The organism is Streptomyces sp. CNT360 (assembly GCF_000424785.1).
The window spans coordinates 901,084-958,754 of record NZ_AUKO01000001.1 but is presented as its reverse complement, the minus strand read 5'-3'; the positions used below and the strand labels follow the sequence as shown (position 1 = coordinate 958,754).

Annotated in this window: 44 protein-coding genes and 4 pseudogenes (1 of these 48 running past the window's edge); 24 read left to right on the top strand and 24 right to left on the bottom strand. The window is 73.0% G+C overall.

Features of this window, described 5'->3' with window-relative positions; all coding sequences use genetic code 11:
• Positions 1 to 55: 55 nt before the first annotated feature.
• A pseudogene (locus H297_RS34370) lies at positions 56 to 1,258 on the bottom strand (MFS transporter); the annotation flags it as partial.
• Between the two features lie 388 nt (positions 1,259 to 1,646).
• Here H297_RS34370 and H297_RS43615 point away from each other — a divergent pair.
• Entirely contained in the window at positions 1,647 to 2,792 is a 1,146-nt protein-coding gene (locus H297_RS43615) for a winged helix-turn-helix domain-containing protein (RefSeq protein ID WP_027736007.1), read from the top strand.
• A gap of 533 nt (positions 2,793 to 3,325) precedes the next feature.
• On the opposite strand, the gene H297_RS0104065 is transcribed toward H297_RS43615, so the two are convergent.
• On the bottom strand, positions 3,326 to 4,132 hold the full coding sequence (locus tag H297_RS0104065) for a hypothetical protein (protein ID WP_027736006.1): 807 nt from the start codon (positions 4,130 to 4,132) through the stop codon (positions 3,326 to 3,328).
• A 277-nt stretch (positions 4,133 to 4,409) separates the two neighbouring features.
• Here H297_RS0104065 and H297_RS0104060 point away from each other — a divergent pair, with 277 nt between their 5' ends.
• The 8 genes from H297_RS0104060 (at position 4,410) to H297_RS0104025 (ending at position 15,024) form a co-directional block, all read left to right on the top strand.
• Positions 4,410 to 5,912 (top strand): aldehyde dehydrogenase family protein, encoded by a 1,503-nt coding sequence (locus H297_RS0104060; protein WP_027736005.1) that lies wholly within the window; start codon positions 4,410 to 4,412, stop codon positions 5,910 to 5,912.
• Between the two features lie 157 nt (positions 5,913 to 6,069).
• The gene (locus H297_RS0104055) at positions 6,070 to 7,653 is read left to right on the top strand and encodes a GMC oxidoreductase (protein ID WP_027736004.1); all 1,584 of its coding nucleotides are present in this window, start codon (positions 6,070 to 6,072) and stop codon (positions 7,651 to 7,653) included.
• A gap of 59 nt (positions 7,654 to 7,712) precedes the next feature.
• A complete protein-coding gene (locus H297_RS0104050) occupies positions 7,713 to 8,864 on the top strand; it encodes a glycine betaine/L-proline ABC transporter ATP-binding protein (RefSeq protein ID WP_051351516.1) in 1,152 nt (383 codons plus the stop codon).
• A gap of 64 nt (positions 8,865 to 8,928) precedes the next feature.
• Positions 8,929 to 10,989, top strand: a complete 2,061-nt coding sequence (locus H297_RS0104045; RefSeq protein ID WP_027736002.1) for an ABC transporter permease subunit — start codon at positions 8,929 to 8,931, stop codon at positions 10,987 to 10,989.
• 11 nt (positions 10,990 to 11,000) lie between these two features.
• The gene (locus H297_RS0104040) at positions 11,001 to 11,942 is read left to right on the top strand and encodes a glycine betaine ABC transporter substrate-binding protein (RefSeq protein ID WP_051351515.1); all 942 of its coding nucleotides are present in this window, start codon (positions 11,001 to 11,003) and stop codon (positions 11,940 to 11,942) included.
• Between the two features lie 129 nt (positions 11,943 to 12,071).
• Entirely contained in the window at positions 12,072 to 13,148 is a 1,077-nt protein-coding gene (locus tag H297_RS34365) for a CopD family protein (RefSeq protein ID WP_486589389.1), read from the top strand.
• Between the two features lie 95 nt (positions 13,149 to 13,243).
• Positions 13,244 to 13,819, top strand: a complete 576-nt coding sequence (locus H297_RS0104030; RefSeq protein ID WP_027736000.1) for a TetR/AcrR family transcriptional regulator — start codon at positions 13,244 to 13,246, stop codon at positions 13,817 to 13,819.
• A gap of 47 nt (positions 13,820 to 13,866) precedes the next feature.
• On the top strand, positions 13,867 to 15,024 hold the full coding sequence (locus tag H297_RS0104025) for a GDSL-type esterase/lipase family protein (protein ID WP_027735999.1): 1,158 nt from the start codon (positions 13,867 to 13,869) through the stop codon (positions 15,022 to 15,024).
• Positions 15,025 to 15,049: 25 nt separating this feature from the next.
• Here H297_RS0104025 and H297_RS43990 read toward each other — a convergent pair whose 3' ends face one another.
• Complete coding sequence (locus tag H297_RS43990) at positions 15,050 to 15,322, bottom strand: hypothetical protein (protein ID WP_027735998.1); 273 nt, start codon at positions 15,320 to 15,322, stop codon at positions 15,050 to 15,052.
• On the opposite strand from H297_RS43990, the gene H297_RS0104015 reads away from it, so the two are divergent.
• Positions 15,321 to 16,757 (top strand): cytosine permease, encoded by a 1,437-nt coding sequence (locus H297_RS0104015; RefSeq protein ID WP_027735997.1) that lies wholly within the window; start codon positions 15,321 to 15,323, stop codon positions 16,755 to 16,757. The genes H297_RS43990 and H297_RS0104015 overlap by 2 nt on opposite strands.
• A gap of 248 nt (positions 16,758 to 17,005) precedes the next feature.
• On the opposite strand, the gene H297_RS0104005 is transcribed toward H297_RS0104015, so the two are convergent.
• On the bottom strand, positions 17,006 to 17,215 hold the full coding sequence (locus H297_RS0104005; RefSeq protein ID WP_158693635.1) for a hypothetical protein: 210 nt from the start codon (positions 17,213 to 17,215) through the stop codon (positions 17,006 to 17,008).
• Between the two features lie 151 nt (positions 17,216 to 17,366).
• Positions 17,367 to 18,620: an ornithine--oxo-acid transaminase gene (gene rocD / locus H297_RS0104000; RefSeq protein WP_027735995.1), complete on the bottom strand. Its 1,254-nt coding sequence runs from the start codon at positions 18,618 to 18,620 to the stop codon at positions 17,367 to 17,369.
• A gap of 176 nt (positions 18,621 to 18,796) precedes the next feature.
• Between rocD and trpS the strand changes: the two genes are divergently transcribed.
• The 3 genes from trpS to H297_RS0103985 all read left to right on the top strand — a co-directional run bounded on the left by trpS (position 18,797) and on the right by H297_RS0103985 (position 21,705).
• Positions 18,797 to 19,810, top strand: coding sequence for a tryptophan--tRNA ligase (gene trpS, locus H297_RS0103995; RefSeq protein ID WP_027735994.1), 1,014 nt, complete (start codon positions 18,797 to 18,799; stop codon positions 19,808 to 19,810).
• Positions 19,811 to 19,821: 11 nt separating this feature from the next.
• Positions 19,822 to 20,508: a 2'-5' RNA ligase family protein gene (locus H297_RS0103990; protein ID WP_027735993.1), complete on the top strand. Its 687-nt coding sequence runs from the start codon at positions 19,822 to 19,824 to the stop codon at positions 20,506 to 20,508.
• 81 nt (positions 20,509 to 20,589) lie between these two features.
• Positions 20,590 to 21,705: a YhjD/YihY/BrkB family envelope integrity protein gene (locus H297_RS0103985; RefSeq protein WP_027735992.1), complete on the top strand. Its 1,116-nt coding sequence runs from the start codon at positions 20,590 to 20,592 to the stop codon at positions 21,703 to 21,705.
• Here H297_RS0103985 and H297_RS0103980 read toward each other — a convergent pair.
• From H297_RS0103980 to H297_RS0103970, 3 genes are all read right to left on the bottom strand, one after another.
• Positions 21,614 to 22,876 (bottom strand): D-alanyl-D-alanine carboxypeptidase family protein, encoded by a 1,263-nt coding sequence (locus tag H297_RS0103980; RefSeq protein ID WP_051351464.1) that lies wholly within the window; start codon positions 22,874 to 22,876, stop codon positions 21,614 to 21,616. The genes H297_RS0103985 and H297_RS0103980 overlap by 92 nt on opposite strands.
• 249 nt (positions 22,877 to 23,125) lie before the next feature.
• Complete coding sequence (locus tag H297_RS34360; protein ID WP_078513708.1) at positions 23,126 to 26,383, bottom strand: FUSC family protein; 3,258 nt, start codon at positions 26,381 to 26,383, stop codon at positions 23,126 to 23,128.
• A gap of 14 nt (positions 26,384 to 26,397) precedes the next feature.
• Positions 26,398 to 26,856, bottom strand: coding sequence for a MarR family transcriptional regulator (locus H297_RS0103970; RefSeq protein WP_027735990.1), 459 nt, complete (start codon positions 26,854 to 26,856; stop codon positions 26,398 to 26,400).
• Between the two features lie 226 nt (positions 26,857 to 27,082).
• Here H297_RS0103970 and H297_RS0103965 point away from each other — a divergent pair, with 226 nt between their 5' ends.
• The 3 genes from H297_RS0103965 (at position 27,083) to H297_RS0103955 (ending at position 31,089) form a co-directional block, all read left to right on the top strand.
• The gene (locus H297_RS0103965; protein ID WP_027735989.1) at positions 27,083 to 27,322 is read left to right on the top strand and encodes an SCO4848 family membrane protein; all 240 of its coding nucleotides are present in this window, start codon (positions 27,083 to 27,085) and stop codon (positions 27,320 to 27,322) included.
• Positions 27,323 to 27,386: 64 nt separating this feature from the next.
• A complete protein-coding gene (locus tag H297_RS0103960; protein ID WP_027735988.1) occupies positions 27,387 to 28,691 on the top strand; it encodes a metallophosphoesterase in 1,305 nt (434 codons plus the stop codon).
• A gap of 172 nt (positions 28,692 to 28,863) precedes the next feature.
• Complete coding sequence (locus H297_RS0103955; protein ID WP_078513707.1) at positions 28,864 to 31,089, top strand: elongation factor G; 2,226 nt, start codon at positions 28,864 to 28,866, stop codon at positions 31,087 to 31,089.
• 37 nt (positions 31,090 to 31,126) lie between these two features.
• Here the strand turns inward: H297_RS0103955 and H297_RS0103950 are convergent, their stop codons facing one another.
• A complete protein-coding gene (locus H297_RS0103950) occupies positions 31,127 to 32,389 on the bottom strand; it encodes an acyl-CoA thioesterase/BAAT N-terminal domain-containing protein (protein ID WP_051351463.1) in 1,263 nt (420 codons plus the stop codon).
• A gap of 742 nt (positions 32,390 to 33,131) precedes the next feature.
• Positions 33,132 to 34,601, bottom strand: coding sequence for an MFS transporter (locus tag H297_RS34355; RefSeq protein WP_486589388.1), 1,470 nt, complete (start codon positions 34,599 to 34,601; stop codon positions 33,132 to 33,134).
• Between the two features lie 253 nt (positions 34,602 to 34,854).
• Here H297_RS34355 and H297_RS0103940 point away from each other — a divergent pair, with 253 nt between their 5' ends.
• Both H297_RS0103940 and H297_RS0103935 read left to right on the top strand, forming a co-directional pair.
• Entirely contained in the window at positions 34,855 to 35,412 is a 558-nt protein-coding gene (locus H297_RS0103940; protein ID WP_027735985.1) for a quercetin 2,3-dioxygenase, read from the top strand.
• Positions 35,409 to 36,305 carry an alpha/beta hydrolase gene (locus H297_RS0103935; RefSeq protein WP_027735984.1) on the top strand — a complete coding sequence of 299 codons (897 nt, stop codon included), beginning with the start codon at positions 35,409 to 35,411 and terminating at the stop codon, positions 36,303 to 36,305. The genes H297_RS0103940 and H297_RS0103935 overlap by 4 nt, the downstream gene beginning before the upstream one ends.
• Before the next feature lie 147 nt (positions 36,306 to 36,452).
• On the opposite strand, the gene H297_RS0103930 is transcribed toward H297_RS0103935, so the two are convergent.
• The 5 genes from H297_RS0103930 to H297_RS34350 form a co-directional block, all read right to left on the bottom strand.
• Positions 36,453 to 37,232, bottom strand: a complete 780-nt coding sequence (locus H297_RS0103930) for a succinate dehydrogenase iron-sulfur subunit (protein ID WP_027735983.1) — start codon at positions 37,230 to 37,232, stop codon at positions 36,453 to 36,455.
• Between the two features lie 118 nt (positions 37,233 to 37,350).
• Complete coding sequence (gene sdhA, locus H297_RS0103925) at positions 37,351 to 39,123, bottom strand: succinate dehydrogenase flavoprotein subunit (RefSeq protein WP_037792576.1); 1,773 nt, start codon at positions 39,121 to 39,123, stop codon at positions 37,351 to 37,353.
• Between the two features lie 31 nt (positions 39,124 to 39,154).
• A complete protein-coding gene (locus tag H297_RS0103920; protein WP_027735981.1) occupies positions 39,155 to 39,649 on the bottom strand; it encodes a succinate dehydrogenase hydrophobic membrane anchor subunit in 495 nt (164 codons plus the stop codon).
• A gap of 6 nt (positions 39,650 to 39,655) precedes the next feature.
• Entirely contained in the window at positions 39,656 to 40,036 is a 381-nt protein-coding gene (gene sdhC / locus H297_RS0103915; RefSeq protein ID WP_027735980.1) for a succinate dehydrogenase, cytochrome b556 subunit, read from the bottom strand.
• Positions 40,037 to 40,193: 157 nt separating this feature from the next.
• Positions 40,194 to 40,736, bottom strand: coding sequence for a 2-oxo-4-hydroxy-4-carboxy-5-ureidoimidazoline decarboxylase (locus tag H297_RS34350; RefSeq protein WP_051351462.1), 543 nt, complete (start codon positions 40,734 to 40,736; stop codon positions 40,194 to 40,196).
• 180 nt (positions 40,737 to 40,916) lie between these two features.
• Between H297_RS34350 and H297_RS34345 the strand changes: the two genes are divergently transcribed.
• Positions 40,917 to 42,560 carry a beta-N-acetylhexosaminidase gene (locus H297_RS34345; protein WP_078513706.1) on the top strand — a complete coding sequence of 548 codons (1,644 nt, stop codon included), beginning with the start codon at positions 40,917 to 40,919 and terminating at the stop codon, positions 42,558 to 42,560.
• A gap of 52 nt (positions 42,561 to 42,612) precedes the next feature.
• On the opposite strand, the gene H297_RS34340 is transcribed toward H297_RS34345, so the two are convergent.
• Positions 42,613 to 43,251 carry a TetR/AcrR family transcriptional regulator gene (locus H297_RS34340; RefSeq protein WP_064744772.1) on the bottom strand — a complete coding sequence of 213 codons (639 nt, stop codon included), beginning with the start codon at positions 43,249 to 43,251 and terminating at the stop codon, positions 42,613 to 42,615.
• Between the two features lie 99 nt (positions 43,252 to 43,350).
• On the opposite strand from H297_RS34340, the gene H297_RS0103895 reads away from it, so the two are divergent.
• Positions 43,351 to 44,277, top strand: a complete 927-nt coding sequence (locus tag H297_RS0103895; protein WP_027735979.1) for an NmrA family NAD(P)-binding protein — start codon at positions 43,351 to 43,353, stop codon at positions 44,275 to 44,277.
• 65 nt (positions 44,278 to 44,342) lie between these two features.
• Here the strand turns inward: H297_RS0103895 and H297_RS41130 are convergent.
• The 4 genes and pseudogenes from H297_RS41130 to H297_RS0103875 form a co-directional block, all read right to left on the bottom strand.
• A pseudogene (locus H297_RS41130) lies at positions 44,343 to 44,920 on the bottom strand (DNA glycosylase AlkZ-like family protein); the annotation flags it as partial.
• A gap of 221 nt (positions 44,921 to 45,141) precedes the next feature.
• Positions 45,142 to 45,945: a DUF5984 family protein gene (locus H297_RS34335; protein ID WP_486589387.1), complete on the bottom strand. Its 804-nt coding sequence runs from the start codon at positions 45,943 to 45,945 to the stop codon at positions 45,142 to 45,144.
• A 256-nt stretch (positions 45,946 to 46,201) separates the two neighbouring features.
• Positions 46,202 to 46,471, bottom strand: a pseudogene (locus tag H297_RS43985) (aldo/keto reductase); the annotation flags it as partial.
• Between the two features lie 116 nt (positions 46,472 to 46,587).
• Positions 46,588 to 47,010, bottom strand: a complete 423-nt coding sequence (locus tag H297_RS0103875) for a VOC family protein (protein WP_027735977.1) — start codon at positions 47,008 to 47,010, stop codon at positions 46,588 to 46,590.
• A gap of 154 nt (positions 47,011 to 47,164) precedes the next feature.
• On the opposite strand from H297_RS0103875, the gene H297_RS0103870 reads away from it, so the two are divergent.
• Entirely contained in the window at positions 47,165 to 48,154 is a 990-nt protein-coding gene (locus H297_RS0103870) for a WYL domain-containing protein (RefSeq protein ID WP_027735976.1), read from the top strand.
• A 524-nt stretch (positions 48,155 to 48,678) separates the two neighbouring features.
• Here the strand turns inward: H297_RS0103870 and H297_RS0103865 are convergent.
• The gene (locus H297_RS0103865) at positions 48,679 to 49,371 is read right to left on the bottom strand and encodes a hypothetical protein (protein WP_158693634.1); all 693 of its coding nucleotides are present in this window, start codon (positions 49,369 to 49,371) and stop codon (positions 48,679 to 48,681) included.
• A gap of 92 nt (positions 49,372 to 49,463) precedes the next feature.
• A pseudogene (locus H297_RS43980) lies at positions 49,464 to 50,320 on the bottom strand (peptidase dimerization domain-containing protein); the annotation flags it as partial.
• Positions 50,321 to 51,081: 761 nt separating this feature from the next.
• Between H297_RS43980 and H297_RS0103850 the strand changes: the two are divergent.
• Positions 51,082 to 51,804, top strand: coding sequence for an RNA polymerase sigma factor (locus tag H297_RS0103850; RefSeq protein WP_027735973.1), 723 nt, complete (start codon positions 51,082 to 51,084; stop codon positions 51,802 to 51,804).
• Complete coding sequence (locus H297_RS40130; protein WP_051351461.1) at positions 51,804 to 53,492, top strand: hypothetical protein; 1,689 nt, start codon at positions 51,804 to 51,806, stop codon at positions 53,490 to 53,492. Before H297_RS0103850 ends, H297_RS40130 begins: the two co-directional genes overlap by 1 nt.
• Before the next feature lie 360 nt (positions 53,493 to 53,852).
• Here the strand turns inward: H297_RS40130 and H297_RS0103840 are convergent, their stop codons facing one another.
• Complete coding sequence (locus tag H297_RS0103840; protein WP_051351512.1) at positions 53,853 to 54,749, bottom strand: L,D-transpeptidase family protein; 897 nt, start codon at positions 54,747 to 54,749, stop codon at positions 53,853 to 53,855.
• A 237-nt stretch (positions 54,750 to 54,986) separates the two neighbouring features.
• Between H297_RS0103840 and H297_RS0103835 the strand changes: the two genes are divergently transcribed.
• The gene (locus H297_RS0103835; protein ID WP_078513705.1) at positions 54,987 to 56,447 is read left to right on the top strand and encodes an amidase; all 1,461 of its coding nucleotides are present in this window, start codon (positions 54,987 to 54,989) and stop codon (positions 56,445 to 56,447) included.
• Positions 56,448 to 57,333: 886 nt separating this feature from the next.
• Here H297_RS0103835 and H297_RS0103830 read toward each other — a convergent pair.
• Positions 57,334 to 57,671, bottom strand: the end of a protein-coding gene (locus tag H297_RS0103830; protein ID WP_078513704.1) for a TMEM175 family protein. Its footprint extends 364 nt past the window's final position; 338 of the gene's 702 nt are visible here — the last part of the coding sequence; the start codon falls outside the window, past its right edge; its stop codon occupies positions 57,334 to 57,336.

The window sequence follows — 57,671 nt, the reverse complement described above, 5'->3', positions numbered from 1 at the left end:
GCGCTCACGGACGCCGTCGCCGAGGTGCTCGGGGAGCGGATGCGGGAACGGGCGACGGTGCGGCTGGTGGAGGTGCCGGCGGGGCGCTCCGGCGTGGGCGGCCGGCTGGAGTGAGGCCACGCGCCAACCCGAGGGTCACCGCCAGGGAGGCAGCGGCGACGAGGGACATGGCGGTGGCGGGAGAGGTGCGGTCCGCGAGGGCCCCGGCGAGTGTCGCGCCGACGCCCTGCATGGCCAGCATCCCCGACGCGTGCAGCCCCAGCGCGTGACCGCTCAACTCCTCGGGGGTCAGCTCCAGCAGCCGCTCCTGGAGCAGCAGGCTGGCGGCGAACCCGAAGGTCGCCACCGTCACCAGTCCGGCCGCGACAGGCAGTGACGGCCGTAGGCCGAAGAGGAGGAAGGGCGCGGCCAGCAGCGCGAGCATCGGCACGCTGAGTCGGCTGCGCCATCGCCGGGGCACGAAGCGCCCCATGGTGATGTCCCCGGCCAGCATGCCCACCGCACCGCAGGCGAACAGCAGCCCCGCGTCGCGTGGCGCGAAGGGCACATAGAGGGACTCGCACCCGACCACGAGTCCGTTGGGCACCCACAGGCCGAGGTAGACGAAGCGGCGCGGAGAGGAGGACCACAGCAGGGAGTTGGTCCGCCAGGTGGCGGCCACGGAGGGTCGGCCGGTGGCGCGGGGCGGGCGCCGCCGCAGGCCCAGCCACGCGATGCCGGCGCTCGCCAGGTACAGAGCGGCACCGGCCAGCAGAGTGCCGCGCGGTGAGAGGAAGGTGACAAGGGCCCCGCCCAGTGCGTACCCGAAGATCTGGGTGATACCGGTCGACATGTTGAGGACAGAACGCCCCAAGAGGTAACCGTCCTTGGGGAGGATCTCGCTGAGCAGCCCGTAGCGCACGCCGCCTCCGAGCGAGGCCAGTACGCCCAGGACGAGCAGTACGGAGAACGCGGCAGCGATGGGCAGCCCGGGTACGGCCTGTGCCGCCGTGCCGAGGGAGAACGCCAGCGGCAGGGCGCCCAGCGTGGCCCGCGGCGGCACCCGGTCCGCCGCCGACAGCAAGGTCGTCGCCCCGACGAGCTGAGCCAGCGACGGGCCGAACATCGCGAGGGACGAGAGCAAGGGGGAGCCGGTGGCTGTGTAGATGAGCGTGCCCAGGGCCAGGCCGCTGACGGTCTGCCCCGCAACGTGCAGAGCACTGGTGAGGAAGAGAGGAGTGAATTCGGGCGCCCTGAAGAGCGCGCGGTAGGTGCGCATGAGAGGGAGTGTGAGGCGCTCCGACTACGGTGGTTACTGTTTCGCACGAGCGCGAAACGACGGCCCTTGAGGGAGTGAAAAGGGCGCCGGTGAAGGCGGGTGACGCTGCGCTCGGACCGCGTCGTCGCCCGGCGGTCCTGGTGGTCCTGGTGGTCCTGGCGGCCCGGCGGCTCGGCGGGGAGTCTCGGGCTGCGGCAGTCGGTACCGGTGCGGGGTGCGCGAGGGCGGGGCCCACTCGCGAGGACCGGGTCGGCCTGCGAGAGCGTGCCCGATGCGCGAGGACCGTACCGACCCCGAGGGTGCGGCCGACTCGTGAGCGCCGAGGTGGCGGGGCCGGGGCGGCCGGTGAGGGATGCGACAGGCGACGGCGGGTGAGGGGGAGCGGGTCGTGGGTTGGTGGCAGGTCAATGCCGACGTGCTCGCGGGCAGCCGGTTCGTGGTCTCGCCGTTGGCGGAGGCGGTCGCCGCGCTCAAGGTGCTGGAGAGGGGGAACGCCACTCACCCCGGCGAGCGGACCTGGCTCGGCGCCCACCTGCCGGCGTACCGCGCCCGGCAGTCCGCCGACCCGGTCACGGCGCTGCTGATCCGCGCCGCGCTCCGCCCCACGTGGAACGCCGACTTCCTCACCCCCACCCCGCGGCCCGGCGACGGCCCGCGTGGTCAGGCGTCGTTCGAGCAGGAGCTCGCGCGGATCCGGGAGACACCGCCCGCAGCCGCGCGCACCGACCTGCTCGTCTCCCTCGGGGCGCCGGGGCCGCTGCCGCCCCTGCTGCAACGGGACGACCTGCCGCAGCGCACGGCCGACCTCCTGCGCTGGGTGTGGCACGAGACGGTGCTGCCCTACTGGCCCAGGCGACGGCGCGCGCTTGAGGCCGATGTGGTGGCGCGGACCGCGCAGTTGAGCCGCGGTGGGTGGGCCGCGGCGCTGGACGACATGCGGCCCGGCATGCGCTGGCTCGGGGGAAGCCGTCTGCAGATCAACGCGTGGGACTACCCGCCCCGTGATCTGGCGGGTGCCCGGCTCATGTTCGTCCCGGTGACCCCGCGTGCTGGATGGGTGAGCTGGGAGAGCCCCACCGGTTCCGACTCCGCCACCGCGGGGCGCCGCGACAGGGAGGGAGGCGAAGGAGTGGCAGGAGTGGAAGGAGAGGGAGACGGCGGGGGGAACGGCAAGGGGCAGGCGGAGGCAGCCGGTGTCCGTGGCCGTGCCGTGGCCGGCTCCCGGTACGCGGTGATCTACCCCTGTGCCGGCGCGCTCGCGGAGGTGGAGGGCCAACCCGCCCCAAAAGCCCTGGGAGCCCTGCTCGGCCACGCGCGGGCCGCGGTGCTGGTGCTGCTGGAGTCCCCGCTGAGCACCACGCAGCTTGTGGGCCTCACCGGGCAGGGGCTCGGCTCGATGGGCCGCCACCTGCGGGTGCTCCTGGACGCGGGGTTGGTGCACCGGCGGCGGGCGGGGCGGTCCGTGCTGTACTACCGCACGGCTGCGGGCGACAGCCTGGTGCGGGCCCAGGTTGCCGAGCCCGCCCGTCCATGACGTCGCGGGGCATCGACCTCGGCGGAGGCGGTCGGCAAGGCTGTCTGCATGACCGGCACCCACCCCCGTCCCGAGTCTGCCCCCGCACCTGCCCCGACTCCGCCACCGGAAGCCCCGACGGGTTCGCGACCGGAAGCCCCGACGGGTTCCCGCCCGCAACCCCCGGCGAGTCAGCGACCGGGACCCGCACCGATGGGCCTCGCGGCGGGTGGTCCCTGACGCGGAGCCCCCCGACGGGCCGCTCCCGTGCCGGTGCCGCGACCCGTGCCCCCGCCGAGGTGTCCCCCCCATCAAGGCGTCTCCGCCCCACCGAGGTGTTGCCGCTTCTCGGAGGCGCTCCGCCTTCGTCGCGGCCGCCGGTGCGGGAGGCCATGACGGTGCCCATTGCGGCGACGCCGACGTGGCACGCCCGCTGCGAGAAGGCCCCCACGTCGGCTGCGGGACCGGATGCGGGAGTTCGCGCGGATGGTTGCGGCCCGCGCGACGACGACCCGCGGCTGCCGCCCGGTGGGCGACTGCCGGCGGCTGCGGTCTCAGACGTCCTTGGAGGGCGGCTCGTCCTGCCGGGGCTGCGAGCCCTGCAGGTGGTGCCTGAGCTGCTGGACGGAGACGGTGCGGTCCTTCGGCGGGGTGTCGCGGGGGACGGGCCGGTCGAAGCGGCCGAGGTCGATCCTGTCGTGGTCGGCGCCGGACCGGCGCTCCAGCCGCAGCGGGTAGGGCTTGCCCTGGGCGGCCACGTGCATGGTGACGCGCGCCTTGTCCTGGGTGCGGGTGACGGGGACGGAGGAGTGTCCGCCGACGCTGTCCCCACCGGCCCCGTGCTCGCGTTTCCACTGCGGCCCCGGCGCGGCGCCGGAGGCGGCCCGGAAGGCGTCCAGGTCGCAGGCGGTGGCCAGGCCCTTGCCGCCGAGCTCCGGGTCCTTGGGGGTGCCCTGGATGTAGCGGTCCTGGAACTTCTTGGCGACCTTCCCGCCTTCCTCGGGGCCGAGCTGTGCCTTCCAGAATGCGGCATCCGGTTTGATCCAGACCGTGTTGCCGTGCTTGATCAGGCCCATGGATCCGCCGCCGGGTACCGACATTTTTCCGGAACAATTCGCCTTCTCGTCGAGAGCGAGATCGAGCTGAAGGTCGGGGGCCTCCATTCTCAGCCGCAGAGAGCGGGCTGAATTCAGCTCGTTCGAGGCTTTTTCCGCTATTTCCTCGCCGGACAACTCTGCGGTGTCAGGGCCGTCACGTTGGGTGGCCGTGGGGACGGCGTTCGCCGGGGCCAGGAGCCCGCCCGAGGCCGTCGTCGCAGCGCATACCGCCGCGACCAGTGCTGTGCGGTGCTGCTGTCGCATGGAGGAGGCTCCGATCCGCCGTGCGGGAGGCAGGTGAGGCGCGTCGGTGCGGGGACCTGCCATATGCGGACAAAGACGTACTCACCGTACGGGCCGCTGTCGGGGGATGCACTTCGGCCCGTGATGAAGCCCACTTGTCATCGAATTTTGGACATGACATCGCGAAGACGGGGCAGGGTTCCGGACTGCCATCTGCCCTCAGGCATGGCAAAAGCCCCACGCAGGGGCACCGGGGAATCACCCGGAGAAAGCAGGAGCAAGGAAGGCAGTACCGAAGGTGTCCGTTCTTCAGAGCATTCACATCGACGGCGCATGGCGCACCGCCGCGGACGGCGGGACGCGGGAGGTGTTGGACCCCGCGGACGCCACCACGCTCGCCGTCGTCGCCGAGGGCGACACAGCGGACACCGACGCGGCGGTCGCCGCCGCCCGCCGCGCCTTCGACGAGGGCCCGTGGCCGCAGACGGCCACCGCCGAGCGGGCCGCCCTGCTGCGGCGCGTCGCCGACCTCCTCCAGCGCGACCGCGAGGAGATCGCCCTCGTCGAGTCGCGCGACACCGGCAAGACTCTGGAGGAGGGCCGCGTCGACGTCGACGACGTGACCAACGCGTTCCGCTACTTCGCCGACCTGGTGATGAACGAGTCCGGCGGGCGCGTCGTGGACGCGGGCAGCCCGGATGTGCACAGTGTCGTCGTCCACGAGCCGGTCGGCGTCTGTGCCCTGGTCACGCCCTGGAACTACCCCCTCCTCCAGGCGAGCTGGAAGGTCGCCCCGGCGCTGGCCGCGGGCAACACCTTCGTGATCAAGCCCAGCGAGATCACCCCGATGTCCACCGTGCACCTGGTGAAGCTGCTGGTGGAGGCGGGACTGCCCGCCGGGGTGGCCAACATCGTCACCGGCGCCGGGCTCCCCGTCGGGCAGCGGCTGGCAGAGCACCCCGACGTGGACCTCTTCTCCTTCACCGGCGGCCTGGCCAGCGGAACCAGGGCGGGGGCCGCGGCGGTCGCCGGGGCGAAGAAGGTCGCGCTCGAACTCGGCGGCAAGAACCCCAACGTGGTCTTCGCCGACGCCTGCGCCACCGACGAGGGCTTCGACACCGCTGTCGACCAGGCGCTGAACGCCGCCTTCATCCACAGCGGCCAGGTCTGCTCGGCCGGTGCCCGGCTGATCGTCGAGGAGTCCGTCAAGGACCGTTTCGTGGCCGAGCTCGTCTCCCGCGCGCAGCGCATCAAGCTGGGCCGCGGCACCGAGGAGGGCGTCGAGTGCGGGCCGCTGGTCTCCCGGCAGCAGCTGGAGAAGACCGAGGCCTACGTCGCCTCCGCGCTCCAGGAGGGCGCCGCGCTGCGGTGCGGCGGCGAGCGGCCGAAGCCTTCCGAGGTGCGGCCCGCCGCCGGTTACTTCTACGCACCGACCGTGCTGGACGACTGCCACCGCGGGATGCGCGTCATCCGCGAGGAGACCTTCGGGCCCCTGCTGACGGTGGAGACCTTCGCCACCGAGGACGAGGCGGTCGCGCTGGCCAACGACACCGAGTACGGGCTGGCCGGCGCGGTCTTCTCCGGCGACACCGCGCGGGCCCGCCGGGTCGCGGCCAAGCTGCGGCACGGCACGGTGTGGATCAACGACTTCCACCCCTATCTGCCGCAGGCCGAGTGGGGTGGCTTCGGCAAGTCCGGTATCGGCCGTGAGCTGGGCCCGCACGGACTGGCCGAGTACCGCGAGACCAAGCACGTGTACGAGAACCTGCGCCCCGCACCGGTCAGGTGGTTCGCGGGCTGAGCCGCCCCGGCCCTCGCCTCTCTCCCCTTCCCCGTCCCTTCGAGCCCCCTGCGGATGAACACAGCGACGCCACGGCGGTCCTCCCCTACCGGGCCGCCGCGGCGGAGCCGTATCCATGAGTCCCCCGCCCCGCAAGTTCCCAAGGAGCACAACCCCCATGGCCAGCTTTGACTATGTGATCGTCGGAGGTGGAACGGCCGGCTCGGTGATCGCCTCACGGCTCACCGAGGACCCGGACGTCACCGTCGCGCTCATCGAAGGCGGTCCCTCGGACATCGACCGCCCCGAGGTGCTCACCCTCCGCAAGTGGCTGGGCCTGCTGGGCGGCGAGCTCGACTACGAGTACACGACCACCGAGCAGCCGCGCGGCAACTCGCACATCCTGCACAGCCGCGCCAAGGTGCTCGGCGGCTGCTCGTCCCACAACACGCTGATCTCCTTCAAGCCGCTGCCCTCGGACTGGGACGAGTGGGAGGCGGCGGGCGCCACCGGCTGGGGCGCCGCGGAGATGGAGCCCTACTTCGGCAAGCTGCGCAACAACGTGGTGCGGGTGGCCAAGAAGGACCAGAACGCCATCGCGCAGGACTGGATCGACGCCGCCAAGGAGGCGCTGGACGTCCCCGAGGTCGTCGGCTTCAACGACCGCCCCTTCGACGAGGGCGTCGGCTTCTTCGACCTGTCCTACCACCCGGAGAACAACAAGCGCTCCTCCGCCTCGGTGGCCTACCTGCACCCGCACATCGAGGCCGGCGACCGCCCCAACCTGCACATCCTGCTGGAGACGTGGGCGTACAAGCTGGAGTTCGGCACCGAGGGCAGCGAGGACAGCAAGGGCAGCGAGGACAGCAAGACAGTCACCGGGGTGCACGTCCGCGCCAAGGACGGTACGGAGACGCTGCTGACCGCCGAGCGTGAGGTGCTGGTGTGCGCGGGCGCGGTGGACACGCCGCGGCTGCTGATGCACTCGGGTATCGGAAGGCGGGAGGACCTCCAGGCGCTGGGCATCCCCGTCGTGCACGACCTGCCGGGTGTGGGGGAGAACCTCATCGACCACCCCGAGTCGGTGATCGTGTGGGAGACGGACGGGCCGATCCCGGACAACTCCGCGATGGACTCCGACGCGGGACTGTTCGTCAAGCGGGACCCGGACCACAAGGGTCCCGACCTGATGTTCCACTTCTACCAGATCCCCTTCACCGACAACCCCGAGCGGCTGGGCTACGAACGCCCCGAGCACGGGGTGTCGATGACCCCGAACATTCCCAAGTCCCGTTCCCGCGGGCGTGTCTACCTCACCTCCGCCGATCCCGAGGTCAAGCCGGCCCTCGACTTCAGGTACTTCGAGGACGAGAACGACTACGACGGCAGGACCCTGGTCGACGGCATCAAGCTGGCCCGCAAGGTCGCCCAGGCCGAGCCGTTCGCCAAGTGGCTCAAGCGGGAGGTCTTCCCCGGCCCCGAGGTGACGGGCGACGAGGAGATCAGCGAGCTGGTGCGCAAGGCCGCACACACCGTCTACCACCCGGCGGGCACCTGCCGGATGGGAGCTCCGGACGACGCGCTCGCCGTCGTCGACCCACGGCTGCGCGTGCGTGGCCTGTCGGGCATCCGCATCGCGGACGCCTCCGTCTTCCCCACCATGCCCGCCGTCAACCCGATGATCGGTGTACTGATGCTCGGTGAGAAGGCGGTCGACCTCATCCGACCCCATTCGACGACGGCACCGGGAGGTGTTGCGTGATGTCCGAGACCGCCAAGGCCACCGCGAACGCTGAGAACGCCACAGACGCCACAGACGCCATGAACGCCATGAACGCTGACGGCAACGAAGCCGCCACCGACGTCACGACCAGGACCAACGACGCGGCCGACGGCAGCCCCGTCATCTCCGTCCGCAACCTGTGGAAGGTCTTCGGTCCGAAGTCCGCCCGCCGCAAACTGCCCCACGACGAGCGGGTCCAGGGCCTGTCCCAGGCCGAGATGCGGGAGCAGACCGGCTGTACCGCCGCCGTCCGCGACGTCTCCTTCGACGTCCACAAGGGCGAGGTCTTCGTCGTCATGGGCCTGTCCGGCTCCGGCAAGTCCACCCTGGTGCGCTGCCTGACCCGGCTGATCGAGCCCACGGCAGGCCAGCTGGAGTTCAACGGCCAGGACGTGCTGTCGATGGACAAGGAGACGCTGCGCGAACTGCGCCGGCACCGGGCCTCGATGGTCTTCCAGAACTTCGGCCTGCTGCCGCACCGCAGCGTGCTCGACAACGTCGCCTACGGCCTGGAGATCCAGGGCCTGGGCAAGGCCGAACGCCGGGCGCGCGCGGCCGAGATGGTGACCAAGGTCGGTCTCGACGGGCTCGGCGAGCGCCGTCCGGGCCAGCTGTCCGGCGGCCAGCAGCAGCGCGTCGGCCTCGCCCGTGCGCTGGCCGTCGACCCCGAGGTGCTGCTGTTCGACGAGCCGTTCAGCGCGCTCGACCCGCTGATCCGCCGCGACATGCAGGAGGAGGTCATCCGGCTCCACCGCGAGGAGGGCCGCACGATGGTCTTCATCACCCACGACCTGTCCGAGGCGCTGCGCCTGGGCGACCGCATCGCGCTGATGCGCGACGGCGAGGTCGTCCAGCTCGGCACGCCCGAGGAGATCGTCGCCAACCCGGCCGACGACTACGTTCGCGACTTCGTCCGCGACGTCCCCCGCGAGCAGGTCATCTCGGTGCGCCGCGCGATGCGCAAGGCCGAGGACGCCGACACCGGCAAGGGCACCGAGCTGGCCCCCGACACGCTGGTCGCCGACGCCATCGAGGCCGTCGCCCGCAGCGGGGAGAGCGCCCGTGTCGTCGAGAACGGCCGCACCATCGGCGTCGTCGACGACGCCCGTCTGCTGAGCGTCGTCGCCGGTCTGGACGAGAGCGGAAGCCGCGGCGAGAACGGCGAGCCCAAGGAGGTGGCCGCGGTATGAGCACCACGCACCATGCGGAGCCCGTACGGGCCGCCCGCACCACTGAGCCGGCCGAGGGGCTGATATGAGTACCACCACCCTGGCGAAGGCAGGCGAGCAGCAGGACGAGGGAACGCCCGCTGCGCCGCCGCCCCCTCCCGAGCCGGTGAGCGGCGCCCGCGCGTTGCTGGCCCGCCCCGCGCTGGTCGCGTTCGTGGCCGTGCTCGTCGTCCTGGTCGTCGGCGCCCTCGCGCTGGACGGCAACTGGCCCGGCGTGCTCGACCTGTCCTCGAAGGTGCAGGACGGGCTGGACTCCGTCAGCAACTGGCTGACCGACAACCGGGCCAAGAGCCCGCTGTTCCTCTACTTCCTGCTGCACATCAGCAACTGGTCCGAGGGCGGCGTCGACTACGTCTTCACCTTCCTCAGCAACCTGGGCTGGGTGGGCGTGACCGTGCTGGCCACCGCCGTCTCCTGGTACGTGTCCGGCGCCGGTCGGAAGGTGCGCTCGCTGCGCATCGCGCTGCTGACGCTGTGCACCTTCGGCATCTTCGGCGTGCTGGGCGTGTGGGAGTACGCCATGTCCACGCTGGCCCTGATGGTGGTGGCGGTCGCCGTCTCCGCCGTCATCGGCGTGCTGCTGGGCCTGGTCGCCGGCCTGTCCGAGACGGGCAACCGCGTGCTGCGGCCGGTGTTCGACACCATGCAGGTGATGCCGGCGTTCGCCTACCTGCTGCCGCTGGTGCTGATCTTCGGCATCGGCTCACCGGCCGCCCTGGTCTCCACCGTCATCTACGCCGCACCTCCCATGGCCCGCCTCACGGCGCTGGGTCTGCGCGGCGCCGACCCGGCCGCGCTGGAGGCCTCCCGCTCGCTGGGCTCGGACGCCTGGCAGCGGCTGTGGACCGCGCGGCTGCCGCTGGCGCGCAAGGAGATGCTGCTCGGCCTCAACCAGACGATCATGATGGCGCTGTCGATGGTCGTCATGGCCTCCGTGATCGGCGCCGGCGGCCTCGGCGACAAGGTCTACCAGGCACTGTCCAAGGACAACGTCGGCCTGGCGCTCATCCCCGGAAGCTGCATCGTGCTGATCGCGATCTGGCTCGACCGGGTCACGGCTGCCGCCGGTGACCAGCTCGACACCGCCCCGGCCGGCCCGCGCGTCGGCGGCGACGCCGGAGCGGTCGCGCTGGCGAAGGTGGGCGGCTGGCTGGCCTGGGCCGTCTTCATTCTGTTCGCCGTCTTCGGCAGCGTCCTGGGGCCGGTGGGCGAGCGCTCCTGGCCCCTGAGCTGGACCGTCTCGATCTCTTCTCCGCTCACCCGGGCCATCGAGTCCTTCACCAAGGCCATCTCCGACGGGGTGCCGCTCGTGGGCGGCACCGACGTGTGGGCCGCGCACTTCACCTCCTGGGTGCTCAACCCGATGCGCGAGGCCATGCAGGCCGCGCCCTGGTGGGGCGTGCTGCTGCTGGTGGCCGTCCTGGCCTGGCTGGCCGGCTCGTGGCGGGCCGGGCTGACCGGCGTGCTCTCGCTCGCGGTGCTCGGCGTCCTGGGGCTGTGGGACAAGTCCATGGACACGCTCTCGCAGGTGCTCGTCGCGGTGCTGTGCACCCTGATCGTCGGCGTCGTCATCGGCATCCTGGCCGCCCGCTCGACGTGGGTGATGCGGCTGATCCGGCCCGTCCTGGACGTCATGCAGACCATGCCGCAGTTCGTCTACCTGGTGCCCGTGGTGGCCCTGGTCGGCGTCGGCCGCCCCGCCGCGATCCTGGCGGCGACCGTGTACGCGCTGCCGGCCGTCATCCGCATCACCGCGCAGGGCCTGCGTACCGTGGACCCGGCCGCGATGGAGGCGTCCCGCTCGCTGGGCGGCACGGGGTGGCAGCAGTTGCGCCAGGTGCAGCTCCCGCTGGCCCGTCCCTCGCTGATGCTGGCCTGCAACCAGGGCGTGGTCCTGGTACTGGCCATGGTCGTCATCGGCGGCCTGGTCGGCGGCGGCGCGCTCGGCTACGACGTCGTCTACGGGCTCCAGAAGAGCGACCTGGGCGTCGGCCTCTCGGCCGGTGTCGCCATCGTCTGCCTGGGGCTGGTGCTCGACCGGCTCACCCAGTCCGCGGGCACCGGCAAGCGCGGAGGTACCAAGTGAAGCGCACACGCATGATCCGGGCCGGTGTGGCGGGGGCCGCCGCCCTCGCCCTGGCCGCCGGCCTCAGCTCCTGCGGCAAGGCCGACCCGTACTACAGCGGTTCGGCCAACACCGTCACCCTGCCCATCGCGGCCTGGGCCGGTTCCGAGGCGAACGTGGCAGTGGCCAAGCAGATCCTGGAGAAGAAGCTCGGCTACCGGGTCAAGACGCTCCAGATGGACGAGCCCGTCATGTTCGACGCGCTCAACACCGGCCGCGCGGACGCCATGATGGAGGACTGGCGCGGGGTGCCGAAGAAGGAGAAGAAGTACGTCGAGGAGCTCAAGACGGTCTCCTACGAGGGCGAGCTCGGTGTGACCGGCCACATCGGCTGGTACGTGCCCACCTACTTCGCCAAGAAGCACCCCGAGGTCAAGAACTGGAAGAACCTTCCGAAGCTGAAGAAGTACTTCCAGACCCCGGAGAGCGGCGACAAGGGCCAGTTGCTGGAGGGCTCCCCGTCCTTCTCCACGTACGACGACGCGATCATCAAGAACCTGGACCTGCCCTACAAGACGGTCTACGCCGGCAGCGAGGCCGCACAGGTCAAGGAGATCCAGAAGCGCGCCGCCAAGAAGCAGCCCTTCCTCTCCTACTGGTGGATCCCGCAGTGGCTCAACTCCAAGGTGCCCATGACGGAGGTCAAGCTGCCCAAGCGCACCCCCGGGTGCGACAAGGTGCCCTCCAAGGTGGCCTGCGCCTACCCGTACACGCCGCTGGCGAAGTTCATGAACAAGGACTTCTCCGAGCACGGCGGCAAGGCCGCGGACTTCCTCAAGAAGTTCCACTGGTCCACCGCCGAGCAGACCAAGGTCGTCAAGTGGATGACCATCGACAAGATGGACACCGACGAGGCAGCCGCCAAGTGGGTCAAGGAGAACCCGGACAAGTGGCAGAAGTGGATGCCCAAGTGAGGCGGCCGCCCGCCCCGTCGAGGTAGCTGTCCCGGACAGCCTCTCCTCGCCTCCCTCCGCCCCCGTGACGCCTGCCGTCACGGGGGCGGAGCCGTCCCCTGCATGCGCCCCCTGGTACAGAATTGCGCTGTGAGCCCGCCCGATCCGCCGCCGTGCGTACCCGCTGCCCGCGACGGTGCTCTCCGGGCGGAGCGCGGGAGCGGCGGGAGCCGGGGGCGGCACCGCGCCCCGCGCGGACGCCGGCGTACTTTCCTGCTTGCGCTGTCGGTAGCCGGATGCGTCGGCCTGCTGGTCGCCCTCGCGCTGACGGGCACCGAACTGGCCACCGGCAGCACCGGCGAGGTGCGGATACCCGGCGGCGGAGCCACCACGCTGCTGCGGTCGGTGCTGTTCGCCGCGCTGTGCGTGCAGCTCGGCGAGGTGGCGGGGCGCCGACTGGCCCGCGACGTCGCCCGCACGCTGCCCGGCACCCCCGGCACCGGTCCGGCACAGCCCCCCTCCTGGGCGGCCGGCGCCGCACTGGCCGGCATGCTCGCCGCCCTGGCCCTCGCCTCCATGGCCGCCGCCGGGGACGGCACCCTGGCCGCCGGGCTGCCCGAACTGAGCGAGATCTACGCGACCCGCGACGGCCTGCTGGCCTTCGCCGAGGCCAACGGCTTCCTGCTGGCCGCCCTCTGCGTCGTTCTGCGGCGGCCGGTGTGGGCGGCGGCCCCGCTGGCGGGCGTCGTCGTCGGTGAGGCCGTGCGGGCCCACCCCGAAGCCCACACCCAGGCCCTTGGTGCGGGCCTGACCCTCGTCCATCTCACCAGCACCGTGCTGTGGACCGGCGGCCTCGTCCACGCGCTGCGCACCGTGCGGGCCTGGCACGGCGAACCCGGCGCGGCCCGTGCCCTGTTGGCCGCCTACGCCCGGTGGGCGTTCTGGCTGTTCGCCGCCCTGTGCGTGACGGGTACGGGCAGCACCCTGCGCAAGCTGCCCTCCCTCCAGGCCGCCACCTCCTCGGCCTGGGGCCGCCTGCTCGTGGTGAAGCTTGCCGTGGTGGCGGTCGTCGCACTGTGCGCGGTCCTCGCCCGCCGGGTGCTGATGCGGGACCGCACCCGGGTGACCTACGGCCAGGTGCTGCGGCCCACCGCATGGGAGTTGGCCGCGCTGGGAGCGGTGCTGGTGGTGTCCGCCCTGCTGACGGTGGCGCCCGTGCCGCGCTGAGGCTCACCGGGGGGCGAGGGTGCCCGTCTCCCTTCGGAAGTTGCCTAAAAGTTTTAGGTACCTGCACAATGGTGTCAGCCGGAAGGAGTGACACCATGGCGCGCGCAGGACTCACCACCGAACGCCTCACCAGGGCCGGGGCCGAGCTGGCCGACGAGGTCGGCTTCGACCAGGTGACCGTCTCGGCGCTGGCCCGGCAGTTCGACGTCAAGGTCGCCAGCCTCTACTCGCACCTGAAGAACTCCCACGACCTCAAGACCCGCATCGCCCTCCTCGCACTGGAGGAGCTCGCCGACCGCGCCGCCGAGGCGCTGGCCGGACGGTCCGGCAAGGAGGCGCTCACCGCCCTGGCGAACGTCTACCGCGACTACGCCCGCGAACACCCCGGCCGCTACGCCGCCGCCCAGTTCCGCCTCGACCCCCGGACGGCCGCCGCCAGCGCGGGTGTACGGCACGCCCGGATGACGCGCGCCGTGCTGCGCGGCTACGACCTGCCGGAGCCGGACCGTACGCACGCGGTCCGGCTGCTCGGCAGCGTCTTCCACGGCTACGTCAGCCTGGAGATGGGCGGCGGCTTCAGCCACAGCGCCCCCGACAGCGAGGAGACCTGGTCCACGACCCTGGACGCGCTCGACGCGTTGCTGCGCAACTGGCCCGGATCCGGCCGCTGAAGGCCACCGCCCTGCCCACCGAACACGCCGAGAAACCGGAGAACCCCGTGCGCCCCTGGACCAGCACCCCCGTCACCGCTGAGCTGCTGCGCGGCGCCCTGGAAGTGGAGCGCACCGCCGACGGCGTCCTGCCGCACCGGCTGCCCGCCCGGGCCCGCGCCCAGTGCGCCGACCCCCAGCTCGCCATGGCCGAGTCGCAGCCCTCCGGCGTACGGCTCGCGTTCCGCACCCGCGCCACCGCCGTCGAACTGGACACCCGGCCCACCAAGCGGATCTACGTAGGTGCTCCGCCGCGCCCGGACGGGGTCTACGAACTGCTCGTCGACGGCGAGCCGGCCGGCCGCGCCACTGTCGCCGAGGGCAGCACCCTCACCATCGACATGGCCGCGGGAACCTTCGAGCAGCAGGCGGGTCCGATCGGCACCTGCCGCTTCACCGGGCTGCCCGACCGGTCGAAGGACGTCGAGATCTGGCTGCCCCACGACGAGACCACCGAACTGGTCACCCTGCGCACCGACGCCCCCGTCGAACCGGCACCCGGCCGGGACCGCCCCGTGTGGCTGCACCACGGCAGCTCGATCAGCCACGGTTCCAACGCCACGAGGCCCACCGCCACCTGGCCCGCGCTCGCCGCCGCACGCGGCGGAGCGGAGCTGGTCAACCTGGGGCTGGGCGGCGGTGCCCTGCTCGACCCGTTCACCGCGCGCGCGATGCGGGACACCCCCGCCGACCTGCTCAGCATCAAGATCGGCATCAACCTGGTCAACAGCGACCTGATGCGGCTGCGGGCCTTCACGCCTGCCGTGCACGGCTTCCTCGACACCCTCCGCGAGGGCCATCCGACCGCACCGCTGCTGGTCGTCTCACCCTTGCTGTGCCCCCTCCACGAGGAGACCCCCGGGCCCGCCGTCCCCGACCTCTCCGACGGCCGACTGCGCTTCCGAGCCGTGGGGGACCCCGCGGAGAGGGCGAGCGGCAAGCTCACCCTCGGCGTCATCCGCGACGAACTCGCCCGGATCGTGGCGCAGCGGGCGGCCGAGGACCCGCACCTGCACCACCTCGACGGCCGCGAACTGTACGGCGAGGCCGACGCCGCCGAGCTGCCCCTGCCCGACGGCCTCCACCCCGACGCCGCCACCCACCGGCGCATCGGCGCACGCTTCGCGGAGCGGGCCTTCGCCGAGACGGGCCCCTTCGGGCGCTGAGCGCCGCCCACGGGATCGGCGGCGCTCAGGAGGGGGCGCCGCCGGCGGCCAGGCTCTTGGGGACCTCGCGGACCGCCACGTTGAACCGGTTCCAGGCGTTGATCGCGACGATCTGTCCCAGCAGCGCGGACAGTTCACCCTCCTCGAAGTGCTCGGCGGCCCGCTCCCGCGTGGTGAACAGGGTGTATCGGCGGCTCTTGACGCGGGAGGTGCCGACCTTGGAGGCTCCACGAGCCCCGGCCGTCAACGGGGGGCGGGGCCCGGAGTCCGGGACAGGGAAGCGGGGGAGCGCCAGCATGCCGGCGGTCGAGGAGAACGGTCTCAACGTCATCGCGGAGGCCGAACGCAAGGGACGCCCGGCTCAGCTCTTCTGGCCCTGGTTCGGGTCCAACGTGTCCGTTCTCGGCCTCGGTTACGGCTCGTTCGCGCTGGGCTTCGGCCTCTCCTTCTGGCAGGCGCTGCTCGCCGGGGCCGCCGGAGTCCTCGTCTCCTTCCTGCTGTGCGGTCTGGTGGCCGTGGCCGGCAAGCGCGGCTCCGCACCGACGATGGTGCTCAGCCGCGCCGCGTTCGGAGTCCGGGGCAACCGGCTGCCCGCCGCAGTCTCCTGGGTGCTCACCGTCGGCTGGGAGACCGTCCTGGTGACACTGGCGACGCTGGCCACGGCCACCGTCCTCGACCGGCTCGGCTGGGGCGGCGGTACGGCCACGAAGATCCTCGCGCTGCTGGTGGTCTCCGCGCTGACCGTCGCTGCCGGAGTCATCGGCTTCGACCTCATCATGCGGTTGCAGACGGCCATCACCGTGGTGACCGGTGTGCTGACGGTCGGTTACATGGTGCTGGTGGCCGACGAGATCGACCTCGGCCGGGTCACCGGCCTGCCCCACGGCTCGGCCCAACAGGTCGTGGGAGCCCTCGTGTTCGTGATGACCGGGTTCGGTCTCGGCTGGGTCAACGCCGCCGCGGACTACTCCCGCTACCTGCCCCGCCGCACGCGGGGTACGGCGGTCGCCGGCTGGACCGTGCTGGGCGGCTCGCTCGCGCCGCTGGTCCTCTTCGCCTTCGGGCTGCTGCTGGCCGGTTCGTCCCCGGGGCTGGACGAGGCGGTCGCCGCCGACCCCATCGGCGCCCTCACCACCCTTCTCCCGCTGTGGTTCCTGCTCCCCTTCACGCTCGTCGCGGTTCTCGGGCTGGTCGGCGGCGCCGTCCTGGACATCTACTCCTCCGGGCTCGCCCTGCTCGCCGCCGGGCTGCGCGTGCCGCGCTACGCCGCCGCGGGGCTCGACGGTGCCCTGATGGTCGCCGGCACCGTCTCCCTCGTCTTCTTCGCCGACGACTTCCTCGGTACCTTCCAGGCGTTCCTGACCACCTTGGGCGTGCCCGTCGCCGCCTGGTGCGGCACGATGCTCGCGGACACCGCGCTGCGCTCCCGCCCCTTCGACGACGCGGACCTCTTCCGCCCCCGCGGGCGGTACGGCGACATCCGGTGGCTGCCCGTCACCCTGCTCGTCGCCGCCACGGCGCTGGGCTGGGGCCTGGTCACCAACACCGGCGCCGAGTGGCTCGACTGGCAGGGCTACCTGCTGGCCCCGCTCGGTCTCGGCGGCCGCACCGGCACCTGGGCCGGCGCCAACCTGGGCCTGCTGGCCGCCCTGGCACTCACGTGCGCCGGGACGCTGCTGACCCAGCGCGGGACGGTGCGGCGGCAGGAGACCGCCGCCCCCACCGCGTCCTGAGCGCGGCGCACGCACCGTCCCCGCACCCGGACGCCGACCGACCGGAGCGGCGGGCGCTGTCGGTACCCCGTGCGACGATGCGTGGCGCTTGCCGACCGTACGGCGACCCGCAACAGGAGCTGCGTCACGGGCACATGGGCCCGAAGCCCGTCGGAACGCCGCCGTCGCGGACCTTCTCGGCGCTGTCGAGGACGCTCCTGCCGACGAGCGGCACGCTCTGGTCGCCGCGGCGCTCCGTGCGGCTGGCGTCACGGGCACATGGGCCCGAAGCCCGTCGGAACGCCGCCGTCGCGGACCTTCTCGGCGCTGTCGAGGACGCTCCTGCCGACGAGCGGCACGCTGTGGTCGCCGGGGCGCTCCGTGCGGCTGGCGAGACCGCCGACCACCTGGAGGCGGACCTCGGCCAGGAGACCGAACCGGGCGAGCTGTGGTCCGAGCCGGCCGACGGCCCCCGGCACGCGGCGCACCGCCCCCTGCGCCCGGCCCTCGCACCGTCCGGCCGGGCCCGCCGACCGAGGAGGGCACGAGCGGCACGGTCCTCGGACCGGCACCTGACGTGGAGGAGCGCGCGGACCGGCGGAGGACCGCGCCGGCCCGCGCCCGCCCGGCTCAGTCCGTCAGGACCTCGCGCAGCTGCTCCAGACCCCAGTCGAGGTCTTCCTTGCTGATGACCAGGGGCGGGGCCAGGCGGATCGTGGAGCCGTGGGTGTCCTTGACGAGAACGCGGCGGTCCAGGAGCTTCTCGGAGATCTCGCGTCCCGTGCCGTGCGCCGGATCGATGTCGACGCCGGCCCACAGGCCCCGGCCGCGGACCTCGCGGACGGCGCCGGAGGGCAGCAGGCCCAGCTCGCGGTGGAGGTGCTCACCCAGTTCCGCGGCGCGCTGCTGGTACTCACCGGTGCGCAGCATCGCCAGCACCTCCAGGGCGACGGCGCAGGCCAGCGGGTTGCCGCCGAAGGTGGAGCCGTGTTCGCCGGGGCGGTGGACGCCGAGGACCTCGCGGGAGGAGACGACGGCGGAGACCGGCACGACACCGCCGCCCAGCGCCTTGCCCAGGACGTACATGTCGGGGGTGACGCCCTCCTGCTCGCAGGCGAAGGTGGCCCCCGTCCGGCCGAGCCCGGACTGGATCTCGTCCGCGATGAGGAGCACCCCCCGGTCGCGGGTCACCTCGCGGACCCCGGCCAGGTAGCCGGGCGGCGGCACCAGGACGCCCGCCTCACCCTGCACGGGCTCCAGCAGCACGGCGACAGCTTCCCCGCCGTCCCCACCGTCCTCGCCGTCCCCGCCGTTGCCGTCGATCGCCGCCCGGAGGGCGGGCAGATCGCCGTAGGGGACGCTCTGGAAGCCCGGTGTGAAGGGGCCGTGGTCGGCGCGGGCCTCCTCGTCGGTGGAGAAGCTGACGATGGTGGTGGTCCGGCCGTGGAAGTTGTTGTCGGCCACCACGATCTTCGCCCGGCCCTCGGGCACGCCCTTGACGCGGTAACCCCACTTGCGGGCCGTCTTGACCGCCGTCTCCACCGCCTCGGCGCCGGTGTTCATCGGCAGCACCATCTCCATGCCGCACAACTCGGCGAGCTGGGCGGCGAAGTCGGCGAAGCGGTCGTGGTGGAAGGCGCGGGAGGTGAGGGTGACCCGGTCGAGCTGCGCCTTGGCGGCCTCGATCAGCCGGGGGTTGCGGTGCCCGAAGTTCAGCGCCGAGTATCCGGCGAGCATGTCGAGATGGCGGCGCCCCTCGACGTCGGTGACCCACGCGCCGTCCGCGGTCGCGATGACGACGGGCAGGGGGTGGTAGTTGTGCGCGCTGTGAGCCTCCGCTGTGGCGATGCTCCGCGCGCTGGTGGCGGTGGAGAGGGTGGACATCGTCGTCTCCGTTCCTCTGTACGTACCGTCGTGCGCGCCCGGTGGGGCGGCACCCCTCCATCTTCGCCGGGCCCCGCGGGGCTGAGCAGCCCCCGGACCCGAGGGCGCCCGGCCCGTGCCCCAGCTCACCCGCTGTCGCGTGCCGAGTGGCCGCCGGCACCTGAGAGAATGGCGGCATGGCCAATGATCGTCCTCGCGTGCTGTCCGGGATCCAGCCCACCGCCGGTTCGTTCCACCTGGGTAACTACCTGGGTGCCGTACGCCAGTGGGTGGACCTCCAGGAGACCCACGACGCCTTCTACACGGTCGTCGACCTGCACGCCGTGACGATCCCCAAGGACCCCGCCGACCTGCGGAACAACTCGCGGATGGCGGCGGCCCAGCTGCTGGCGGCCGGGCTGGACCCGCAGCGCTGCACCCTCTTCCTGCAGAGCCACGTTCCCGAGCACACCCAGTTGAGCTGGATCGTGGAGTGCCTGACCGGGTTCGGTGAGGCGGCGCGGATGACGCAGTTCAAGGACAAGTCCGCCAAGCAGGGTACGGACCACACGAGTGTGGGCCTGTTCACCTACCCGGCGCTGATGGTGGCGGACATCCTGATCTACCGGGCCCACCAGGTCCCCGTCGGCGAGGACCAGCGCCAGCACCTGGAGCTGACCCGCACCATCGCCGAGCGCTTCAACGGGCGGTACGGCGCCACCTTCCCGGTCCCCGAGGCGCACATCCCCCAGGAGACGGCGAAGATCTACGACCTCCAGGACCCGCAGGTCAAGATGAGCAAGTCGGCCTCCACCCCCAAGGGCATCATCGACCTGCTGGACGAGCCGAAGGTGACGGCGAAGAAGATCAAAAGCGCGGTCACCGACACCGACACGGTCATCCGGTTCGACCGGGACAAGAAGCCCGGGATCAGCAATCTGCTGACCATCCACGCCACCCTCACCGGTTCCGGAATCCAGGAACTGGAGGATAAGTACGCGGGCAAGGGTTACGGTGCGCTCAAGACGGATCTCGCCGAGATCGTCACGGACTGGGTGACACCGTTCCGCACGCGGACGCAGGAGTACATGGACGACCCGGCGTCGCTGGACAGGATCCTGCTGGACGGCGCGGAGAAGGCCCGGGACGTGGCGTCGGACACGCTGCGGGACGTCTACGAGAAGGTGGGCTTCGTGCCCGGCAGGCGGTGAAGGGAGAACCCATGGGCGCGGGAGCGACCGACGCGCCGGCGACCGTCACCCTCGGTGTGTCGCTCGCCGTGCCGGAGCCGTACGGTTCGCTGCTCCAGGAGCGGCGGGCGTCCTTCGGGGACAGCGCGGCACACGGCATCCCCACCCACATCACGCTGCTGCCGCCGACCGAGGTGCCCCGGGCGGCGCGCCCCTCGGTCGAGGCGCACCTGGCGGGGGTCGCCCTGGCCGGGCGCCCCTTCCGGGTCCACCTGTCGGGGACCGGCACCTTCCGGCCGCTGACACCCGTGGTCTTCGTCCAGGTCGCGCGGGGCGGCGCGGCCTGCGCCCGGCTGCAGGAGCGGGTCAGGGCCGCCGAGGGCCCGCTCGCCCGCGAGCTGCACTTCCCGTACCACCCGCACGTCACCGTCGCGCACGGCATCCCGGAGGCGGCGATGGACCGCGCGTACGAGGAGCTGGCCGACTTCGACTGCGCCTGGACGGCCACCGGGTTCGCCCTCTACGAGCAGGGGGCGGACGCCCAGTGGCGGCTCAAGCGGGAGTTCCCGTTCGCGCCCAGCCCCGGCCTGCCGCCGGGCCGTGGCTGTGCCCCGGGGCCGACGCCGACCACCGCTGCCCTGGACGTCGCCCTGCCCCCGGCGGGCTGCCGGCCGCCCCACCAGCGGCGTACGGCGCTGCACCCGTCGGCCACGCTGTAGCCGAGGCGGTCCGCGGGGCACCCGGCCGATGACCGCCGACGACCATGGCTGGAAACCGCTGTGGCGGGGCATGGGCCTGGTGTGGAAAGACTGACGAAGCTGCCGCTGCTGGGTCCGTTCCTGACGTGGTTGTTCACCACCCGGATCTGGCACGTCTACACGCACCTGGACGCCCGCAAGTGGACGCGGCTGGCCGCCGCGATCACGTTCACCAGTTTCCTGGCGCTGTTCCCGATGCTGGCGGTCGGTGCCGCCGTCGCCGCTGCGCTGCTCCCCGCGGCGCAGACGCGGCAGCTCCAGGACACCCTCACCGAGCAGGTGCCCGGCATCTCCGACCAGCTCCAGCTCCAGTCGCTGGCCGACAACGCGGGCACCGTCGGGAGTGTCGCCGGAGCCGCGCTGCTGTTCACCGGCGCGAGCTGGGTCGGCGCGCTCCGGGAGAGCCTGCGCGCCGTATGGGACCTGACCGAGGACCCCGGCAACGTGGTCCTGCGCAAGGCCACCGACCTGGGCATCCTGCTCGGACTCGGCCTGGTCGGGCTGATCTCCCTCGGCGGCTCGGCGTTCGCCGTCACCGCGGTGACCCGGGTCGCGGAGTGGATCGGGCTGGCCGAGGGCGGCATCGGGACGGTGCTGCTGCGCGCCGCCGGGTACGCCGCCGCCGTGGCCGCGGACTTCCTGCTGCTGTGGTACGTGCTGACCCTGCTGCCCCGGGTGCGCCCGCCGCGCCGTGCCACGCTGGCCGCGGCCCTGCAGGGCGCCGTCGGATTCGAGCTGCTGAAGCTGCTGCTCGGCGGCTACCTCCAGCAGGTGGCCGCCAAGAACATCTACGGCGCCTTCGGCGTGCCCATCGCCCTGCTGCTGTGGATCTCCTTCATGACCAAGCTGCTGCTCTACTGCGCTGCCTGGACGGCCACCGCCCCCGCCCCCGCCGGGGAGCCCGCCTCCCGGCAGCCCGTACAGGACCTGATCGAGGACACCCCCGACGATCCGGACCCCGGCGACGCCAAGACCCCGGACTCCGCCGTCGCGAGGACCCCGGACCCCGCCGACGCGGAGACCCCGGACTCCGGCGAGGCGGGGTCCGGCGACAGGGAGGGCGGTGTCACCGGCGGCGGCGAGCCAGGTCCGGAAGCGGCCAGCGGCGGTGCACGCCGTACGCCACCAGACCGAGAAGGACCAGAACACCGGCGGTGATGCCGATGGCGACGCCGGCACCGCCCGAGGGCTTGGCATCCGTACGGGCAGCCGCGTGCGCGTCGTGCGAGCCGCCCGCCTCGCCGCCCTTGCCGGCCGGGGTGCCCCCGCCGCCCGAGGTGCCCGGCGCCACCAGCTCACCCACGGGCTCCACCTTGCCGTCGGCGGCGAAGCCCCAGTCCAGCAGCCTGGCGGTCTCCTTGTAGACGCCGTGCGGCTCCTCGCCGTCCGGGTGCATGACGGTCACCAGCAGCACCCGGTCGCCGCGCTGGGCGACACCGGTGAAGGTGTTGCCCGCGTTGGTCGTCGAACCGTTCTTGACGCCCGCGATCCCCGGGTAGGGATCGATGCCCACGTCGCCGGTCAGCAGACGGTTGGTGTTCTGGATCCCGAAGCTCTCGCGCTTCGTCTTGCCGTCCTTCTTCTTCGTCTGCCCCGGGAACTTGGCGGTGGCGGTCGAGGCGTACTCGCGGAAGTCCTTGTTCTGCAGCCCCGCGCGGGCGAACAGCGTCAGGTCGTAGGCCGAGGACACCTGCCCCTTGCGGTCGTAGCCGTCCGGGCTGACGACCCTGGTGTCGTTCGCGTGCAGCGCCCGGGCCTTGTCGTTCATGCCCTGGACGGTCTTGCCGACGCCGCCGTTCATGGCCGCCAGCACGTGCACGGCGTCGTTGCCCGAGCGCAGGAACACGCCGAGCCACAGGTCGTGCACCGAGTACGACTCGCCCTCCTTGACGCCGACCAGGCTGCTGCCCTCACCCATGCCCTGCAGGTCGGACGGGACGACCTTGTGGGTGCGCTCCTTGGGCAGCTTGGGCAGCACCGTGTCCGCGAACAGCATCTTCAGGGTGCTGGCCGGAGGCAGTCGCCAGTGCGCGTTGTGCGAGGCCAGCACCCTGCCGGACTCGGCGTCGGAGATGACCCACGAGCGCCCCGAGAGCTTGGTCGGCAGCTTCGGAGCGCCCTTCTTCAGGTTCACCTGGGTACCGGGGCGGCCGAGCTGGGACCCGCCCACGGTCGACATCTGAGCGGGCGGCTTGGGCTCGTTGGCCTTGCCGGCCGATTCGTTGTCGTCGGCGTGCGCGGGCAGTGCGGCCGGAACGGTCAGAAGGCTGAGCGCGAACGCTGTGGAGGCGAGCGCGGTGGCGCGGCGCGTGCGCGGGGCGCGTGCCACGCCCGGGCGCGGGGCGCGGTCTGAATAATGCGAAGAAATGGGCACCCTGCGAACGTACAGGCCCCTGCGCGCGTTGTGGACGCCGAGCCCCTCCACGCGCGCGACCCGATACGCCAACTCGCCCAGTGCACTAGGCCGAAGGAGGGGCCCCGCACACAACCGGAACCCCTCCCTTCTGCTTGCCGAGCTCGCGCACGGGGTCTCCGCGCGGCTGCCCGCACCCGCCCGGGCCGAGGGCGTGGCGGCCCGTCAGGCGGCGGGCCGCAGCACGACGTCGCGCCGCATCCGGACTGCCGCGCCGGTGACCAGCAGGAACTCCGCGCTGGGCGCGTGCGCGGAGCTGGAGACCACCAGCGTGTAGCCGCCCGGTGCCAGCCCGGTCAGCTCGAACCCGCCGCCGACCGCCCGCACCAGCGCCTGCCGCTTGCCCTGATCGCTGACCACTGTGATCCACGCCTCACACCCGCCGGGATGCTGCGGGCAGCGCACGGACCCGTCGACGGTCACGACACCGGACGCCTCCGCCCGGTGGGACCCCGGCTCCTGGTGGGGCCCCGGCTCCCGGCGCGCGCCAGGGCCCTGGTGGGGCCCCGGCTCCCGGCGCGCGCCAGGGCCCTGGTGGGGCCCCGGCTCCCGGCGCGCGCCAGGCCCCCGGTGGGACCCCGGCTCCCGGTGGGACCCCGGCTCCTGGGAGCCTCCCGCCACCCCGGTGCCGGGCCCGGTCCCGATGGTTGTCCCGGCAGTCGTTCGGGCCCCGGGATCGGTCCGGACGGCGGCGGAGGGGCCTGGACCGGCCTCGCGCTCGGGCCCGGTCCTGACGGTGGCCTCGGTGGCCTCGGTGGCCTCTTGGGTCGGCTGGGGCGACCGGACCGCGGGGGATGCTCCCGTCGTTCCGTCCGGGTCCCCGGGAGCCTCGACCTTGGCGCCGACGGGGTCTACGGGGCCCACAGGGCAGTGTCCCGAGGCGGTGCGGGCGCCGCGGCGGTCGGTCGTAGGGGCCGGTACCGGCCGCGGGCCCGCCCGGCGGGAGGCGGAGGCCGCGAAGGCCTGGGCCGCCAGGGCACGGTGCAGGTCCTGCTGGTGGGCCCGCGGGTCGGCGGGGGCGCCGGGCGCACCGGTGGGCGCCCCGTGCAGCGCGGCGGGGGCGGCCGGCGCCGGGGTGGCCGGGTCGGCGGTGATGCGCATGCCCCGGTTGTCGGCGAGTCCTGCCAGTGCCTCGTCCAGTCCGGCGATCTCCCGCAGGGCGGTCCGCAGCCGGTCGGCGCGCGGCCCGGACGTGGACCGCAGCTCCGCCTCCACCTCGCGCACCAGCGGGCTGACCCGTACCCAGGTGCCGTCCGGGTGGCCGGTGCCGAGCCGGCGGTCCAGGGAGCGCAGGGATCCGGCGAAGACCTCGGTGACGCGGTCCACGCGGGCCCGCAGCCCGGGGTCGAGATCGATGTCGACGTCCGCCGCGGCGGCCAGCGAACGGGCGTGCCGGGTGGCGGCGCCCAGCAGCGCGAGCAGGTTGTCCCCGGTGCGGCCGCGGGTGCCGAGCGGCATCCGCACCAGCGGGCGCAGGACGGACTGCGCCTGGTACAGGGCGGCGTCCACCCCGCGGGCGGCGCCGCGCAGCCGGATGGGGGCCTCGGGCTCCTTCCAGCGGGCGGCGACCTGGGCGATCAGGTCCTCCAGCGCCGTCAGGTAGCCGCTGACGGCCTCCCGCCGTACCTTCCGGGTGCCGACGGGGAAGACGACGGCGGCGCATCCGGTGGCCACCAGGATGCCGAGCCCGTTCTCGACGAGGCGGTCGGTCAGCAGGCCGTCCATGCCGTCGTACGGGGTGGTCAGCCCGTAGAGCTGGGTGAGCGCGACGACCAGGCCGACGACCCAGAGGCCGTAGGCGCGCGACATGCCCCAGGCGCCGAAGGTGATGCCGGCGACGATGACCGCCAGCATCGCGTAGACGTGGCCGTGGCCCACGGCGTGCAGCAGCGCGATGCCGAGGACGGCGCCGACGGCCGTGCCGACCATGCGGTGGGCGAACTTGCGCAGCCGCTCGTGCGCGGTGTTGGTGCCGAACAAGGTGATCAGCACGCCGATGAGGCCCCAGTAGAACCGTTGCCCGTTGACGGCGTCGGCGATCGGGATGGTGATCGCGGCGGCCAGCCCGGCGGTCAGCGGGGCCCGCACATACGGCACGGCGCGCCGCCAGCCGGTGTCGCCGCCCTGCGCCTGGGCGACCCGCTCGGCGGCCGGACCGGACGCGGCGGGTCGGCCGCGCTCCAGCAGCACCGTCTGCTTGAAGGGGACCTTGGCGCGGGAAGTGGGCGCGTTCCAGCCCAGGTTCAGCCAGCAGGCCAGCGCGTCGGCGAGGGCGTCCAGCAGGTCGGCGACGCGGCGTGCGGCGGCCCGCACCTCGGCGTCCTCCCCCTCGGTCTCCTCGGTCCCGGCGCTCCTCGACGGGGCAGCCGCCTGGCGGCGGATCAGTTCGGCGGCGGGACGCAGCGCGTCGGCCCGCCCCAGGTGGGTGTCCCGGGCCAGGACGAGACCGACCACGAGTGCCTCGCGGAGCTGCGAGGGCACGTGACGCCTCGTCAACTGCCCGACGGCGTGTCCGATGCCCTGGAGGGCCAGTTCGGCGTCGAAGAGGTACTGGTGCAGCAGCTCCGCCGACTCGGGGTCCGCGGCGACCTCGGGCTGTGCGAGGTTGCCGTCGATGGTGAGGGTGGTGACGTTGAGCCGCCGCAGTGCGCGGCGCATCCGTCGGGTGGCGACGGCCGCGTCGGCGTCCGGGTCCAGCGCGGTGGCGGCCGCGTCGGCGATCCGGCGGGCCTCGACGACGAACGCCCGCTGGGTGCGCAGCAGATCCTCGCGCGGCATCGGACAGCACAGCAGCAGGCGGGCGGCCAGGACGGCGACCGCGGTGGCGGCGGCGACGACGAACAGCCAGCCGCACGAGTGCAGCGGGATGGGCGTCATCATCCCGACCATGAAGGCGTTGAACATCATCATGCCGGTCAGCAGCGCGATCGTGCCGAACTTCAGCAGGAAGAACAGCAGGGCGATCGCGACGCCCATCAGGCACAGTTCGAGGACCCGGTCCTGATGGAGCCAGGCGGAGACCGGCAGGATCGCCGAGTAGGGGATCGGCAGCCACAGGATGGCGCGGGTCAGCCGCAGCGGGGTGTTCTCCGCGACGGCGAACGAGCTCATCAGGCCGATCATGCCGCCGACCATCATGCCCAGCATGGCGGGCACCCCGGCCACCTGGGACATGCCGTAGCCGACGGCGAGGGCGACGACCATCGAGACGAGCGTGCGCCATCCCGCCTGCAACTGGCCGAGCCCGGGGTCGGCGGCGAGGACCCAGTCCCACCAGTGGCGCGGCCCGCTCACCCGGCGGGGGGCGTGCAGGGCGGCGGCGCCGGGCTCCACGGCCGGGCCCTCGCCCGCCGCCGCTGCGGTACCACCCGTATCGGCGGGCTCCTCGGCGCTGCGGGACGGGCGTGCTGCTGCGGGCGTCATGGTGGCTGATGTGCTCAACTGGCCTCCGGTTCCAGGGACGTCAAAAGGGTGTGGACGGCCTCGCGGGCGACGGCCACGGTGTGTTCGGGGTCGTCGGCGTGCGCGTGGAGCCCGCGGAGCAGGGCAGCGGCCATCCGCCTGCGCCCCTGTTCCAGCAACTCCCGGCCGAGCGGCGTGAGATGGGCCTCGGTGGCGCGGCGGTCGTCGGCACAGGTGCGCCGCTCGACCAGGCCCTGCGCCTCCAGCTCCTTGAGGACGGTGGTGACCCGCGGCTGGGTCAGCCCGGTGTGCGAGGTGAGCTCGGTCACCCTGCGCGGGCCTTCCTCCAGGGCGTCCAAAGCGGTGGCCGAGCTGCGGGGGAGTCCGAAGTCCCCGGTGCGGAAGAGCAGCCGGGAGAGTCTTCCGATGCCGCTCAGCAGGCCTCGTGCGGCCTGTTCGATCCGCTGCTCGTCGGCCGACGGCGACGTTTGCATTCCGTAATTATATAAGCTGCGGATGCAAAATACTTGCCTTTTACATCTTCTTGGGTGTGGGTGTCCTCACACCGCCGCCCGACCGGAGTGCCGGGCGGCCCCCGGGCGGTCGACGGACGGCCCCTGGGTGGGGCGGCACAGAGGGGCCGTCCATACTGGAGCCATGCACGACACCTCCACGGCGGCCCCCGCCACGGACGCCGAGAACCGGCCGCGGCGGACGGGACTGGTGCTGTCCCGCCGCGTCTCCGCCTTCCTGCTGGCCTTCGGGGTGTGGTCCTGGTTCGTCTGGATCACCTTCGTGAAAAACCTCTGGAAGGACGGCAGCGGACTGGCATTCGACGATGCCGGGAATCCGACCGGTTACTTTTGGATCCATCTGCTGCTGGCGATCACCTCCTTCCTGCTGGGAACGGCGATCGGCCTGATCGGTCTCAGAGGGCTCCGGGCGGCCCGGCGCAGCTAGACGACGGCGTACAGGGCCGGATGGGGGCGTACGGGGCCCGGAACGAGGGGGAGGGACAGCCGGGATGGTGGCTGTGGGCGTTGTGGTGGGGCTCGTCGTGCTCGGCGTACTCGTGGGAGCCCACCACTACCTGTGGCGGCGCTTCGTACGCGACGTGACGGCACCCGGTGGCGCATGGCGCCGTACCGGGACGGTACTGGCGGTGCTGCTGCCGCTCACCACGGTCGGCGCCCTCGTCTCCGGCCGCGCCGGTGCCCCCTTCCTGCTGGAGCAGATCCTCGCCTGGCCCGGCTACCTGTGGCTCGCCTGCCTCCTCTACCTGATGCTGGCCCTGCTCGCCGCCGAACTGGTCCGGTTCGTGCTGGCCCGCACGCCCTGGGGCAGGTCCCGCGGGGCACGGGGGACGGACGGCACGGAAGCGGCGGCAGCGCGCACGGGGACGACAGCAGCACCGGCCACCACGACGAGCGGCCCGGCACAGGCGACGACCGGATCGGCGGACGCGGGACCCGGCTCCGGGCTCGCCGTCCCCCTCTCGGCCGCCGTGCCCACCCGCCGGGTCTTCCTGGCCCGTACCGTCGCCGTCACGGCGGGCGTCGCGGGGCTGGGCACCACGGCGGCCGGGGCCTACAGCGTGTTGAACGGGCCGACGCTCAAGAACCTCACCGTTCCGCTGGCCAAGCTGGGCCGGCGGGCCTCCGGGTACCGGATCGCCGTCGTCAGCGACATCCACCTCGGCCCGATCCTGGGCCGCGCCCACACGCGGCGGATCGTCGAGACGATCAACCGCACCCAGCCGGACCTGGTCGCCGTCGTGGGCGACCTGGTCGACGGGACCGTAGCCGACCTCGGCTCCGCCGCCGAACCGCTGCGCGAGCTGCACTCCCGGCACGGCGCGTACTTCGTGACCGGCAACCACGAGTACTTCGGTGACGCCCGCTCGTGGATCGACCACCTCCGCGAGCTGAACGTCCACCCCCTGGAGAACGCCCGCCGGGAACTGCCCGGCTTCGACCTGGCCGGCGTCAACGACATCTCGGGTGAGGGCCAGGGCGAGGGCCCCGACTACGGCAAGGCGCTCGGTGACCGCGACACCGACCGCGCCGTCGTCCTGATGGCACACCAGCCGGTGATGATCCACGAGGCCGTCGACCACCACGTCGACCTCCAGCTCTCCGGCCACACGCACGGCGGTCAGCTCTGGCCCGGCAACCACCTCGCCGCTCTCGCCAACCCGACCGTGGCCGGGCTCGACCGCTACGGCGACACCCAGCTCTACGTCACCCGCGGCGCCGGCGCCTGGGGCCCGCCGGTGCGCGTGGGCGCCGACTCGGACATCACCGTCGTGCAGCTGGCGAGCAGGGCCTGACCACCCGGCCGACGTCCGGTACCGCCGGAAAACCCGTTGGTAGGCGGCCCACGCGGTGGCAGGATGCCCCCGACCGGACCGGCCCACCGACCCGCGGAGCGTGACATGCGGCGATTCCTCGACACGACCCAGTGCCCCTGCCGGCCGACGGACTTCGAGGACTCCCGTACCCATGACCGCACCCCGCGGCGGGCGCACCGAGCGTGCGTCCCGCACCCCGCGCACCACCTCCGGCACCACCCACGCTGACACCGCCACCCACGCTGACACCGCCACCCACCGCGACCCCGACCCGCAGGCCGGGACCGGCGTGCGCAACATCGGCATCCTCGCGCACGTCGACGCGGGAAAGACCAGCCTGACCGAGCGGCTGCTGCACCAGGCGGGGGCGATCCCCGTCCTCGGCAGCGTCGACGCGGGCAGCACCCGGACCGACACGGGCGCGCTCGAACGGCAGCGCGGAATCACCATCCGGTCGGGCGTCGTGTCCTTCACGGTGGGCGGCGCCCGGATCAATCTCCTCGACACCCCGGGACACGCCGACTTCATCGCGGAGGTGGAGCGGGCACTGGACGTGCTGGACGGCGCCGTCCTCGTCCTGTCCGCAGTGGAGGGCCTCCAGCCGCAGACCAGGGTGCTGATGCGGACCCTGCGGGAGATGCGGCTGCCCACGCTCCTGTTCGTCAACAAGATCGACCGCGCCGGGGCCCGGCCCGCCGCGCTGGTGAGCGAGGTGCGGCGGAAACTGGCCCCCCACGCGGTCCCCCTCCACCGCGTCCACGCCCCCGGAACCCGTTCGGCACGGGCGCTGCCACTGCGCCCGGACGACGATCCGGGCGCCCGCACAGACATCGCCGAGGTGCTGGCCGACCTGGACGAGGGGCTGCTGGCCCGGGTGGTGGACGGACCGCCGCCCACCGCGCGGGAGGTGACGGCAGCCCTCGCCGCCCACACCGCACGCGGCGCGGCCCACCCCCTCTACTTCGGGTCGGCACTGACCGGCGAGGGCGTCGCCGCGCTCGCCGAGGGCATGGGCCGGCTGCTGCCCGCCGCGTGCGACGGCGCGGGCGCTGCCGGGGGCGAGTACGGCAGCGCGGGAGCCGGCACGGCCGCCACGAGCACGGCCACGAGCACGGGTGCGACGGGCCCGGTGGTGGCGGACTCCGCTGCGACGGCTTCCGGAGAGGCGGGCAGCAGCGACCGGGAGCCCGCCGGGCCCCGGGGGACGGTGTTCGCGATGGAGAGCGGTGCCTCGGGTGAACGCCTCGCGTACGTACGGCTGTTCGCGGGGACGCTGGCACCGCGTGAGCGCCTGACGCTGCGTCGGCGTACCGCTGGAGGCGACCTGGAGGAGCACGACGGGCGCATCACCTCGCTGGAGGTGATCGGCGCGCCCGACCGGACCCCCGCGCTGCTGCGGGCCGGCGAGATCGGGCGGATCCGCGGACTGGCACGGGTGCGCGTCGGTGACACCGTCGGCACGGGCGACGATCCGCGCGCCCGCGGTACGCACTTCGCCCCGCCCACGCTCCAGTCGGTCGTGCGCCCCGCCGAGCCCGGGCCCGCGGCCGCGTCCCGGCTCCGTACGGCGCTGCTGCGGATGGCCGACGAGGACCCGCTCCTGCACGCGAGGCCGGAACCCGACGGCGCCACCTCCGTGCTGCTGTACGGGGAGGTGCAGAAGCAGATCGTCGGCGCCACCCTCGCCCAGGAGCACGGCATCGAGGCGGTCTTCGAGCGCTCCCGCACGCTGTGCCGGGAGCGCCCGGTGGGCACCGGGGAGGCGGCCGACGGGATCGGCGACCGCGGTCGCCACGCCCCGGCAGCCGACGGCCACTGGGCCACCGTCGGCCTGCGCGTGGCGCCCGGCCCGTGGGGGAGCGGCGTCGCCTTCCGGTACGAGACCGAGTTGGGCGCCCTCCCGTACGCGTTCCACCGGGCGATCGAGGAGACGGTGCACCGCGCGCTGCGCACCGGCCCGCACGGATGGGAGGTCACCGACTGCGTGGTCACGCTGGTGCGTTCGGGCTTCGCCGGCCCCCTCAGCACCGCGAGCGACTTCCGCGGCCTGACGCGGCTGGTGGCGGCGCGGGCGCTTCAGCGGGCCGGCACCCGCGTGTACGAGCCGTACCACGCCTTCGAAGCGGAGGTACCGCGCGGCGCCCTGGCCCACGTGACGGGCGTGCTGGCCACCCTCGCCGCCTCCCTCACCGACACGACGGCGGGCGACCAGGTGTGCTCCCTCACCGGCACCCTTCCCGCCCGCAACGACGCCGCCGCACGTCAGGCCCTGCCGGGGCTCACCCGGGGCGAGGGGGTGTGGTGGTCCCGCCCGGCGGGGGAGCAGCCGCGCACCGGCGGCTCGGCGGCGGACCGTCGTCCGGACACTCCGACGTGAAACCGTGTCCCGTGGACGGATGCGGGCCGCGGCGCGGTCACTTCAGCAGCTTCAGCACCTGCGGCCACGAGTCGGCGCGGGCTTCCTGGTCGGCGCGGGAGGTGCTGGTGACCGCCCCGTTCGCGCCCCCCTCCTGACCGGGCTGGGCGAGCGGGAACCAGTTCACGTGGTGGCCGGCGCCCGGGTAGACGAGCTTCTTCGCTCCCTGCCCGGCCATCCGCCCCGCCGAGGCCTGCGAGCCCCACATCTTGTCGTTGCCGCCCGCGACCGTCAGCACGGTTCCGCGCACGCGGTCGAGCGGGATGGGGCCGGTGGGGACGGGCCTCCCGTGATCCGTCCACGCGGTGGTACCGCTCCGGTACGGGCCGTTGACGTCGGAGGAGGGCGCGTACGCGATCACGTCGTGGAAGACCTCGGGCCGCCGCTGCCCCAGCAACTGCGCGGCCTCGCTGCCCCGCGAGTTGCCCATGACGGCCAGCCGGTCCGGGTCGGCCCCCTCCTGTTTGCGCAGCAGCTCACCGGCGCGGGTGAAGTAGTCGAGGTCGATGGCGTCGATGCCGTTCGGGCGGCCGGAGCCCCTGCCGCAGTCGAAGTAGCACACCGACATCGCCGGGTGCCCGCGCGAGGCCAGCAGCGCCGCCGTGTAGGTGCCGGCGTTGCCGCCCTCGGAGCCGCCGAACACCAGGACGGGCGCCTTGCGGTCACCGCCCTCGGGCGGCAGGTACAGGTCCCCGGCGACCTTGTTCCTGGCCACGGTCAGCTTCCGGTGCGTGGTGCCCTTCGTCAGCCACTCGCGGACCAGGTCGCGGCGGGCGAGGCGCTCCCCCTTGTGCGCTCCCGACGCGGCGGTCGCGGTGAAGCGCACCGAGTAGCCGCGCTGTTCGCCGGGCGAGCCGGGATGGTAGGAGAACGCGTTCCCGCTGCCGATCGTGCGGGCCTCGCGCCCGCCCGTGGGCAGCATGCTCTCCAGCAGCTTGCCGGTGCCGTCCTCGCCCAGGTCGACGGTGCCCTTGCCGTCGGCGGTACGGGCCACCGTCGCCGCCCACTCCTGGCCCCGCTGGTCCTTCGCCCGCGCGAGCACGGTGACACGGGTGCCCGGAGCGAGCCCCTTCAGCCGTACGGTCACGGGCTGGTCCGCGAGGGCGCGGGCGCGGTCCGTCTCGAAGTGCACCCCGTCCCGCCCCGAGGGCTTGGCGGGCTCGGCCGCCCCGCCCTCGCCGCCACTCGCGCAGCCCGCCGCGGCGAGGGCCACGGTCAGGGCCGCGGCTGCCGTCGTCCGTAGGTTCCGCATGCGTCCCATCCGGCGCACGATACGCAACCGCTTCCGCGCCCCACGAAAAGGGGCACCTGCGGACCCACCGCAAGCGGCCCCCGGGCCGGTCCGGTGCCGACGGTCGTTCGGTACCCGGCGGCTGCCTGCCGCCTGCCATCGTCTGGGTGCCTGCGGCCGTCCGGCGCTCGCGGCTGTCCGGTGCCCGCGTCCACGGGGGCTCCCTGGTTGTCCGGGGCCTGTGGCCCTTCGGCTGTCAGCTCGCCGCACTCGTCTGGTGCCTGTGGCTGTCCGGACCTGGCCGTCCGGTGCCTACGGTCGCCCTGCCGCCCTGCCGCCCTGCCGCCCTGCCGCCCTGCCGCCCTGCCGCCCTGCCGCCCTGCCGCCCGCAGCCCGGGGCCGTCCGTCCGGCTCTCCGGCGGGGGCGGTGCGCCGATGGGCCAGTAGGTGGCCGGGGCGCTTCGGCCGGGGGACGGGGACGGACGCCCGGATGTCGGTGGCCGGGCAAGGCCGGAGGCCGGAGGGTCGGTGAACGGCGATCCCGATGACGGTGCGGCGCACGACGAGCACGGTCCGGCTGGGTCCGACACCGCCCAGCCGGGGCGACTGTGGCTTCTGTAGTCACTGGGGCTTCTGGGCTCGTTGGGGCGGCAGGGACCGTTAGGGGCCGACCGGGTCAGGCAGGGTCAGGCCGGTGTCGGCCGGGGCTGACGGGGATCCAGTCGGAGTCGACCGGGGCCGACCGAAGCTGGCCGTGGGTCGACGGTCCGGCTCAGATCGGTCCGGGTGGCTGCCCGGGTGAGGCGGCGCCGGGTGGGCCTGCCGCCCGACCGTCGACGTCGGCTCCCTGACTGTCTACGTCGGCCGCCCGGCCATCGACATCGGCCGCCAGGACATCCGCGTCAGCCGCGCGGGTGTCCGTGTCGGCTCCGTGGGTGTCTGTGCGAGTCGTTCGGGTATCGGCATCCGTCGTGCGGGCGTCGGCGTCGGGCGCCGTCGGGGCGCCCGGCGTGAAGTGCCGTACCGCCGGGACCGCAGCCGTCACCGCTCCGGCGGCTGCCAGAACGGCTGCCACCGTCAGCGGGACTCCGGAACCCCACCGGGACGCCGCCCACGGGCCGAGGGTGTAGCCGACCGGCATGGCGGCCAGCGAGAGCAGCCAGTCGTAGGAGGTGACCCGGGCCAGCGCGGTCGGCGGGACGGCGTTCTGCACCGTCGTCTGCCAGGTCGGGTTGAGGTAGCCGAGGCCCGCCATGGCCACCCCGTACGAGGTGACGGTCCAGGGGGCGGGTGCGGCGGCGGCGAACAGGGCGAGGGGCAGGCAGAACAGCGGGCCGAGCAGGTTCACCGTCAGCACGGGGCGGCGCGGGTGGATGCGGGAGGCGCAGGCGTTGCCGATCAACAGCCCTACCCCGCCCGCCTGCACGACGGCCACCCAGACGCCCTCGCCGCCCAGCCGCTCCACCGCGACGGCCGGGCCCAGGACGAGCAGCATGGCGATGGCCACGTTGTGCACGGCGTGCGCCAGCAGGCTGGGCCAGTACCAGGCGCGGCCGACGACCTCGCTCCAGCCCTCGGCGAGGTCGGCGCGGAACGCACGCTTGGGCAGCGGCACGTGCGCCACCCGCAGCAGCGTCAGCAGGCAGGCGCTGACGGCGAAGGTGGCCGCGTCCAGCACGAAGGCCCAGCCCGGTCCTGCGGTGAGGACGAGGAGACCGGCGAGGGCGGGGCCGCCGAGTCTGGCGGCGCTCTCGGCGGTGGCGATCAGCGCGTTGGCCCGTTGCCGCCCCGCTTCCCGGACGGTGCCCGCCACCAGGGGGTACAGGCAGGGCATCGCGAAGGCGGAGGCCGCGCCGCCGACGGCCTCGGCGACGCACAGCACCGTCAAAGAGGGTTCACCGCCGAGCAGTTGCAGCCCGACCAGCAGTTGGGAGGCGCACCGCAGGAGGTCGGTGACCAGGGCGACGGTCCGGGCACGGAAGCGGTCCGCGAGGACTCCGCCCACGGGCAGCAGCACCAGTTTGGGCACCATCGCGCAGCCCATGACGAGGGCGAGCGCCGCCGTGGACCCGGTGGCCCGCAGCACGGCGAGGCTCAGCGCGGTGGGGACGACGGCGTCGCCGAGCAGGGAGAGGGCGCGGCCGGTGAACAGTAGGCGGAAGTCGCGGGTGCGCAGCGGTCGGACCCCGGAGGCGGGGGCGGCGGCGTCGGCTGCGGCGGCGGAGGCGGAGGCGGGCGGCATGAGGCGCACGCTAGGCGCCCCGCCGTGCCGGCGGCGGGCATATCGCCGATGGCGTATCCGGTCCCGTCCCCGTGCGGCGCACGACGAGGCGTGCCCCGCCCGTCCGCGCCGGCGAGGCCCGCCCGTGACCTGTGTGGGGGCGGTTGGCGGGTGGTTGCCCGGTGACGGGGCGCTGTGGCAGGGTACCGGAAAAACGTCAGGCTACCTGACATGTGATCGTCCGTGCTGTCCGTCCCCGCCGCCGGAGGCCCCCATGACCGCCGAATTCGCCACCCGCCACCGCCGCGCTTCCGCCATCCCGCCCGACCCGGGCAGGCCGTACGTCGTCGAGCAGGGCGAGGGGGACCGCGCCCACCTGTTCGGTGACCTGATCACCGTCTACGCGGGCGCCGAGCAGACGGAGGGCCTCTTCAACTTCTTCACCGTCGAGGGGCCCAAGGGCGACCTCATCCCTGCCCACGTGCACTCCGACACCTACGAGGTCTTCTACGTCACCCACGGCGCGGTCCGCCTCTTCGTCGAGGACACCGAGGGCGAGCAGCAGGAACGCGTGCTGACGCCGGGCGACTTCGGGTTCGTGCCCAGGAACTGCCCGCACGCCTACCGGATGGAGCGCCATCACACTCGGATCGTCGGCGTCGCCGCGGGCCCCGGCGGCACCTTCGAGCGGTTCTTCGAGACCATGGGGGAGCCCACCGAGCGCCATGGCGTCCCGCACGAGCCGGTCGTACCGGCACCGGAGACCTTCCACACCGTGCCCGAGCAGTACGACGTGCGCTTCCTGCCCGACCACCAGTGGAGAACGACGTGAGCCCCCTCGACCCGGCCCTGCTCGCAGCGATCCAGGCCCCGCACCCGGACAGCGCCCCGCTCCCGCCCGGCGCGGTCCTCGACGACGGCGTCCGGCTGCTGCGCGGCGTCCCCTACGCCGTGCCCGACGGAGGCCGCCCGCTGGAGGCCGACCTGTGGCTGCCCGCCCGGGCGGCGGACGACGGCGCCGGGCCCGTACCCGTGGTGCTCTTCGTGCACGGAGGGGCGTGGCTGCGGGGGCGGCGGGACGACATGGGGCTGCGCACCCGTGACTGGCGGCCGGGCCCGTTCGCCCGGATCGCGGCCACCGGGTGCGCGGTCGCCTGCGTCGACTACCGGCTCAGTGGCGAGGCCCGCTTCCCCGCCCCGCTGGAGGACCTGCGGACCGCCCTGCGCTGGCTGACCGTCCGCTCCGCCGAGCTCGGCATCGACACCGCCCGCACCGTGGCCTGGGGCGACTCCGCGGGCGGGCACCTGGCTTCGCTGCTGGCGCTGACCCACCGTGAGCCGCCCTTGGCGGGCGCCGTCGTCTGGTACGGCCCCGCCGACCTGACCGCCGCGCGGGGCGGCTTCTCCCCGGAGGCGCCCGCGACCCCCGAGGCCCGGCTGCTGGGAGCCGCACCGGCCTCGGTACCCGAACTCGCCCGCGCCGCCAGCCCGTTGCGGCAGGTGCACGACCAGGCGCCGCCGTTCTTCCTGGTGCACGGCGCGCGGGACGTGATGGTGGACCGCACCCACAGCGAGGACCTGACAGCAGCCCTCCACCAGGCCGGCGCCTCCGCCGAGCTCCGCCTCGTCCCCGACGCCGACCACGCCTGGTACGGCGCCGCCCCGGACGACGTGGAAGACCTCTTCACCGCCTCCCTGGCCTTCGTCCACCACCAGGTCTCCTGACCCCCGGGCACCCTCCTGCCTCTTCCCTCACCTCCGACACCCCCGCCCCGGAACGGGCGCGCCGGACACACGGCAGTTGCAGCGGCACACGGCTGAGCGCCGGGCCCCGAGAAGCGGGCCCGGCGCTCAGCCGTGATGTGTGGAAGCTCAGAAGCGGCGCGTGATCAGCGCTCGCTTCACCTCCTGGATGGCCTTGGTGACCTCGATGCCGCGCGGGCAGGCGTCCGTGCAGTTGAAGGTGGTGCGGCAGCGCCACACCCCGTCCTTGTCGTTGAGGATCTCCAGCCGCTGCTCACCGGCCTCGTCGCGGGAGTCGAAGATGAACCGGTGGGCGTTGACGATGGCCGCGGGGCCGAAGTACTGGCCGTCGTTCCAGAAGACCGGGCAGGACGACGTGCACGCGGCGCACAGGATGCACTTGGTGGTGTCGTCGAAGCGTTCGCGGTCCTCAGCGGACTGGTAGCGCTCCCGGGTCGGCTCGTTGCCGCTGGTGATCAGGAACGGCATGACGTCCCGGTACGCCTGGAAGAACGGGTCCATGTCGACCACCAGGTCCTTGAGGACCGTGAGGCCCTTGATGGCCTCGACGGTGATCGGCTTCTCGGGGCCGATGTCCTTGATCAGGGTCTTGCAGGCGAGCCGGTTGCGCCCGTTGATCCGCATGGCGTCCGAACCGCAGATGCCGTGCGCGCAGGAGCGGCGGAACGTCAGCGTCCCGTCGATCTCCCACTTGATCTTGTGCAGCGCGTCCAGGACGCGCTCCTTCGGGTCGATCTCCAGGGTGAAGTCCTGCCACTGCGGCTCGTCGGACACCTCCGGGTTGAACCGGCGGATCCGCAGCGTCACGGTGATCTGGTGCGTGGCACCGCTGTCCGCGGCGCCCGAGGGAGAGCCGGAGTCGTTCTTTTCCAGCGTTGCGGTGCTCACGCGTTCCTCCTGACGACGTGTGGCGATGCGGAAGTGCCGACGCGGGGCAGCGGAGCAGCGGGCCGCGCCGCCGCCTCCGGCCGGGGGTCCGGGGGATGTCCCCCGAGGGGTTGCAGCATCAGTACTTACGCTCCATCGGCTGGTAGCGGGTCTGCACGACCGGCTTGTAGTCCAGCCGGATCGACTCGGCACCGTCGTCGCCCACCTCGCGGTACGCCATGGTGTGCCGCATGAAGTTGACGTCGTCGCGGTTGGGGAAGTCCTCGCGGTAGTGACCGCCGCGCGACTCCTTGCGGGCCAGCGCGGAGACCGCGGTGACCTCGGCCAGGTCCAGCAGGTTGCCCAGTTCGAGGGCCTCCAGCAGGTCGGTGTTGAACCGCTTGCCCTTGTCCTGGACGCTGATGTCGCGGTAGCGCTTGCGCAGGGCGCCGATCTCCTCGACGGCCTCCTTCAGCGTCTGCTCCGTACGGAAGACCATGACGTTCTTGTCCATGCACTCCTGGAGCGCCCGGCGGATCTCGACCACGCGCTCGCTGCCGGTGGCGTCCCGCAGGTTCTCGATCTCGTCCAGCACGAACTTCGCCGGCACCTCGGGCAGCTCGACGTGGTCGGCGGTCGCCGCGTACTCGGCGGCGGCGATGCCCGCCCGGCGGCCGAAGACGTTGATGTCCAGCAGCGAGTTGGTGCCCAGCCGGTTGGCGCCGTGCACCGAGACGCAGGCCACCTCGCCCGCCGCGTACAGGCCGGGGACCGGCGTGGTGTTGTCCGACAGCACCTCGCCCTGCACGTTGGTGGGGATGCCGCCCATCGCGTAGTGCGCGGTCGGCTGGATCGGCACCGGGTCGGTGTACGGCTCGATGCCCAGGTAGGTGCGGGCGAACTCGGTGATGTCCGGCAGCTTGGCATCCAGCTGCTCCGGCGGCAGGTGGGTGAGGTCCAGGTAGACGTGGTCGCCCTCGGGGCCGCAGCCCCGGCCCTCGCGGATCTCGGTGTAGATCGCGCGGGAGACGACGTCGCGGGAGGCCAGGTCCTTCATGACGGGCGCGTACTTCTCCATGAAGCGCTCGCCGTCCTTGTTGCGGAGGATGCCGCCCTCACCGCGGGCGCCCTCCGTCAGCAGGATGCCCATCTTCCAGATGCCGGTCGGGTGGAACTGGAAGAACTCCATGTCCTCCAGCGGCAGCCCGCGCCGGAACGCGGCGGCCTGCCCGTCACCGGTGAGGGTGTGCGCGTTGGAGGTGACCTTGAAGAACTTGCCGTTGCCGCCCGAGGCGAAGACCACGGCCTTGGCCTGGAAGATGTGCACGTCTCCGGTGGCCAGCTCGTAGGCGACGACGCCGGCGGTCTTGCGGACGCCCTCGTCCTCGTTCAGCAGCAGGTCCAGGACGTAGAACTCGTTGAAGAACTCCACGCCCTCCTTGACGCAGTTCTGGTACAGCGTCTGGAGGATCATGTGGCCCGTGCGGTCCGCCGCGTAGCAGGAGCGGCGCACCGGGGCCTCGCCGTGGTTGCGGGAGTGCCCGCCGAACCGCCGCTGGTCGATCCTGCCCTGCGGGGTGCGGTTGAAGGGCAGGCCCATCTTCTCCAGGTCGAGGACGGAGTCGATGGCCTCCTTCGCCAGGATCTCGGCGGCGTCCTGGTCGACCAGGTAGTCACCGCCCTTGATCGTGTCGAAGGTGTGCCACTCCCAGTTGTCGTCCTCGACGTTGGCGAGGGCCGCCGCCATGCCGCCCTGCGCCGCACCGGTGTGCGAGCGGGTCGGGTACAGCTTGGTCAGCACGGCGGTGCGGCTGCGCTTGGTGGACTCGATGGCCGCACGCATGCCCGCGCCGCCCGCGCCGACGATGACGGTGTCGTACTTGTGGATCTGGACGTTGTTCACGTTGCTCATCGGGAAAACCTCAGCCTTCAGCCCCGGTGCGTCAGCGGATGTTCGGGTCGAAGGTGAAGATCACCAGCGTGCCCAGCAGGACGGTGAAGACGGTGGCCACGTACAGCAGCATCTTCAGCCAGAAGCGGGTGTTGTCGCGCTCGGCGTAGTCGTTGATCACCGTGCGCAGCCCGTTGGCGCCGTGCAGCATGGCCAGCCAGAGCATCGCCAGGTCCCACACCTGCCAGAACGGCGAGGCCCAGCGGCCCGCCACGAAGGCGAACCCGATCTTGCTGACGCCGCCGTCCAGCACCAGCTGGATCAGCAGGTGGCCCAGCACGAGCACCACCAGCACGATGCCCGACAGGCGCATGAACAGCCACGTCTGCATCTCGAAGTTGCCGCGGGACGCCTTGGGCGTCTTCGCGGTCCGCTTGCGGGGCGGCTCGATGACGGGGGCGGGGTGGTCCACGTCGAACAGCGCCACGTCGTCGGTGGGCTCGGTGGTCCCACCGTTCGCGGTCTCGGTCGTCTCGGTCGTCGACATCACGCATCAGCTCCCGAACAGCTCGCGCAGCGTGTGCTGCAGGACCGGGTAGAAGGCAGCGGCCATGAGGATGATCCACACGGTCATCACGGCCCAGAGCATGCGCTTCTGGTTCCTCGCACCCTTCGACCAGAAGTCCACGGCGATGACCCGCAGGCCGTTCAGCGCGTGGAAGAGGATGGCGGCCACCAGGCCGTACTCCATCAAGTTGACGAGGGGCGTCTTGTAGATCGCGATGGTGTCGTCGTACGCCTCGGGCGACACGCGGACGAGCGCGGTGTCGAGGACGTGCACGAACAGGAAGAAGAAGATGAGGACGCCGGTGACTCGGTGAGCCACCCAGGACCACATTCCTTCCCGGCCGCGGTACAGCGTTCCAGCCGGCACGGAAAAACCCTCCGGGAGCGGACATTGGGGCCTGCCGGCTTTGGGAGGTCGGGCGGGCCCGGCCGGGTACGGTCCTCCGGCCTCAGTCATCGTAGCGACGCCGTGTCGGCACCTTCGCCCAGGGGTGTGCAGGTGTGATCAATCAGGCACGGACGGCCTACCTGCGGTGTGAGCGGCGCCACGTCCGCGTGGTGCTGCCGCTGGTCGCCAGCCGGCCCAGCCGTCCCCGGGCCAGCCGGCGCAGCTCCTCCGCGGTGACCGCCCACTCCTCGTCCATGTCGTTGTCCAGCCGTGTCCTGATGCCCGCCAGAACGTGATCGAGCCGCTCCTCCACCGCGAACCCGTCCAGGCAGAAGAGAAAGGCGTGCCCGAACTTGCGCTCGTACGCGCGGTGGGCGGCCCGCAGCGCGGTGTGCGCGGCGAGGACTCCCGGTTTCGGTTCGGCCTCCAGCGGGTGCGCGGCCGGCTCGCCGGCCAGGGCCTCGCGCAGGTCGGCGGGGGACAGGTCGTAGCTGGCCTCGTCGGCCGCCGCGAGGAGTGCCTCCACGTCCGGATACGGTCGGTGGGCGGTGAGGCGCCGGGCCCAGCGGCGGCTGCCGCAGCAGCTCAGCAGGACGGTTTCGGCCTTTCGGGCGGCCGCCCGGTTCAGCCGGTCCAAAGGCGTACGTACCTGCGTCTGCTGGGGCGTGGGAAGACTCATGCGCTCCGTGGAGTCCGAAGGATCCCGGGTTGGATCGCGATGTCGGTGGTCTGGATTTCGACACCGTAGTGGCGGACGGGGAAAGATCGACCGTCCCGCCCGTGTTTTTCACCCGGAAGGGAACGCGCGGGAACGCATAGCTGACGGGGGACAGCCGGAAAGGGGAAATACCGTATTCGTATGGGACGAAACTGGCGAAGAAAGCTCGAACGGTCCGCCGCTGGAACGGCCGGTGCCGCCACCGGTACCGCGGCCGCCGGCGCCCGCGGCAGGGCGCTGGCCGTCGGGCTCGCCGTCGGCCTGCTCGCCCTGACCGGCTGCGGCGGGGGCGACGGCGGCGGGAGCTCGCCCTCCCCGTCCGGCGGCGGCTCCCAGCCCCCGCCCCCCAAGGGCCCCGACCGCGTCGGTCCCGCCCCCGTCGCCGTCCCCTCCGTGAGGGAGTGGAAGGCGGTACGCGGATCCGGCTGGGAGCGCACCAAGTACACCCGGGTGGTCACCTCGACCGACTCGCTCAAGGACGAGGCCGCGCTGCTCGCCGACGCGCTGGATGTGAAGGTGGCGGACGGTCCCGCCCGCACCGGCGACGTCGAACTCAAGCGCGGCAAGGATGTCAAGGGCGGCGGCGAAGCCTACGCCCTCACCAGCCGCGACGGCACGGTCACCGTCACCGGCGGCGGCGACGCGGGCGTCTTCTACGGTACCCGCACCCTGCTGCAGACCTACCGCGCCCAGCACCGCTTCGCCGAGGGCACCGTCCACGACGCCCCGGACCGCGCCCAGCGCGGCTTCTCCCTCGACATCGCCCGCAAGGACTTCAGCGCCGACTGGATCAAGGCCCGCATCCGGGAGATGGGCGACGAGAAGCTCAACCAGCTCCAGCTCCACCTCTCCGACGACCAGGCCTTCCGCGTCGAGAGCGACACCCACCCCGAGATCGTCTCCGACCCGCACCTGACCAAGGGCCAGGTGCGGGACATCGTGAAGCTGGCCGCCTCCCGGCACATCACCGTCGTCCCGGAGATCGACTCGCCCGGCCACCTCGGCTCCGTCATCCGCGCCCACCCCGACCTCCAGCTGCGCGGCGCGGGCGGACAGAAGCCGGCCGGCACCGTCGACATCAGCAAGCCGGAGGCCGCGAAGATCGTCGACGACCTGCTCGGCGAGTACGCCGACCTCTTCCCGGGCAAGTACGCGCACGCCGGCGGCGACGAGTACATCGCGCTGATGTCGCAGAACCCGGAGGAGACCTACCCGGGGCTGGCCGAGGCGGCCCGCGACCGGTTCGGCAAGAAGGCCAGGATCCAGGACCTGACCACCGGCTGGCTCAACGACCGCGCCGCCACCCTGCGCAAGCACCACAAGATGCCGCAGGTGTGGAACGACGGAATGTACCGCGGCGGTGTCGCCAAGCCCTCCAAGCCCCGCCAGGTCGCCTACTGGACCGGCCGGGAGGAAGGGGAGCGGGACCCCGCCGAGTACCTGAAGGAGGGGTGGCAGGTGGTCAACCTCAACGACGAGTACCTGTACTACGTCATCGGCCAGCCCAACAACTTCACCTACCCCACGGGCGAACGCATCTACACGAGCTGGACCCCGGCCGTGGTCCGCGGCACCGAGCCGGTGCCTGACAAGTACGCCGGGCCCGACCGCATCGTCGGCGGACGCTTCGCCGTCTGGGGCGACCTCGCCGACGCGCAGACCCCCGCACAGGTCGCCCGCGGTATCCGGCTGCCTCTCGCCGCGACCGCTCAGAAGCTGTGGGACCCGCGGAAGCCGCAGCGCTCCTGGAAGGACTTCGTGAAGCTGGTGGACCAGGTCGGCTGAGCAGCCGCGCAGGCGGCCGCCCGCACCGCCACCGGGTGGACGGAGACTGTCCTCACCGGACGACGGAGACGAGGGGGCCGCCTCCCCGGCTCGCGCCGCTACCGCGCGCCCCGCCCGCCTCCCTCGGTGGCGGGTTCTGCGGGCTCAGTCCCCTGGCCGCCAGCCGGAGCAGCCGCTTTGCCGAAGCGGCGGGGTCGGGGTGGTGTTCGGTGGCCATCGCGAGTCCGACGACCAGCGTGATCAGGTCGGCCGCTGTGACATCCGGGTCCATGGCCCCGTCCCGCACGGCGTCGTCCAGCAGGGGCCCTGCTGCCTGCTGGAGGGTCGTCGCGCAGCTGTTGTCGTGCGCGGAACCGTCGTAGGAGAGGGCGATCGCCAGCTCGCGGGCTCGCACGCAGTAAGCGACGACCTCTTCGAGCCAGGCCACCAGCACGGCCTGCCGGTCGGTCCCGGGGCTGTCCGCCAGGTCGCGGGCGCGCGTGTGCAGGGCCTCGACCCGTTCGCGGGAGACCGCCTCCAGCAGCGCCCGGCGTGAGGGGAAGTGCCGACGCACCGTGGCCGAGCCGACCCCCGCGGTGCGCGCGATCTGTTCGAAGGACGCATCGGCGCCGCGTGCGGCGATCTCCTCCTCCGCCACCGCGAGGACGCGGAGGTAGTTGCGGCGGGCGTCGGCGCGCCTGTGCGCGGGCATGGCAGCATCTCCGGACTCGTTCACAAAACGGCGGGGCCCGCCATATCGTAGCGGGCAAGAAACGGCGCCCCCCGCCGTTTCACTGTCCCGGGAGTGACCATGCCGATCCCGTCCGCAGCACCCGTGCTCGTCACCGGCGCCACCGGCAAGCAAGGGGGCGCGACCGCACGCGCCTTGCTCGCCGCGGGGAGTCCCGTCCGTGCCCTGGTCCGCGACGCCACCACAGCACGGGCCGGGGCCGTCGAGGAGTTGGGGGCCGAACTGGTCACCGGCGACCTCGACGACCGTGCGTCCCTGGCCCGCGCCGCCGCGGGCGCCCGTGCGGTGTTCTCCGTGCAGATGCCCGCGGCGACCGGGGACGGCTTCGACTTCGAGGGCGAGGTGGCGCAGGCGCGCCACCTCGTCGAGGCCGCCCGGGAGGCCGGTGTGGCGCAGTTCGTGCACACCTCCGTGACCGGAGCCGGGCAGCACGTCGAGACGCCCGGCTGGGCCGAGGGCCGCTGGGCCTCGATGGAGGGCACGCTGGGGGCCAAGGCCGCGATCCAGGAGCTGGTCCGCGCGGCGGGCTTCCCGTACTGGACGCTTCTCAAGCCGGGCTTCTTCATGGAGAACTTCCTCCCCTCCAGCGCCTTCCTCTTCCCCCGTGGCGTCGAGGGCGGCCTGGTCAGCGTCCTGAACCCAGAGACCCGGCTGTCCCTGGTCGCGGTCGACGACATCGGAGCCGCAGCCGCGGCAGCCTTCGCAGACCCGCACACCTTCCACAAGGTCGAACTGGAGCTGGCGAGCGACCATCTGTCGATGACGCAGATCGCCGAGGTCCTCTCCGCGGCCCTGGGCACGCGCCTGTCAGCACCTGACATGACCGAGGCGCAGGCCAGGGCAGCCGGGATGCCCGGGCCGGGCGCCCACCACGAGTACCTGAACGTGGCCGGCCAGCCCGGCCGCCCCCGGTACGCGCGAGACCTCGGCATCCCCCTCACCACCTTCGAGACGTGGGCCCGCACGTACATGAGCCCCACCGCGTGACGTCGGCGGCCCCGCGCGGCAACGGGCGGAACAGTCCGGCAGGACGGGTCTGAAGCGTTCGCGCGTCAGTTCCCGGCGTCGAGTGCGATGCGCTCGATGTCCTCGTCCAGGAAGGCGGCCAGGCCCTGGGCCTCCGCACGGACGGCTTCCTGCTCCGCGGCGGTGAGGCGCCGGAGGGGGGCTGATGCGCAGCCGGTGAGCACGGCCCGGGCGGCGGTGACGCGCCCTTCGACGAGGACGGTGCGGTGGCCCGCGACGGACAGGCCGAGGTGGGGGCGTCGATGATGCGGCTCCCGTCGCGTAGCCGAGGATCGCGTTGCCGAGGCGGGGAGGAACCGCGCCGGGGCCGGCGTACCGGGGTCCGGGCGGGGGCGTCGGGCAGGTCGAGCAGTTCGCGGCCCTGTTCGTCGCGGAAGGCGAGCAGTTCTTCCCGTGCTGCCTCGACGGCGGCGGGCAGCCCCGCGAGGCCGCACCAGGCGCGGAGGTCCGAGCTGGTGGCGGGCCCGTAGGCGGCGAGGTACCGGCGGAGCAGCTGCTGCCCGACAGGGTCGTCGTCGGCCCAGTGCAGGGGCGGGGTGAGGCTGCTGCCCCAGCGGCGTGGAGGAGGTGCCTTACGCCTTGTACTCCGCGGTGGCGCTCGAAGTGCGGCGTGAGGTTGCTGATCTGCTGGGTGCAGCCGGTGGCACCGATGCGGCGGGCAGGAGTGCTACGCCCTGGGTGATCTGGTGGAGCGCGGGTCCGGGCTCTTCGAGGACGCTGAAACAGCGGCCGGAGTCCACGGAGAGGCCGGCGGTCATGTTGCTCCCTATTTGTGTCTCAGCAGCCTTGTGGCCGGGTTGAATGAGTCTTCGAGCGCCTGGCCCTCTACCCCGCCCAGTCCTGCGCCGCTGTCTCGGGGACCAGGAGCATGCGCACACCGATCCGTACGGCGTCCCAGTCAGTACCCGGCTCGCGGTCCCGCGCACGCTGCAGCCAGGTCGCCCGGTCCCGGTGCTCACGGCGCAACTGCTCGACGGCCGATTCGACACCAGACGCAGGACCGGACTCCTCCATTTCGTTGATGCGTCGGTCCATCGCGGCCAACAGCGCCCGGTCGAGTTCAGCCACCGCCGCGAGGAACTCGCTCGTCGGCATGGTCACCCGGCCCGTCTGCGGGCCGACGAACTCGATCACGCCTTCCGGGTCAGCCTGATGCTCCCAGGTGACGGTTACGGTGTCGTCCTCACCGACGACGGTGCGCAAGCAGCGGATGTGCGGGGCGATTCGCAGATAGCTCGTGTACAGGGAGCCCGCGCTGTACCAGGTCAATGCGGCCTCAGCCTCCGGCGTGTCGAGCCACGTCCAGTCCGGCGAGAGGTCGGCCGCGACATCCACCAGGTCCGGCGGCACCGGTTCCATCGCCTCGGACACGAGTGCGATCATGTCCTCCCACAGGCGGACGACGTAGTAATCCACATACGGATGCGGTTGCCCGCCGTCGTTGCCGTTCCGCAGTTCCTGGACAGTGCGCTCGGAGTAGCGCAGCACCTCATGGCCGTCGAGGTCGATGCAGTACCAGCCGTCGGTGAGCCCGAACCAGTGCGGGGGATGTTCGCGGCCCCACGGCCCGAGCCTTTTCAAGGGAGTCAGTCCGAAGCGGAAGCGAATCGGGGGGTCGGTGCGGATCACCGATCCAGTGTCCCAGTTCGATCACCTGACCGTGCCCCTCGAGGCAGGACCCGTCTGCTGGGCGGGCTCCCTCCTGAGACGCTCAGGGTTGAGGCGACTTGGCAGATCACATAACCGCGGGGCTCATCCATGAGCACCACGCGGGTGGGGTTGTGGTGGCGGTGCTGAGGGCGTGCTCGGCTGCGTCCAGGGCGCGTCGGCAGGCGCGGTCTTCGCCGTCCATGGCCAGGGCGCGGGCGGTACGGTCGTGGGTGCCGCTGGGGCCCTCGCTCATCTGCCCGCTGAACTTGGTTGCCCCCACGACCTCGTCGCGGCGCCCCTTGAGGGCCTTTCCGACGATCACCCCGGTCTCGCTGCAGCCGTAGACATCAGCGGTGTCGACGACGTCGATGCCCGCCCCGAGCGCACGGTGCCTCATCCGCACGCAACCGTCGTGATCAGGGTTGCCCATCTTGCCGAACATCACGGTGCCCAGGCAGTAGGCACTGACGTCGATGCCGGTCCGTCCCAGCTTCCTCCTCCGCACGGTGGCCCGCCTTCTTCCGCTTCTCTACGTGCTGCGTACTTCGCGCCTGGTACCTGCGCCGTCCGGAGCGCCGGTGAGGCCCTCCGGACGGCGTTAGGCGCCTCGGGCCGGCCGGATCAGCCGTTGTACGGGGCAGCGACGTCCAGGACCCAGGTGACGCCGAACCGGTCGGTGAGCATGCCGTACAGCGGCGCCCACTGCGCAGGCTCCAGCGGGCGCACCACGGTCGAGCCCTCGACGAGCCTGCCCCACAAGGTGCTGATCTCCTCGGCGTCGTCACCGCGTACGGAGACGAAGAAGGGGTTCTCGCCCTGGTTCCAGGGCAGTTGCGAGGGCACGTCGTAGGCCATGACGTGGAAGCCGTCGGCGCCGACCACCTCACCCCACATCACCCAGTCCGCCTCGCTCTCGTTCTGCACGGCGCCGGTGTCCTTGTAGGTGACCATGGCAGTACGCCCGCCGAAGACGGACTGGTAGAAGCCGAGCGCCTCACGTGCGGCGCCCCGGAAGTTCAGATGAGTCGTAGTCGTGACGGACATGACCTGCTCCTTGCCTCGAGGTGACGGATACGCCGCTGACCGTCCACGTCGGCGGCTGCCGCGACCAGGCGCGATGCGTCCCCGGGCGGCTCGTGTGCCACCCTGGCAGGGGTAGCGGACAGGTTGTGTCCTGTACTCGGTGGAGGGTGGTGGCATGCAGAAGACGTCCTCCCGCCTGCTCGCGCTGCTCTCGCTGCTTCAGACGCACCGTGACTGGTCCGGCGACGACCTCGCCGAGCGCCTCGGCATCACCTCACGCACCGTGCGCCGCGACATCGACCGGCTGCGCGAACTCGGCTACCCGATCGACACCGTCAAAGGACCGGCCGGCGGCTACCGGCTGGAGGCGGGCACACGCATGCCCCCCATGCTGTTCGACGACGGCCAGGCCGTCGCCCTGGCCGTCGCGCTCCGGACCGCCGCCACCGGCACCGCAGTCGCTGAGGACGCCGCCCGCGCTCTGGCCACACTCGGCCAGGTCCTGCCGCCCCGCCTGCGGCACCGCATCGACCTGTTGCGCGTCACGGCCGTCCCGCCGCCTGCGGCCGGTGACACCCCGCAGGTCGACGCCCGACTCCTGACGGACCTGAGCCGCGTCATCCACGCTCGCGAGGAACTGCGCCTCGACTACGCGTCGGGCCCGAGCGCCTCTGCCGCAGACCCCCGCCGCGTCCACCCCCACCACCTGGTCGCCCGGCACCATCGCTGGTACCTCGTGGCCTGGGATCTCGACCGCGAGGACTGGCGCATCTTCCGCGTCGACCGCATCCACCCCCGCACCCCCACCGGTCCGCGCTTCACCCCTCGCGAGCTCCCCGGCGGCGACGTCTCCACCTTCGTCACCAGCCGGTTCCGCGGCAACGACGGCACCGCCACCGACTGGCCCTGCCTGGGCCAGGTCGTTCTCCACCTGCCGGCCGCCGACGTCGCGCCCTTCGCCCAGGACGGAATCGTCGAGGAACTCGGCCCCCACCGCTGCCGGCTCACCCTCGGCTCCTGGTCCTGGACCGGGCTCGCCGCGGCCCTCGGCAGCTTCGACGCCGACATCGAGGTCATCGACCCACCCCGGCTGGCCACCGCGTTCGCCGACCTCGCCGCCCGCTACGCCCGCGCCGCAGGACCACGAAGCGGTCCGACGCCGTGAGAACGACGCCCACCAAGTCGATGCCGGCGAAGCTCGACGCTGCGGCCCGTCAAAGCAAGTACGGCGGCTGATCGGCGGTCTGGTCCCGCAATATCTCCTCGCGGCGCAGCGAGGGGATGTCGCGGTAGTCGGCCGCGCACTTCGCCTACCCCGCCAGCTCTTCGGCGAGGTCGGCCTCGAAGCCCTCGCACACGTCGTTGTTCTTCGTGCTGAAGCCCGGCTGACCTTTCTTGAGCCCGACGGGCAGCGTCTTCTGGTCGGCGAGCGACGGGGCATGCTGCGCGGTGGAGCCGGCTTTCCCGGTGGCCGGCCGCGAGCCCTTGCCGTCGTCGCCGCCCGAGGTGCAGGCGGGCGGCGCGCCGAGTACGGACCGGCGGCCCAGTGGTGCGCGGGCTCGCGCAGAGAAGACATCGGGCCGGGAGGCCGGACGGGGAGGGGCGGTTCGGGCGGTGCCGGGGCTGGGGCGGGGACCGGGGCCAGGGCTGGTCCCCTCGGCTCGGTTGCGGCCTGGGCCGGGGCCGTCGTCAGACGTAGACGGCGCGTTCCGGCTCCAGGGAGACGCGGCAGCCGGCCGCGAGGGGCTGGCCTTCGGCTCCTTGCAGGCGGAGCGTGAGGGAGACCTCGGGGTCCGACTCGTCGACGGAGACCGTCACTTCGGTGGTCTTCTCCAGTTCGGCGAGGTATACGTCGGAGCCGTCGCTGACGGCGAGGGTGCTGATGGACAGGCAGGGCGTGCCGGACGACTCGTTGGTGACGGTGAAGCGCAGCCGCAGTTCGCCGCTCGTCGGGCGGACGGGGACGGTGGCCTTCGCCTCGTCGCCGGGACCCATGCTGTCGCCGCCTCGCAGCCGGGCCTCGACGTTGACGTCGTCCGGCCGGGAGTCCATGCCGAAGTGCAGCGCCCCTCCTGCTCCGGCGGCGACGGCGAGTGCCACGGCGGTCGCGAGGAGGAACTGGGAGAGCGCGTAGTCCCGGATCGCGTTGAGGGCGACGAGCAGCGTGGTCAGGCAGGTGACGACGGCGACGACCAGCGAGCCCGTGTCCCAGCCGGGGGCGGCCTGGACGCTGAGGACGAAGGCCAGGCTCAGGAGGGTGCAGAGCAGGGTGAGGATCACCGCCAGCATTCCCGTCGAAGGCCGCTGCCCGTCGCCGTCCGCGCCCCCGTCGGGATCCTGAGCACGCCGCCTTCTGCTGAGGCGAAGCAGTTGAGACCACATGGAACGGCGTACTCCCCCCGTGACAGCTGTGACGATCAACCCCAACAGCATGCCTCACACGAAGCCTTCCGAGTACCACCTGTCGCGTCAACTCACCTGCCCTCGGCACCTTCTTGGGTCGTGCGTCCGGGTGCCGTCCTGCCGTGTGCCAGGTCGGCGACCGTCCAGGCCATCGCCACGGCGCCGCCCAGCAGGCGCGTTCGGCGGCCGGGCCCACGGCCGCCTCGGCGAAGGCGGGTTCGTGCGGTGCGCAGGTGTCTGCGCTGCTGTCTGCGCCCGTGTCTGCGCTGGTGTCGAGAACGTGGGGGACGTCGAGCAGGGTCAGGACCGGGTGCGGGGAGGGTACGGCGTGGGAGACGTTGCCCATGTCCGTGCAGGCGAAGGGCTCGCGGGTCACGGGCTCGGGGCGGCCCAGCGCACGGGAGCCGGCCTCCCACAGGGCCGGCAGCCCGGGGTCGCCGCGGAAGTCGAGGCGGTCGGGCTCGGGCCGCTCCGGGGTGACCTCGCAGCCGGTGGCCAGGGCGCCGGCGCAGAAGCACGCCTCGACGCGGGCGCGCAGCTCCCGCAGGTCCTCGGCCCGCAGCGCCCGTATCCCGTGTTCCGCCGTGGCGTGTTCGGAGACGACGTTCGGCGCGTCACCGGCCGAGATGGTGACACCGTGTGCCCGCCACTGGGCGGGAGTTGACGGCGCAGCAGCCCGAGCGCGCCCTGTGCCACGGCGAGCGCGTCCGCGGCGTTCCGGCCCTCGTGCGGGTTGAGGCCGGGGTTGCGCGGCGCGGTCCGTGAACGTGACGTCCAGGGTGCCCAGCGTCAAGGAGCGGAAGCCGGCCACATGGAACGGGGTGCACCGTCATCGCCGCGTCCACCCGTCGAAGGCCCCGGTGTCCAGCAGCAGGGCCCTGCCGCCGCCGCGCTCCTCCGCCGGGGCGCCCATCACCCGTACGGTTACGCGAGGACGGGATCACGCCCGGAGGACCGCAGGAGGCTGGTCGGGCCGGCGCCCGGTGGCGCACCACCAGGAAACGGCTGCACCTTCCCGGAAGGTTCCGTCTCCACGACTGGCGGCACAGCAAGGCCACCAACGACCTGGACGCGGGGGAGAACCCCGTGCGGGTCTCCGCGAACGTGAGGTACCGCTCGCCTGGATACACCGTGGCCCAGTACGGAAAAGCGCCGGGTCGAAGGGGCCCGCAAGCCGGCGGCCGGTACTGTCCGGCGCATCGGTCCGGAGGGGAGCGGATGAGGCGCTCGCCGCGTTGGTCACGCGGTTGGTCGCGAAGGCGGGGAGTACGCCCTGACGTCACAGGTCGAAGACCGCTGTACGACGAAGACGACCGGGGTCGCCACCCCCCACAGGAGAGACCCCGGCCGCCGTCGGATACGGGCTCACTACGCCAGCGGCTTGCCCGTACTCCCCTCAGCGTCGTGGCCCCGCAATGTGTTACGCCGTCATGTCGGGGCCGTGGCGCACCGCCCCGAACTCGGCACGCTGACCGCGGGCGACCACGCCCTCACGCACCGCGCACCGCCGCCCCCACCCCTCCCTCCGGCATGGACGAGCGTGCACACTTGGCCTTAGCGTGCTCCTCGCGCCGCGCCGGGACGACCGAACCCGGCAGCCCGATCGCGTACAGACGCAGGTGGCGGTACGCGGACCCGCGCGGTGGCGCACGGCACTGGGACCTTCGCGGAGTGGGGCGAGACACGAGCGTGCAGGGGGACGACGCGGAGCTGACCGCTGCGGTACGCGCGGCGCAGGAGGGGGACGAGACCGCCTTCCGCACCGTCTACCGCGGTGTCCACCCGCGCCTGCTCGGCTACGTGCGCACCCTCGTGCCCGAAGCCGATGCCGAGGACGTCGCCTCCGAGGCGTGGTTGCAGATCGCCCGCGACCTGCCCCGGTTCGCCGGCGACGCCGACCGGTTCCGCGGCTGGGCCGCCCGGATCGCCCGCAATCGGGCCCTCGACCACCTGCGGATGCGGGGCCGCAGGCCCGCCGTCGGCGGTGACGAGAGCGAGCTGGCCGGCCTGCCGGCGGGCGCCGACACCGCCGACGAGGCGCTGGAGGCCCTGGGCACCAGCAGCACCATGGCCCTCATATCGCAGCTCCCCCGTGACCAGGCCGAGGCCGTGGTGCTGCGCGTCGTGGTCGGGCTCGACGCCAAGAGCACCGCACAGGTGCTCGGCAAACGCTCCGGAGCGGTACGCACCGCCGCACACCGGGGCCTGCGCAAGCTCGCCGAACTCCTGGACGAGCACGCCCCCGAGGGCACCGCGGGCACCGCCGGCGGCAGCTCGGTGGAGGACCCCGTCGGCGGGACGGGTGGCCGCACCCCCAAGCCCAGGCCGGGCGGGGGAGCGGCGAAGGGCAGGGCGCGCGGTATGACGCGTGGTGTGACGCATAAAGCCACACGAACGCTGAGGGAAACGTGATGGCGGACGACCGGTACACCTGGCTGGACGAAGAGATCGCGGAGCGGTTGCTGTGCGGTCTCCCGGTCGACCCCCGGGCCGACGAGGGCGCCCGCCCGGGTTCCGCTTCCCCGCAGGCATCCACCGGGCCCGACGGACCCCCCGGCTCCGCTGCGGCCGGCCGCACGGCCGACGACGAAGGCGACGGGCCCGAACGTGCCACCGGGAGAACCGGCCGCAGCGGCGGCGACAGCACCGGCACGCCTTCCGGCTCCGGCCCGCGCGGCGGCCCTGCGGGACCGCGCCGCGCCGCGGTACGGGCGGCGGGCGGCCGGTGGCTGCGCGACGCCGACCGGCGCACCGCCGTCCGGCTGGCCTCCGCGCTCGACGAACTCGCCGCCGCCCACGCCACGCCGCCCGGCCGCACCGGCCCGGCGACCGGGGGATCCGCGCAGCCGGGTGCGGCGCCAGGCTCCGCCTCTGCCGCATCCGACGCGTCCGCCGGGGAGAACACCACCGGCTCCGCACCGTCCACGCCCGCCGGCCCGGGAGCCGCGACGCCTGCCGGGCCCGGCCCGGGAGCCGCGACGCCGGACCGGGCCTTTGCCGCCGGGGGCCCGGAGGCCGCTGGGGAAGGGGCCGGGGGTGCATCCGAACCGGTGTACGCCGCGCAGGAAGGGGAGTTGCCCGGAGAGGCCGCCGCGCTGGAAGCGTTCCGTGCGGCTCGCCTCTCGCTGAGGCGTACGGGTGCGGTCGGCGCGCCGGTACGGGCAACGGGCGGTGGTGCTCCGGGAGTTGCCGGGAACGCGTCGGGACCGAGACCCGGCCCGGGCGGCTCCGAACGCAGAGGCGGGCGTGCCCGGTACGTGTTGACGGGCAGACCCCTGCGGGCCGGATTCGCCGTCGCCGTCGCGGGCTGCGCCCTCGGCGGAGTGGCGGTCGCGGCCGGTACGGGAGTCCTGCCCACCCCCTTCTCCAGCGGTGGTTCCCCCACCGCCACCGTCTCCCCGGTGCCCGCTCCCAGCGGGGTGGGCCCCGGGACCCGCGGCCCCGGCGACCGGGGCACCGAGGGCCGCGACTCCGCGGGCGACGAGCACGACCCGGGCAAGCGCAAGGGCGGGGACAGCAGACGGGACGGCGGCGACCGGCCGGACTCCGGGAAGCCAGGCGACCCCAGGGACCTGGCCGACTCCGGCGGTGACGGCAAGCACGGCAAGCACGGCGAGCACGGCAAGGACGACGAGCACGGCCGCAAGGACAAGCGGCGCGACCACAAGTACGGCAAGGATCCGCAGGAGGGCGACGGCCGCAAGGAGGCCATCGCCATGGCCCTGTGCAAGGCCTACACCGCCGACAAGCTGAAGGCGGACGACCGCAGGAAGCTGGAGCGGGCGGCGGGCGGCCGCACCGTGGTCCGCAAGTTCTGCGCCCAGTACGGCGACTCCGGCGGCAGCAGTCAGCCGGGGGACGGCGGCGGCCAAGGCGGCCCTCCCGGCGGTGGGCCGGGTGACGGTGACGACGGTGGCGGCGACCACTCGGGCGGCGGCGGGCATCCGCAGGTACCCGGCGACGACACGGGCGGTTCGGACACCGGCGGCTCCGGTGACTCGGGCGGCGCGAGTGCATCCCCGCTCCCGGCGGACACCGGCACGGGAGGCGGCGCCGACAGCGCCGCGGGCGGCGTGACAGGTACCACATCCGCACGTTGACACACGGTGTGACACTTTTGCGGGGCCCGGCGCTGTAGGGAGTGAGCCGACTGGTCATCGGCGGCGCGGTAAGCCCGAGGTTCCCCCCGTACCTCTGGGTTCGCGCGATGGCGCGGGCGGGACACGTTCCCCCGGTCCCGCCCGCGCCCCTCTTCTGTCCGGCCGGGGGTCCGGGGGTTGCCCCCGGGAAATGCAGTCCCCGGTCCCGTCCTCGCCTCTTTCTCGTCCGGCCGGGGGTCCCGGGTTTGCCCCCGGGGAGAGCAGTCCCCGGTCCCGCCCGCGGCCCTCACTCGTCGGCTTCCTTGCGGGCAGCGGTCCCTGGTGTTCCTTCGGGGAGCGCAGTTGCCCGGCCCGCGCTCCTCACTTGTAGACGATCACCTTGTCGCCGGGGCGGATCTCGTTGAACACCTTGGCGATCTTCTTCTTGTCCCGGACGTTGACGCACCCGTGGGACGCGCCGGCGTAACCGCGGGCGGCGAAGTCCGAGGAGTAGTGCACGGCTTGGCCGCGGCTGAAGAACATCGCGTACGGCATGGGGGTGTGGTAGAGCGTCGAGACGTGATGGCGGCTCTTGAAGTCGACCTTGAACTGCCCCTCACGGGTCGGCGTGTAGGCCGATCCGAAGCGGACGTCCATGGCCGTGCGCACCGTACCCCCGACCATCCACGCCGCGGTCCGGCTGCTCTTGCTGATGCACAGCGCCCGCCCGGTCGTGCACCGCGGATCCGGTTTCGACAGGGGGCGGGTGGTGGGCGGGTACAGCTCGGTACGGGTCGGCTCGTGGGTGCGGGCACGCAGCGCGGTGAGCACCGGATCGGTGACCTTGCCGGTGGCGGCCATGCCGCGCTGCTTCTGGAAGGCGGTGACCGAACCGGCGGTCACGGATCCGTAGTACCCGGTCGGACTGCGCTGGAAGAGGCCCAACTGTGCGAGTCTGGCCTGGAGTTCGCGGACGTTGTCGCCGCGGGTGCCGGGCGCCATCCGAATGGCGGTCTGTGCGGCGGGGGCTGCGGGCCGCACATGCCCCGGTCGCTGGGTGGGCCCGGCCCGGGTGGCCGGTGTGCTCGGCGCGGCGGGCGCCGAGGAGTGCTTCGACGCGTGCCCGACGGGCGCCTGTTGGGGCGCTTCGGACACCCGGATGAGCGGTTCCTGCGCGCCGGTGCCCTTGGTCTGGCAGCCCGCGAGGGCGCCCGCGGTCAGCAGCACGGCGGTGGCTGCGGTGAGTCGGCGGTGAGCCGGTGCTCTCCTCCTGCGCATCCCCATCCCCCCCCGGACGGTTCGACGGATGTACGGCTCCATTCCTGCCCAGCGCGCGTCGCCCGCGAACCTGCCGCATGTCGCCTCGCGTGCCGCCGGGGGACGGGTGCGCGACCGGCGGCCGGTTACCGGCGGGTTTCGAACGGGGCGCCGATCGGGGACAGTAGGCGCGAGCCGTGCGGACGAACAGGGCGAGACGACGAACGGGCGCGCCGGCGTCCAGGGTGAGAGGTGTTCATGTCGACCGGTACCGGTACCGGGCCCGCCGGGCAGCCGTCCACGGGCGGCGGTGCGGCGCACCCGGCGCGCCTGCCGGGCCCGGCCGCGGCCGTGGCGGCACTGGCGGAGGGCGAGGTGAGCGCCCGGGAGCTGACCGGGCAGGCACTGGCCGCCATCGAGGCGACACAGCCCACGCTGAACGCGTTCCGCAGAGTGCGCACCGAGGCGGCGCTGGCGGAGGCGGAGGCGGCGGACGAGGCCCTGCGCCGTGGCGAGCGGCGGCCCCTGCTGGGCGTGCCGCTCGCCGTCAAGGACGACACCGACGTGTGCGGGGAGCCCACCGCGTTCGGCTGCGCCGGGGACTTCCCGCCCAAGACGGCCGACGCGGAGGTGGTGCGCCGGCTGCGGGCGGCCGGGGCGGTCGTCGTGGGCAAGACCAACAGTCCGGAGCTGGGGCAGTGGCCGTTCACCGAGGGCCCCGCCTTCGGCGAGACCCGCAACCCGTGGAACCGGGAGCACACCCCGGGCGGCTCGTCCGGGGGCGCGGCGGCGGCCGTCGCGGCCGGGCTGGTGCCGGCGGCGCTCGGTTCGGACGGGGCGGGTTCGGTCCGTATCCCGGCGGCCTGGACGCATCTGATCGGCGTCAAACCGCAGCGGGGCCGGATCTCCACCTGGCCGGACCCGGAGTCGTTCAACGGCATCACCGTCTTCGGGCCGCTGGCGCGCACCGTCGAGGATGCCGCGCTGCTGCTGGACGCCGCGAGCGGCAACCACCCGGGCGACCTGCACCGCCCGCCGCGCATCGCTGCGCGGGAGGCCGTCGGCCGGGACCCGGGCCGGCTGCGGATCGCGCTGTCCACCCGGTGGGCGTTCACGGCCACGCCCAAGCGGCTGGATGCGCGCGTGGAGTCGGCCGTGCGCGGGCTGGCCGAGCGGTTGGCCGCGCTCGGCCACGAGGTGGAGGAGGCCGATCCCTCCTACGGCCCGGTCGGGCTGACGTTCGTCCCCCGTGCGACAGCGGGCGTCCGCGCCTGGGCGCAGCGCGCGCCCGACCCCGGGCTCCTCGATCCGCGTACGGTGAGCGCGGCCCGCACCGGGCGGCTGCTGGGCGGCCCGGTGCTGCGCGCCGCGCGAGCCGCCGAGGGGCCGCTGCGCCGCCGTGCGGGACGCGTCTTCAGCCGGTACGACGTCGTCCTGACGCCGACCACCGCCACTCCGCCGCCCCGCATCGGCGCTCTGGCGGGGCTGTCCGGCTGGGACACCGACCGCCGGATGATCGCCCACTGCCCCTACGCCTGGCCCTGGAACGTCCTGGGCTGGCCCGGCGTCAACGTGCCCGCCGGCGTCACCGGCCCCGGCCGGCTGCCGCTGGGCGCCCAACTCCTCGGCCCGGCGAACAGCGAGCCGCTGCTTTTGTCGCTGGCCGCCCAACTGGAGGCCGATCTGCGCTGGTACGAGCGGTGGCCGTCGGCGGTGTGACCCGCGACTGCGCCGCGAGCCGAGGTACCGGTGTCGGTGCCGTCTGCGACGGTGAGGGCATGGACTCCGATCTGCGGGTGGACGGGTCGGCGAAGGCGGCCTGCGGTGCGGACCGGCCGCTGTGGGAGCGGCATCCCCGGTTGCTCCCGGCCCATGCACGGGCGGCCCCGTTCCAGGGCTGCCGAAGGAGCGGGGTGCCCCGCTGCGGCGGACCGAGGTGCCGTGGTGCGGGATCACGCCGGTCCTCAGCTTCGGCCACCCGATGACCGTCGCACCGGCCACCGGCACACCGGGCGCCGTTCCGCCGGGCGCCGGTCCTGGCCCGTCGTACGGGAGCTTCGTCGCGGGTTTCTTCGGCAGGCCGGTGGTCACGGAACACGCGGGCACCCAGCACGGGATGGAGGTCCGGCTGACCCCTGCCGGTGCCTACGCCCTGTTCGGGGTGCCCCCGGGCCGTTATGCGCATCAGGTGGTGCACTGCGACGCGCGTTTCACCGAGCAGGTCGGTGTGGGGCCCGCGCTCTCCAGGTGGGTGCGGCGCTTCCGCAAGGCACTGCGGCTGGTGGGCGGGGACGGCGGTGCGCGGGGCACCGGGGCCCGCGGAGACCGCCGAGGCGTGCGGTTACTGCGATCAGGCGCACCCCGACCGGGACTTCCGCGAGTGCGCCGGATGCTCCCCTGCCCCCGTGCCGCCGAAAGCGCCGCGCCGGAGGCGTTCCCACTCCTCCGGGACGCGGCGGACGCCGGCTCCTGGCAGTGCTGTGACCGTCTGGCTGACGGTCGAGTGCGCTGGAGCCGGCGCCTCGTGGCCGCCGCAGCCCCGAGTCGTGCAGCGGCTGTCTCCAGGGGGCGCAGGCGGTTGTCCGAGCGCTTGCCGTTCCAGTGGTCAGCGGGCGGTGCGCCGGGCGCGGAGATGCGCCAGCCCCGGCCGGACGGCGAGCAGCAGCAGGAGGCTGTAGTACTGCAGGACGGGCACGGCAAGCGCGATGACCAGTGCGATGGCCACGGCGAGGACGTTGAGGTAGCTCGCGGTATACAAGTCCTCGATCCTTTGACGGTCCTGTTCACCGTCCCCCTCGACCAGTCCCGGGGTGGTCTTCAGGATCCTCAGCATCGCCAGTCGGCACACCATGCTGGCCAGGAGGACCGAGTAGTAGAAAGCTCCCACGAACCGGTCGTGGCCGCCGAAGGCGCCGATCATCTCCGTCGGGAGGGGCAGCACGA

Bases quoted from the DNA above. Each gene is read 5' to 3' on its own strand.
- H297_RS0104065 (WP_027736006.1), bottom strand. From the start codon at position 4,132: ATGCGACAGCAGCACCGCACAGCACTGGTCGCGGCGGTATGCGCTGCG.
- H297_RS0104055 (WP_027736004.1), top strand. From the start codon at position 6,070: ATGGCCAGCTTTGACTATGTGATCGTCGGAGGTGGAACGGCCGGCTCG.
- H297_RS0104050 (WP_051351516.1), top strand. From the start codon at position 7,713: ATGAACGCCATGAACGCTGACGGCAACGAAGCCGCCACCGACGTCACG.
- H297_RS0104045 (WP_027736002.1), top strand. From the start codon at position 8,929: ATGAGTACCACCACCCTGGCGAAGGCAGGCGAGCAGCAGGACGAGGGA.
- H297_RS0104040 (WP_051351515.1), top strand. From the start codon at position 11,001: ATGATCCGGGCCGGTGTGGCGGGGGCCGCCGCCCTCGCCCTGGCCGCC.
- H297_RS0104030 (WP_027736000.1), top strand. From the start codon at position 13,244: ATGGCGCGCGCAGGACTCACCACCGAACGCCTCACCAGGGCCGGGGCC.
- H297_RS0104015 (WP_027735997.1), top strand. From the start codon at position 15,321: ATGCCGGCGGTCGAGGAGAACGGTCTCAACGTCATCGCGGAGGCCGAA.
- H297_RS43990 (WP_027735998.1), bottom strand. From the start codon at position 15,322: ATGCTGGCGCTCCCCCGCTTCCCTGTCCCGGACTCCGGGCCCCGCCCC.
- rocD (WP_027735995.1), bottom strand. From the start codon at position 18,620: ATGTCCACCCTCTCCACCGCCACCAGCGCGCGGAGCATCGCCACAGCG.
- trpS (WP_027735994.1), top strand. From the start codon at position 18,797: ATGGCCAATGATCGTCCTCGCGTGCTGTCCGGGATCCAGCCCACCGCC.
- H297_RS0103990 (WP_027735993.1), top strand. From the start codon at position 19,822: ATGGGCGCGGGAGCGACCGACGCGCCGGCGACCGTCACCCTCGGTGTG.
- H297_RS34360 (WP_078513708.1), bottom strand. From the start codon at position 26,383: ATGACGCCCGCAGCAGCACGCCCGTCCCGCAGCGCCGAGGAGCCCGCC.
- H297_RS0103970 (WP_027735990.1), bottom strand. From the start codon at position 26,856: ATGCAAACGTCGCCGTCGGCCGACGAGCAGCGGATCGAACAGGCCGCA.
- H297_RS0103960 (WP_027735988.1), top strand. From the start codon at position 27,387: ATGGTGGCTGTGGGCGTTGTGGTGGGGCTCGTCGTGCTCGGCGTACTC.
- H297_RS0103955 (WP_078513707.1), top strand. From the start codon at position 28,864: ATGACCGCACCCCGCGGCGGGCGCACCGAGCGTGCGTCCCGCACCCCG.
- H297_RS0103950 (WP_051351463.1), bottom strand. From the start codon at position 32,389: ATGGGACGCATGCGGAACCTACGGACGACGGCAGCCGCGGCCCTGACC.
- H297_RS34355 (WP_486589388.1), bottom strand. From the start codon at position 34,601: ATGCCGCCCGCCTCCGCCTCCGCCGCCGCAGCCGACGCCGCCGCCCCC.
- H297_RS0103940 (WP_027735985.1), top strand. From the start codon at position 34,855: ATGACCGCCGAATTCGCCACCCGCCACCGCCGCGCTTCCGCCATCCCG.
- sdhA (WP_037792576.1), bottom strand. From the start codon at position 39,123: ATGAGCAACGTGAACAACGTCCAGATCCACAAGTACGACACCGTCATC.
- H297_RS0103920 (WP_027735981.1), bottom strand. From the start codon at position 39,649: ATGTCGACGACCGAGACGACCGAGACCGCGAACGGTGGGACCACCGAG.
- H297_RS34350 (WP_051351462.1), bottom strand. From the start codon at position 40,736: ATGAGTCTTCCCACGCCCCAGCAGACGCAGGTACGTACGCCTTTGGAC.
- H297_RS34345 (WP_078513706.1), top strand. From the start codon at position 40,917: ATGGGACGAAACTGGCGAAGAAAGCTCGAACGGTCCGCCGCTGGAACG.
- H297_RS34340 (WP_064744772.1), bottom strand. From the start codon at position 43,251: ATGCCCGCGCACAGGCGCGCCGACGCCCGCCGCAACTACCTCCGCGTC.
- H297_RS0103895 (WP_027735979.1), top strand. From the start codon at position 43,351: ATGCCGATCCCGTCCGCAGCACCCGTGCTCGTCACCGGCGCCACCGGC.
- H297_RS0103875 (WP_027735977.1), bottom strand. From the start codon at position 47,010: ATGTCCGTCACGACTACGACTCATCTGAACTTCCGGGGCGCCGCACGT.
- H297_RS0103870 (WP_027735976.1), top strand. From the start codon at position 47,165: ATGCAGAAGACGTCCTCCCGCCTGCTCGCGCTGCTCTCGCTGCTTCAG.
- H297_RS0103865 (WP_158693634.1), bottom strand. From the start codon at position 49,371: ATGTGGTCTCAACTGCTTCGCCTCAGCAGAAGGCGGCGTGCTCAGGAT.
- H297_RS40130 (WP_051351461.1), top strand. From the start codon at position 51,804: ATGGCGGACGACCGGTACACCTGGCTGGACGAAGAGATCGCGGAGCGG.
- H297_RS0103840 (WP_051351512.1), bottom strand. From the start codon at position 54,749: ATGCGCAGGAGGAGAGCACCGGCTCACCGCCGACTCACCGCAGCCACC.
- H297_RS0103835 (WP_078513705.1), top strand. From the start codon at position 54,987: ATGTCGACCGGTACCGGTACCGGGCCCGCCGGGCAGCCGTCCACGGGC.